The organism is Corynebacterium sp. HMSC05E07, from assembly GCF_001807225.1.
Classification (GTDB): Bacteria; Actinomycetota; Actinomycetes; order Mycobacteriales; family Mycobacteriaceae; genus Corynebacterium; species Corynebacterium singulare.
Map to the genome: position 1 here is coordinate 1 of NZ_KV788244.1, position 55,019 is coordinate 55,019.

The window sequence follows — 55,019 nt, forward strand, 5'->3', positions numbered from 1 at the left end:
TCGGGTCCTGCAGGAAGGCGGAGTTGCCGGTTGCAGCGGCGTTGCGTGCGAGGGAAGCGACCGGGTTGGGGTCCGCGCCTTCTGCCTTGGCGTTCGGGTTGAACAGTGCCGCGTAGGTCTGGCCATCGTCCTGGAAGGCCACGGAGACGCGGTCCTCGGTGGTGCCACCGAGGAACTGGTTCGCGTGCTCCAGCTCAAACTCGATGGTGCGGCGGGACAGGTCCGGGTTGACGAGGAATCCAGTGGTCATAGCTGTGAGAGCTCCTTAATAGCCAGTGAGGGCAATTTTCCGCCCTCACACTACCTGTGCGCTGGGGATCCCGCATCCGCTAGAAGCGGAACCTCAACCTCCAGTTGGGTATCGGTACCGCAGGCCAGCCCGGAGGGCTCTGCGCCCTCGTGGATGAGTTGGGAGGCGATGGCAGCGATCATGAGGCCATTATCCGTACAGAGGGAAAAGCGCGGTACGCGCAGCTCGATGCCAGCAGACTCGCAGCGCTTGGCCGCCAGGGCGCGCAGGCGCGAGTTCGCCGCCACGCCGCCACCGAGTAGGAGCACCTTCGCGCCGGTGTCTTGGCAGGCGCGCACGGCCTTGGCGGTGAGCACGTCAGCCACCGCTTCTTGGAAGGAGGCACACAGGTCCTCCACGCGGATGGTGTCGCCTTCGCGCTCCGCCTTTTCCACGTGGCGCGCCACCGCGGTTTTCAGGCCCGAAAAGGAGAAGTTGTGGCGGTTGGGGCCACGCAGATCCTCGGCGCGGGAGAGGCCACGTGGCAGGTCGATGGTGGGTTCGCCTTGGGCGGCCAGCTTATCGATGACCGGCCCTCCCGGATACCCCAACCCCAGCAGGCGGGAGACTTTGTCGTAGGCTTCGCCGGCGGCGTCGTCAAGCGTGGTGCCCAGTTCCTTCATGGGTTTGCCCACGGACTCGACCTCGAGCAGCTGCGTGTGCCCGCCGGAGACGAGCAACGCCACTGAGTGCGGCAGCTCCTCGCCCTCCAGGTTCGCAACCGCAACGTGTCCACCGAGATGGTTCACGCCGTAGAACGGTACGCCCCACGCGGAGGCGAAGGCCTTAGCGGCAGAAGCACCGACGAGGAGAGCGCCGGCCAGTCCCGGCCCCACCGTGGCGGCCACCGCATCTGGCTTCGCGACGCCCGCCTCCTCCAACGCCGCCGTCATCACCTGAGGCATGGCCTCAAGGTGGGCGCGGGAGGCAATTTCGGGCACGACGCCGCCAAATCGCGCGTGCTGTTCCATGGAGGAGGCTACGACGTTGGCGAGGATCTGCATGTGGCCGTCATCAGATAGCTCAATGATGCCCACACCGGTTTCGTCGCAGGAGGACTCAATGCCGAGGATGATCATCTCTCACTCTTTCGTGGTCGGTACATAGTGTGGGCGTCGGCGCCGGACGGCTGGTAGTAGTTGCGACGCAGCCCGTTGATCACAAAATCATAGGCCTCGTAGAGGCGGATGGCAGGCTCGTTGCCCACGCGGACTTCGAGGAAGATCGGCGCATCGTGGGCATCTGCCAGCTCGACGAGAGCATCCATCATCATGCGCGCGATGCCGCGGCGCTGCGCCTCGGGCGCCACACCGATGGTGCGGATTTCATAGTCTGGCCACGCGGCAGGACCCATCCGCCCCACGCCGGCGTAGCCCAGAGCTTCCCAAGGTTCATCATCCTGCTCCGCCTCATCCACTGCCCAGTAGGTGGTGTGTCCGGCGGCGATCTCCTGTTCAAAGGCACGCGCGGGCCAGGGGCTTTCGCCGGGGAAGAGGATTTTTTCCAGCTCAGCGCAGCGCGGGGCGTCAGCAGGAATGAGCGGGCGCAACCTCATGATTCGGTCAGTTCAGCGCCGCCGACGAGCGCAGTTGAGCGTGGCTTAGCCTGCGGAACCTTCGCATCAGGGCGGCGCAGATAAAGCGGGACGAGCGGCGCGGGTTCGGCCGTAAAATCTGCGCAGGCGACAAGGCCGGCCGCGCGCGGGGTCGCCCACTCACGGGGAAGCCCGGAGAGGGCTTCCGGCAGGCGCGGGGCGATGGATTCAGGGAAGATGAGCCGCGCGGAGTCTGTCGGCATTTCAAGCGTTTCCGGCTTGGACACCTCAGGGCCGCTCACCCGGCGCCCATCGGCATAGGTTCCCCAGTACACCTCTTTGCGGCGCGCATCGATAGCCACCAGCCACTCCCCTGCTCGACCATGCGCGATGGCATCGAGCGTGCACACGCCATGCACCGGCAGGTTCAACGCCACGCCCAGGGCGGACGCGGTAGCCATGCCAACGCGCAACCCCGTGAAGGGACCCGGCCCCGTGCCCACGACGAGGGCGGAGAGGTCGGGGTAGGTGAGGGAGGCGTCGACAAGCAGCTCCTCAATCGTGGGGATGAGCTGCTCATTGTGGGCACGCGTGTCGGTGATGACACGATCGATGCTCTCGCCCGTGTCCGTGTCGACGATTCCCGTGACAAGGTCAGTCGTGGCGGTGTCGAGTGCGAGAACCTTCATTAGCCCACGAAGTGCCAGTTGGTGCTGTCGTCATCCTTCTCGGCGCGGAGGAACTGCATCGGCGTGTTCGGCTGGACCGGGTACACAGCCGGCAGGTCCTGCCCCTGTGCCTTCGCTGCTTCAGTCTGCTTGAGCAGCTCATCACACAGATCGATGTTGGAGCGCTGAAGCTTCTCCGCGTGGTACTCCTGCTCGGTGGAGACGGTGACGAAGTAGTTCACGTCATCGGCCACCTTGCCGTCCTCGAATTCAATGTCAGCGGTATCCACCTGGGCTTCGGAGAGATCCTTCTCCGACGTGCCCGGGCACACCACCAGGCCGCCAACCTGATCGGAGCCATAGACATCCGGAACGATGAGCGCAGCAAAGTTGAGGTTCTTCGGGTAGTCCGTCAGAGTCTCAGACAGCGTCGACGTGATCTCGCCATCAGCGGAGTCTTTATTCATCGACAATGCGATGAGGGCCGCAAGGAAAATGGCGAAGCCGCCGATAACAACGGTGGTGATGAATTGGCCGAGCTTGTTCATAAAGTTTATTCGCTCCTAAAAAAGGGAGGTACAGTACGCGTTCATCCTACGCGACTGCCCTCCCATGCTCCTGCACTACCCAGCGCAGGCGCGTGTTAGACGATGATCAGCGCCAGCATCTGACACATGAGGATCTTTCCGATAATCGTGGTCGGATAAACCGTGGCATAGCCACGCTCCGCCAACTGAGTTCCGGTCTGCGAGTTAAGGTATGCCATGACCGCAGGGTTGGTGGTCATGCCGGCGGCTACGCCCATGGCCTCATCAAACTTGAGACGCAGCACCAAGGTGCACACGAGACCGATGCCGATGGCAGAAACGAGGGACAGCACAACGCCCACACCCATGTACTTCAGTGACGTCGGATCCGACAAGGCGTCACGGAACTGACCACCGGCAGAGGTACCCACGCCCGCCAAGAACAAGGTCAGGCCCAAGGTCGAGATGGTCTGCTTAGCGTGGAATGGCATCTGCCAGTGAATGGGGCCCGTTCGGCCAAGCGCACCGAGGATGAGGCCCACGACGATGGGACCGCCACCGAAACCGAAGGACAGGGTGGTACCGCCTGGTAGCGGAATCGGGATAGCACCGAAGAGTAGGCCGATGAGCAAGCCAAGGGCAAAGGGGAACAAGTCAACGTTGCCGAGCTTGGATTCGGAATCACCGAGGAAGTTACGGACGCTATCAAGACGGCCCGGTGCAGTGACAACACGGACACGGTCCGAGTAGTAGAGCACGGTGTTCTCATTCGGCACGATTTGAGTATCACCGCGGCGGATACGGGCGATGAGGAAGCCATGGCTCAAGGTGTCCAATTCCCCAATCGTGCGGCCGGCGACCTTCGGATTCGACACCGTGAGGCGGCGGTAAATAAGGCCATCTTCCTCATGAAGATGCAGTTGTATCTCTTCGCCCAAGATAGCGATCGCGCGCTCTAGCGCTGGGATGGTGCCGTTGAGCAGAAGCTCCATACCGGCACGCAGCTCCATGTTCGGATCAGCAAGGACGTGATCATTCGACGTGCGGAGGCAGCGGGTAGCGATGACCGCCTCACCCGTGTATTCCGCAAGCTCGCCCACGGTAATGCCGTGGTCTTTGGTCAGGCGCACTGCCTTCCACTTGAGAGGCTCGGACAGCATGCCTTCTTCTTTGGCATCCTTGACGTGGTTGATACCGAAGAGCGGGGCGCCGATTGCGGCTACCAGGATGGTGGCGATGATGCAGCCGGGGTAGGCCAGGGAGTAGCCAACGACGGGGGCACTGTTTCCACCCAATGTCTCAACCACAGCAGCCATACCCGGCGTGGAGCTCTGGGAACCGGCCAGCATACCGACGGCCTGGGCCGGGTCGAGATCGAAAAAGCGCACCGCCGCAGTGGTCAGGCCAGCCAAAACGAAGAACAGAATGATGACGACCAACGACATCTTCCAGCCGCGTCGACGGAAATCCTCAAAGAAGCTACGACCAAAGTTCAAACCAATGACGTAGACGAAGATGGCCAGACCAAACTGGTAGACAAACGGGGGAACCACAATGTCCGGGTTAGCTGCGGACAAGCCCAAAGCCACGAACATTGCAGCCGCGGCACCGAGGGAAATTCCAAAAAAGTTGATTTTACCGACGGCCAAACCGACCGCCATGATCAAAAAGAGTGTTAAGAGGGGTTGTTCAGCCAAAAAGGCCAGCACATCACATCACCCAATTCCAAGTAAAGACGCGGACATCATCCTCTGAGTCGCGGTTGATTGATACAGCAAGATAGGAATCCGATAGACGCTCCATGAAGCCGCCACCCCACTCAGCAACAACCACAGCGTCTTCGAGATCGGTGTCTAAGTCTAAACTGTCGAGCTCCCCCAATGGATCATCGGAATGGTCAAGGAGCCGGTAGGCATCGACGTGCACCAACGTCGGCCCACCCACGGTTGAGGGGTGCTCGCGGGCGATGACAAAGGTGGGTGAGGTGACCCGCCCTTTCACCCGCATTCCCCGAGCAATGCCCTGGGTAAAGGTGGTTTTTCCGGCACCCAGAGGGCCATCAAGAATGACAAGATCCCCGGCTTCGAGCGCGGCTCCCAATTCTTCGCCGAAAACCTGCGCGTCCTCCGCAGTGGCGGCCTCGCGGGTTCCAGAGTGTGGAAAATCACTAAGCATTAGAAGTTCCTTCACAATAAATTCGGGTGGTACGGCCGGTGGGACGGCACACGATTTCATAGTTGATGGTTCCGGCGGCGTCGGCAAGCTCCGTCGCACTCATTCCGCCGCGGCCAAACAGGACAGCAGTGTCCCCCGCCTCCACGCCGTGCGGGTTGGAACCGAGATCAACAATGATCTGGTCCATGCACACGCGCCCTACCTGCGGGTATAGCTCACCACCAAGTCCCACGTGGAGCGCCCCTTGGACGTCGCGCGGAAGACCGTCAGCATAGCCAACAGCCACAGTGGCGAGGTAGCGGTCACTCTCCGCGGTCCACGTAAGTCCATAACTTGTGGACTCGCCTGCCGAAATCGGCTTCACTGCCACGACGGAACTTTCCCAGCTCATGGCAGGCGCGAGTCCATGCTCGCGACCGGCGACGGGCTCCAGCCCGTAGAGAGCCACGCCCACGCGCACCTGGTCAAAGCGCGCGGAGGGCCGCGTCAGCGCTGCCGGAGAGTTCGCAAGGTGGTTGATGGGGCACTCCAGGCCCATGTCACGGGCGCAGGCCAGTGCCTCCCGAAACTCCGATTCCTGGTGGTCATTGTGGGGATGCGTAGGATCATCTGCGCACGCAAAGTGGGACATGAGGCCGAGGACGGTGATCGTGGGGGCGTCGCGAAGCACTGCGAACGTTTCGGACCACTCGTGCTTATCGACGCCCGACCGGTGCATCCCCGTCTCCACCATCACGAAAGCCTCAGTGTGGCGCCCAGTCGCAATCAGTGCACGAGCGTGCTCGAGGGAAGGAATGCCTATCTGAATGCCGGCATCCAGCGCCGGTGTGAGATCCTCGTGCGGGTCCCACAACCAACCGGCGATTGGAGCGGTGGGGATGACCTGACGCAGCGCCACGGCTTCGGACAGTGTGGCGACACCGAAAGCATCCGCTCCCGCCTCCTCCATGACTGGAGCCACACGCTCGATGCCGTGGCCGTAGGCATCCGCCTTAACCACGCACATAAGACGGGCTGGGGCCACCGCCTCCTTAACAACAGCGACGTTGTGGGCAATAGCGGCGAGGTCAACGGTGGTTCTCAACATGCCCTCATTGTGCCACGAGCGGGCAGGAGCTCCATGCTCGCTGCCCGCTCGTTGGTACTGGGGATGGATTTACTCCACGGTGACGGACTTGGCCAGGTTACGGGGCTGATCCACGTCATAACCCTTAGCCGTGGCCACGCCGCAGGCAAAGATCTGCAGCGGCACGGTGGCCAACAGCGGCTGCATGAGGGTCGGCGCCTGCGGGATGCGGATGATGTGGTTGGCGTAGGCCTCCACAGCCTCATCTCCTTCTTCCGCAATAACGATGGTGATGGCACCACGGGCGCGGATCTCCTGGATGTTGGAGACCACCTTGGAGTGAAGGGAATCGCGGCCACGCGGGGACGGCACAATGACGAAGACCGGCTGGCCTTCCTCAATCAGTGCGATAGGGCCGTGCTTGAGCTCGCCAGCAGCGAAGCCCTCGGCGTGGAGGTACGCAATCTCCTTGAGCTTAAGCGCACCCTCAAGTGCTACTGGGAAGCCCACGTGGCGGCCCAGGAAGAGCACCGACTTGGCGTTCTCCATAGCGTTGGCCAGGTCATAGACCTGCTGCTCATTGGCGATAACCTTTCCAACCTTGTCGGGCATCGCACGCAGCTCGTTGAGGACAGCGTTGACCTCATCGGAGAACATGTTGCCGCGCAAGCGCGCCAAGTACAGGCCCAGCAGATAGGTTGCGGTGATCTGCGCCAGGAAGGCCTTGGTGGAGGCCACAGCGATTTCCGGACCGGCGTGGGTGTACAGGGCAGCGTCGGACTCGCGAGGAATGGAGGAGCCCTGGGTGTTGCAGATAGCGATAACCTTGGCGCCCTGCTGACGTGCGTGGCGCACGGCCATGAGAGTATCCATGGTCTCGCCGGACTGCGACAGAGCCACCACGAGGGTCTTCTCATTCACGATTGGGTCGCGGTAGCGGAACTCGTGGGCGAGCTCGACCTCACACGGAATGCGGCACCAGTGCTCAATGGCATAGCGCGCGACGTGGCCGGCATAAGCTGCCGTACCGCAGGCGATGACGATGATTTTGTCGATGGACTTGAGAACCGACTCCTCGATACGAATCTCATCAAGAATTAGGTTGCCGTTCTCATCGAGGCGGCCCAGCAGCGTATCGCGCACGGCGGCAGGCTGGTCGTGGATCTCCTTCTCCATGAAGGAGTTGTAACCACCCTTCTCAGCTGCAGCAGCATCCCACTTAATCTCGAAGGGCTTGCCTTCTGCAGGGTTGCCGTCGTAGTCAGTAATCTCAATGTCGTCAGCGGTGATGGTCACGACCTGGTCGTTATCCATCTCGACGGCGGACTTGGTGTAGTCAATGAAGCCCGAAACATCTGAGCCCAGGAAGTTCTCGCCTTCACCCAAACCGATGACCAGCGGCGAATCGCGGCGCGCCGCCACGATGCGGTCTGCCTGATCAGCGTGAATAGCCAAGAGCGTGAAAGCGCCTTCCAAGCGGGCACCGGTCAGCTGCATGGCCTTGGTGAGGTCCTCGCCAGCCTCATTGTGGAAGATATCTCCCAACAGGGTGGAAGCTACTTCGGTATCAGTTTCGGAGACGAAGTTGTGGCCCTTGGACTCCAGCTCGTGCTTAAGTTCGGCGAAGTTCTCAATGATGCCGTTGTGAACGACGGCAAGCTTGCCTTCATCAACCACATGCGGGTGGGCGTTGAGATCCGTCGGGCCACCATGAGTGGCCCAACGGGTGTGACCAATGCCCAGGACGGAATCCTTCAGCGGGCGGGCTTCGATTTCCGCCTCAAGTGCCGCTACCTTACCGGCTTTCTTGCGCCAGCCAATCTCACCATCGGTGTACATGGCAACGCCCGCGGAGTCATACCCGCGGTATTCGAGACGGCGCAGGCCTTCCAGCACCACGTCCAAGGCAAAGTAGTCACGACCATCAGTGTTATGGCCTACATATCCAACGATTCCACACATAAAACGGGATCCTACAGCACGGATCCCCTCCACCGAAGGTCAGGGACGGGACTTTCACTGCAGAGGACGCCGCCTTCATCGTCGTCTTTAAAGACCCCTCTACACGACGCATTCCACCTGTGCGGGCACTCTTTCCTCTATTCTATAAAGCGTGTCTGCGAATTTGAAGAAGCATCTCGGTACGTTGTCCAAGCGCGGCCCGCACCGCGTCCTCGTTGGTGACCTGTCCTATGCAGGTCTGGAGGGCAAGGTCTACACCCCCGCTGAGGGTAAAGGCTTGCCGGCCGTGGCCTTTGCCCACGATTGGACGAAGAACGTGAAGGATTATCACGCCACCCTGCGCCACCTGGCCAGCTGGGGCATCGTCGTCGTCGCCCCGGATACGGAAACTGGCGCTTTTGCCAATCACCGCAACTTGGTTGCTGACGTCGAAAGCGCCCTGCAGATCGCCACGGGCGTCAAGATGGGCGCCGGTAAGATTTCGGTTTCTCCTTCGAAGCTGGGCATTGTCGGCCACGGCATGGGCGGCGGAGTCGCTACGTTGGCTGCAGTAGACAATCCCAAGGTCCGTGCGGTTGCGGCCCTCTATCCTGCTGATACGTCACCGTCCGCAGTCGAAGCTGCACGTACCGTAAAGGCACGCGGCCTCATCATTGGCTCGGGCCAGGATGACATTTTCCGCGCTGGCAATCCTTCCAAGCTGGCCAACGCGTGGGCCGGCCCAGTGGCGTACCGCGAGATTGCTAAGGGCACGCAGTCGGGTTTCAGCGAAGATAAGTTCTTCAAGCTCGCGCTGGGCTCCGGCTTTTTCCAGGGCTCTGCGGTGGAGACCGCCCGCGGTCTCGTCACCGGCTTCCTCCTCAGCCAGCTTGCCGGCGAGTCTAAGTATGACGATTTCGCGGCTGCCGACGCTTCCGCGAAGGGCGTCGAAAGCTTCACCGGTGAGGCACTGGCTCAGCGCGCTGGCTTCGAACGCGACTAAATACGTATCAACTAGAAGGCGCCGCAAGGCGCAACTCTTCCTTCAGCTACAGCAGGACGGTCAGTTATCCGTCCTGCTGTAGCCTTTTAGTCGAGGGACCTCAATAAGGCACCAGGCGATAAGTCCAATGCCTGGAAGAAGCAACTGAGCGGCCGTCCACAGCTTTATGTGCGCCATATCTCTGTCGTATTTAATCTCAACGCCAAGCACAACAAAAGCCACCAAGAGGTACAGCATGGGAAGAACGCCCCACAGGACGTCATAAAGCCAAGGCACTGTCATGCGGCATTCTCCTCACCCTGGTTGATACATGCAGTAGTCAGGCACCTCACAGTATCACCTGTGACTGCGAGGAACCAGACTTGTTTCTCGCTGCTGCATCAGCTGCGCCTGAGCACCGATTGCACTTGACCACGCGGGCGGTTCTGGCCCTGTCCCTGGCTTTGTCCATGCATAACGCCTCTAGAAGCTGTGCTTCGTCCCTGTCTTTCTGTGTGCGTTTGGGCTTGGGTAGCGCGCTGCGCAGACTTCTCCAGTTCGTCCTGCGCCTTGGCCATCGCTTTTTCAAACTCCAGTAACCGAGCTGCGGTGCGCTCGCGGAAACCGCGGGCAAAGTCATCGAAATCATTGTGCGGCATTACCACTGCCCTGCCTTTCGTGCGTGTACGGACGGGGATTCTGGCTTCGGTGCCTCGGGAGCATCATGAGGTTCAGTTCCTGGGGCTGCCTCGGGCGCTGACGGCGCAGGCGCAGGCAAAGGATCCGCAGGGACAGGAGCTCCTGCTGCTTGTACATGCGCAAGCTTCTCCGCCGGCGGCACAGGTTCGGGCACCGTGTTCAGCTCTGGAGGTGGAGCAATCACACCATCGCTTCGTGCAGGTTCCGGAGCTGGCTCTGGCTCGGGAGCTGGCATGTCCTCTGGCTGAGGCTCTGGCTCAAGCTCCGGAACATTTTCCAGAAAATCCATAGCTGCATCAGCGAGGAGGCCAATCCCGACCAGCGCAACCCCCACGCCGAGGATGCCCAGGATTCCGCTGCACGACACCTCCGGAGTGCACTCCTCCGTGGGAGCGGGTGGTTCCACGTCCTCGCAATCTTCCGACTCATCCGGGGTGTCAGCATCATCCGGTTCGTGGGTTTCATCGCTACCGTTTGAGTCTTCAGTTGGCTGTGGGTCCGCAGGAGGGACCGTCCCCGTCGAAGCTTGAGAACCTGCATCAGCTGGCATAGTGGGTGTTTCGTCGCGAACACCTTTGGCTTCCTCACAGTCGCAGGAAGAGTTTTCAAGGGCCTCGGGACAGCCACATGGTTCGGGAGCGTTGTTCTCGCATTCTGCCTCAGAAACGGTCGTCACAGGCTCCGGAGCAGCGACGCTTTGTGGCCGGGTCTTCGGCACAGTCTCCTCGGCCGGGACACCCTTCTGCTCCTTTTCAGGCTCAACTGGTGGTGCCGGCTTCGGTGAGGACTCGGGCTGCGGGTACTCCTTAGGCGCTACGGCCGCAGGTTCGGTCGTTTCCTTCGGTGGCGTCTCCTGCTCACCCGGAGCTTCAGGCGCGGAGGGCTGGCTTGGAGCCGAAGGCCCTGACGGCTGCGTAGGTGAATCTGGCGTGGCAGGAGCTGCCGGGGAGGCAGGTTGGGTCGGCGGTGCTGGTTGCTCAGGTGAAGTCGGCTCACACGGTTCAGGGCTGGGCTGCGGGCAGGGCTGCGAATTGTCGTCGCGGCCGCACTCAGGCGCAGGTGGAGTTTCGGGCAATTCGCGTTCGCAGACGTCACTACAACGTTGTTCAAACTCGCAGTAGCAGTTCTCAATAGCGGTATCGCGGTCCCGGCACGTCTGCGAAATTGTGTCATTCGTTTGCTCGATGAGGTCACCGCCGATGGAGGAAATCACCGGAATGATGAGCTGGCCCAGCGGATGACGCTGCAGCAGCATGGTCAGAATGTTGAGTAGCGGAATGACTGCAGAGATGAGCTCCACCAAAGCGGAATCGGAGACATCGACGACATCCTCAATGGCGTCCGAGCATTGCTGCGCCGATTCCACAAGGTCATCTGCCTCCCGGCGTTCCTCTTCAAAGTCATCCTGGACGCCACGTAGGCGGTCCATGATCGCGCCCCCAGCCAACGACAGCACCGTGCCGAACAAAAACTCTTTCAAGCCCTTACCACCGCCCAACGGACGCCGCGCGCCCATCGCGGACGCAGTGTTCATGACTAGGTCACCTGGGTTGATGCCTTCGACCGATCCCACCATGTCCCCCAGCAAGCCGATAGGCGTGCTGGGGCCGGCATAGCTGCCCATACTGGCAGCCTGAAACTGGGATACCGCCTGTGAATAATCCCCCAGAAGGGATTTGACCACCGTCGACACTAGTTCACCCCCGTGGTTTGCGTGCCGAGTTGACCTGCAAGGCCACGATCGACATCGCCGTAGGCACGGATCTGCGCGCGGGCGGCGTCAGCGGTGGCAGATATGTTGTCCAAACGCCAGGCGCCACGCTCATGCAAGCGACTCAACAGTGCTTGAATCTGCGCTCCATGACCCCCAAAATCCCTGCCTGCTGAGGATTGAGGGAAATCGGGGGCATCGCCCCGGTGGGCATCGCTTTGCACGGCAGTCTGGTCAATGACGTTGCTCAGAAGCCGCATGGCTTCGTCCTCATCAAAAAATACGTCGGGCATACAAGCGCCCTCCTTCTCGTCCACAATGAACAGTTATTCCTGCTCTTATTGGACTGAGAAAGCCCCCTCTCGGTTCCCCGTCATCCCAAATTTTCCGGGGAACCGCTGAACACGTGATTTACACTGCGGAAACGGCCGCGGCAAGGCGTCCTGCTACCTTGCGTGCCTGCTCCTTCTCAGAGGCCTCCACCATGACGCGGAAAAGCTCCTCGGTACCCGACGGACGCAGCAGTACGCGGCCAGTGTCACCCAGCTCCGCCTCGGCGGCGGCGATGGCTTCCTTGACCTCGGGGGCGTCGAGAATCACGGCTTTGTCAGACACCGGAACATTAATGAGGACCTGTGGCAGCACGGTCATGACGGAAGCCAGCTCCTTGAGAGACTTCCCGGATTTGGCCATGCGCGCCATGATGGACAGGCCGGTCAGCGTACCGTCACCGGTGGTGCAGTCATCCGGAAGAACGACGTGACCGGATTGCTCACCGCCCAACGAGAAATCACCACGGTTGAGCTCCTCAAGCACGTAGCGGTCACCCACCGCAGTTTCCTTGACCTCAATGCCCTGCTCCTTCATCGCGATCTTGAGACCCAGGTTGGACATGACAGTAGCTACGAGCGTGTTGAAACGGAGGTCATTCTCCTCCTTCATCCCCACGGCCAGCAGCGCCATAATCTGGTCACCGTCGACGACAGTCCCTTCAGCGTCAACGGCCAAGCAGCGGTCGGCGTCACCGTCATGCGCCAGGCCCAGGTCTGCGCCGTGCTCCACGACGGCCGCCTGTGCCTTGTCAATGTGGGTCGAACCGCAGTCCTCATTGATGTTGAAGGCATTCGGCTTGTTGTGGATAGCAATAACCTCAGCACCGGCTGCCTCATACGCAATTGGAGCCACCTTAGACGCAGCACCATTGGCGGTATCGACAACGACCTTGATGCCGGTCAGGTCAGTGGTGACAACTTCAGCGAGGTGCTTGAGGTAACGCTCACGGCCATCGGGAGCCTCAGAAATAATGCGGCCGATCTTCGTGCCCGTCGGGCCTCCCTCCGTGATGGTGTCCATGGTGTCTTGGATGCGGTCCTCGACCTCATCCGGGAGTTTCTTGCCGCCCGCAGAGAAGAACTTAATGCCGTTGTCCGGCATTGGGTTGTGCGACGCCGAAATCATCACGCCAAGATCGGCCCCAAAGTCATCGGTAAGGAACGCGATGGCCGGGGTCGGCAGCACGCCAACACGGACGACGTCGACGCCACGCGAGGCCAAACCCGATGCGATAGCCGCGTCCAGCATTTCACCGGATACGCGGGGGTCACGGCCGATAATGGCGAGCGGGCGGCGCTCGTAGGACTCACGGTCCGAGGTCAAAACCTCTGCCGCAGCCTGTCCCAGGCGCAGCGCCAGAATCGGGGTGAGCTTCTTGTTCGCGAGACCGCGAACTCCGTCGGTTCCAAAAATACGAGTCATAGCCCTCAATTATGCCTGCTGCACCCCACCTGTCGCAGGTTGGGACAATTTGCCGCCTGAGCAACGCTAGTCTCGAGCCATGCGCTGGGGAAACTTCCCCAATCACCGCGCGCGATGCGCCAACCTCTGCTTGAATAAGCAGCATGGCTGATGCGACAGGTTTAAAGCGCGTGAGGGAATCGAAGGGAGTGAAGCTCCTCAAGACCCTCACTGACGGCGTGCTGACCAAGTTCAATATGGCTGTACTCGCCGTCGCGGCGCTCTTCCTGGTGCTTGGCAACACCGAACCCGCGAAGACGGAGGAACCTGCAACCATCGCTCCGGGCGAACTTGTGGAATTAAAGCAAGCAGAAGTTGTCGTCGACGAGCCCCAGATCGACAAAGGAATGGTTCACGTCACGGCGACGTTCCTTAACCTTGAGGATGTCACCTTCCTTGGCTACCACGACATGTTCACTCTTACTCGTAATGGCGAACCCGTTCCATTCGACCAATTCACCATTGCACCGTCAGATTCAAATGGACTTGTACAGACGCCCAACCCCGGTGTTCCTTTTTCCGTCGACATTAGCGTGGAGGCGGCACCCGGCACATCATTAGTGCTCAATGAGCTGACATTGCGTAAATCCAGTCTGGATATGTCTTTTCGTTGGTTTGATCCTAAGCAAGTAGCAAAGGTGGAGCTGGCGTGACCCACCGTAGATCCACACAATTTCCTCTGCTCAGGCGTAAAAAAATCCCCATGGTAGCGGTAGCTGCTGCAATCACCTCTTTGGGAATCTTTGTCAGCGAGCAATTGCCTAATCCTCGCGAGGTAGAATCCGCGGGATTCAAATACACGAATGAGATCCCCGGGCATAGCCGTCTGAGCAATGTTTCGGGCAGTACCCGCAAGCTTGCACCTGGTGAATATGCGGAGTTCAAGGCCGATGAAGCTTCGGCCGTTGAAGAACTTTACGAAGCCAAAATAGACTTCACCTTACAGCGCATTCGCGGTTATCCTCTCAACATCAAACTCGAGGACTCAGAGGGCCGCGTATATCGATCTAATCCACCCGAATGTGAATCTGCCTTAAATTCACAACCAGAGCTGTGCACAGGCACTTTTATAGTCCCAGCCTCGGCCCTCGGGCCAACCACACTCAGAATCGAAGTGGAAGCCGTCTTTGGCGATGGATTCCATGAACAACCGCTTCCCATGTACAAAGAAATCCAATCGCCGGTGGAGTTGAAAGCATGAAACAACGAAGGGCAAAACTTTGGTGGTGGACAGCCACGATACCAGCACTCGCAACCATGATTGCTGCCTCCTCTTCGATTATGGTCCACGCCTACCGCCCTTTGTCCGTGCACTCAGCGGTAAAGGCGCATCGCAATGAGTCTGTGACCTTCGATTTTGAGTACAACGCTGATGAGGAGCGCTACCACCGAGCAGCAACCGTTGAACTCACCTCAGTAACGCCTATCGAGCAATCAGAGTTTCTCGAAAGATTCAAAAACACCACTGAATGGGACTTCTACTACCCAGAACTTCTCGAACAATCTGAGATAATGGCGGCCACTGTCACGTGGGCTGCCGACCCCGAAGTACCTTTGGACGGTTGCTACGTGAGCTTGCGCGATGCCAACGGGCTCGAACATTCTAATTTCCTCAGTAATTCACCCTCGGATGGGCCCAAAGAAAATGAGAGAATTGTAGGTTGTGAGCCACAGGGCGCTTTTGGGCCAATAGCCCTTAATCCTTTTGAATCGACCCCTCATATCATTCCGGAGCCCAGCCCTCGCCCCCGTGAATGGGAAATGACCTACCATTTCCTCGTGACCCCGGGATTCAAGCCGACTGAGCTAGTCATCACTTGGGATGGTCCACACGAGGTACGGTTATTCACTGAGGCTTAATTATTGGGCAGTTCAAGTTGCGGAAGGTTGGGCTAGAAGCCTTCTTCTCGAAGCACGTCCTCGATGTTGGCAGCCCCCGGGTCGGATTTATTCCAGCCCCACGTCACCATGACTCTTTCTTCGGGGTAGTAAATATAAATGTCGCCTCCTCCATAAGTACCGTCATCCCACGTGTTGGTCAATATGTCCGGCTGGTCTCCACTTCCTTCCCGCAAGACCCTCGTATCAGTGCCTCCCTTATGAAAGCTTGGGAGATCGGTTCGGATCTTGGCTGCCTCTTCACCAATGATCACCTTGCGAGTCGAATGAAAAGTCATAATGGGGTCTTCATCCTGTTCTTTTGTTAGCCATGGCCAACACAGATACCCATGCACTCCTGTGTAGATTCCGTCAACGGAGTTATCCAAAGTTGTTTCGCTGCAATTGGCGATCTTCTCAATGAACGCTTCGGGGAGAACATCCTTGGTCTCCGGGCGAAGGTTCACGATGTGATCTTCGCGCAAGTCAGGGCGTGCGAGTTCTTCTTCAGGTTCGTGCCGCTGTATCTGTTCGACCGTGATTCCTCCAGCGATAAGCAGCACTGCAACTACTAAAGTCACAATGTTCAGCGTGCGCGAGCTTAACGTCGACGATTCCTCGATTGCTGCCTGTGCACGGTCTTCCTCGAGTATCTCGTCTGGTTGGTTCTGAGATGCCTTGACAGGGGCTGCATTCTCGGTCACTGAATCCACACCTACTTCTCTTCCATAGGAACAGCCGAAACCTCGCCAACAACAGCAGCTCCAGCGTTCGGCTCCGAAACATCGTCCTGTTCCTCAGTATTTCCGCGCAATTCTTCATCGGAATACTCGGCGCTCAGGAAGCGATCAAGAGCCGCCACAACCAAGGGAAGCGCCACGATGAAATATGCTGCACGAGCTAGCACCAGAACATAAGGCTCAAGTCCCACAGTTACGATTCCTAGAGCCATTGGCTTGATAAGTGCGCGCAATGCATAAATGACACCGAGCTCGGAGCAAGAGGCTAGGACAAAGACGAAGCAGAACGTCAGCATCGGCACGGCGCCGGCAACAGTAAGCGTCTTAAAGTTGCGCCACGCGTTTCGGAACGGTCCTACGAGAGGTTGCGCGGCGTTATCCAGCATGTCCCTCGTCGTCCGGAAGGCTGCTTCCGAATAGCGGCGACCATACTCGGCCCACATCTTTTGTTCATCGTGCGGGGAAAGCTTGCCCTTTTCCGCTGGGCCCTCAATTGGTGCGTCAGCCACCGTCTGCTCCGGTGGTACTGTGTCCTCTTCCGCAGCTGGTTTCTTGTCCTTGTCCCTCGTCAGACTCGTGTTGTACACCACCGCACCCAACGTTAGCCAGGCGAATGGCACGACAATAAAGTTGCCGATTTGGGCTGCGTTACTCCACAGCCAACCGATCACGTCACCCACAATCCACGTATGGTCTACGACCCAGTCTTTGGCGGTGACAATGGCATCCCAGGCGGGGCCGATTCCTTTTCGGGTAACAATCCACGAGCGAACCTTTTCAAGATTGCTGGTGATGCTCAGAGACGCCGTGGCCATCCACAACACCTCTAAATAAGCCGCCGCAGTGGCCACGCCAAAGGCACGTTCACCTAGTTTGAGCGCACCGATGAGTTTGCGTAGTACAAGTATGGAGAGAATAAAGCCGCCAAACAGCCAACCAGAGTCGATGAGGGAACGGTCAAAGTCATAATCTAGAAAGCTATTTGCCACTTCGATGGTGACCGAGTCATAGACAAACGTGCGGCCGTCATCGCGCAGCAATCCGTGGGACGAATACACGGTGAGGAACGGAATGAGCAGGCCACCGACGGTGAGAAGCGTGGTTCTATCCAGTTTGGTAAAGCGGGTCTCGCCGCCGAAAAACTCCATCGACGGCTGCATGATCCAAAAACATATGATGACACCTGTCATCACAGACAGCGGCGCAAAGGGGAAGATCAGGGTTGCCGCTAGGGGCGAAACTGAAGAAACAACAACTGCCAGCCACAGCACCGCAGCGCGCGACGCCAACGATAATGCAATCACGGTGACCAGCTGCGGCAGGTAGCGCCACAGCAGCTTCGCGGCATCGACAGGAACTGCCAGTGCGTCCCTTACGCTTTCCTCAATCACATTCACGCCGCTTAGTATAAGGAGAATCACACAGCTGCGCTGCACGACCGGGAAACTTACCGGGTTACTCCCCATGGGAGTAAGACCAAGACAGGCAGCATGTTAATGGCATGTAGTCAAGTAGCGCCCCGAGAATTTGCGGAGAGAACGTACTCTCCAACAACGGCGAAAGCCGCCGCCTCCTGTGAAAGGAAGCAGCGGCTTTCGGGCAATGCAGTAAGCGAAGAATTAACGCTTGGAGTACTGCGGGGCACGACGTGCCTTGTGCAGACCAGCCTTCTTACGCTCAACGGCACGAGCGTCACGGGTGAGCAGGCCAGCCTTCTTGAGGGCCGGGCGGTCAGCCGGGTTGTAGACGTTCAGTGCGCGGGCGATGGCCAGGCGCAGGGCGCCGGCCTGACCGGTCGGGCCACCACCGTTGACGGTGACCTTGATGTCGAACTGGCCGTCGCGCTCGAGGATGGTCAACGGCTGCAGGATGTCCTGCTGGTGCAGCTTGTTCGGGAAGTAATCGTCGAACTCGCGGCCGTTGACGGAGATCTTGCCGGAGCCGGCAACGAGGCGAACGCGAGCGATGGCGCGCTTACGGCGACCAACGGTCTGGATCGGGCCCTCGTGGATGGCCGGAGCAGCGGTCTCAGCCTCTGCGTCGGTCTCCGGTGCCAGGGAATCACCGATGGTGTTGGTGAACTCCTCGGTAGCGGCGGTTGCTGCAGCGATGTCGGCAGCGTCGGCTACATTGTTGTCGATGTTCTGCTCGGTCATTACTGTGCCACCTGCTTAAACTCAAAGGTTTCCGGCTTCTGGCCGGCGTACGGGTGCTCCTCGCCCACGAAAACGTGCAGCTTCTTGATGGAGGCATTGGACAGCTTGTTGTGCGGCATCATGCCCTTCACAGCTTCCTCGATAACGCGAACCGGGTTGGCGTCCAGGGACTGACCAAGGGTCATGGACTTCAGGCCGCCCGGGTAACCGGAGTGGCGGTAGCGCATCTCGCGCTCGCGCTTGTTAGAGGAAACGTGGATCTTGTCCGCATTAAGGATGATGATGTGGTCGCCGCAATCAACGTTCGGTGCGTACTGGGGCTTGTGCTTACCACGCAGCATGTCTGCCACGGTGGAAGCGAGCTTGCCCAGAACCACGTCGGTAGCGTCGATGACGTACCACTTGCGGGTGATGTCACCGCTCTTCGGGTGGAAAGTAGACAAAATGACTCCTTGAAAGTCTGTCTCGGAACTGCCGGCCAACGCTATGTAAGCCCCTACGCGGTACATACAGCGGCCGGTGGAGACCTGCAGTACGCGCGCACCTCAATAAAGGGTGCGGACACATAGGTGATTCACCTTAGTACGCAGCAGGTCAAAACCCAAAACGCCGATATCGCCCCCCGCCAACTTTTCTACTCCCGGTGAATGGGGGTGGGGGAAGCGGGAGAAGAATTGTTGACGAGAAGCGATACCGGCGCCTTCCGCAGGCGGGAGGTACTTCGAGCACACAGGTGATGGTTGATGGTGCGTCCAGCCTCTCCTTATCTCTTGTCCAGCGCCATTCACCGCTCACAAGTGTGAATGGATACGGAAAAGAGTGCTCGGGTAGCCCGCTGTGGAAGGACGGTGAGCGTTTAGCCCCAGCTCGCAGCGGCGCGACGGTTGACGTCACTCATATTGTCGTTGCCCTGAGAGACGGTGGTGGAAATGGTGGCGAGCACCGTGTTGAGCTCGGCGGCGGCCTTATCCCACTTAGCCTGCGCGGCGTTGTAGGCAGAGGCAGATTCGCCTTCCCAGCTGGACACCATGGGCTGCAGGGTGGCCTTGAGGTCACCGAGGAGACCGTTGATGCGGCCGGAGGTGGAGTTGATATCGGCGGCGGCGCCGGCGATGGCGCCAAACTGGTACTTGATTCCAGACATTGTGTGTTCCTTGATCTGTGGGTTAGTGGAGTCGTGATAGCTGACGTGGGTGGTTACAGGGCGAGGCCGGCGCCACCGACGTTGTCGAAGGACTGGGCGTTATCTGCCTCGACAGAATCGAAGTTGCGGGCGTTATCGCGGATATTGTCACTGATGGCGGTGAGTGCCTCACGCAGCTGTTGCGCAGAGGAGTTGTAGCGCTGCATGAGGTTGTCGAAGGACACCTGTGCGCGGCCCGACCAGCTTGCGCGGACGGAATCCACCACGCCCTGCAGGCGGGTGAGTTCTCCCTGTACTTCATCGTTGGTGGAGTCGACGCGGCCGGCGGTGGCCACCATAACGTCGGCTTCAGTGCGGAAAGTCTGAGTCATAATCTTTGGTCTCTTTCTGTGTCCCTTGCTGGGGCATGTCCCTTCGGTACAAAGGGCTTCAAGCTAGTGAATAGTTCCCCCGAGAAGCACCCTGTGTCCTTCTCACCCTTATTGGACTGAAGCAGCACCTCATCGGTTCCCGCCGATCCGAAAGTTTTTAGTTTTTCTCTGACAACCGGCGCTATTCTTTTTTGACCAGCGATTCTGCGGCCATGCGGCAGGCAGCTTTTTGTACCACGTTGGGTTCAAATTTGGTGTGGCAGCCCACGGACATCTGATGGCCTTTGTCCTCCCACATCATCCACGACACGCGAGAACCATCTCCGGGCTCCTCGGTGTAGCTCAGTCGCCCGTTGTGTTCCGACGGTTCCTTCAGCGTTGGGTCGGAGTCAATTTGTTGTGTGATTTCGGCAAAGAGGGCCTCCACCGGAACATTGAAGAGTGGGTCGGCAGCGAGAAGGATGCGGAGGTTAGGATCTTCGCCGGCTGCGGTGACAAGGCCATCCTCCACACTGGTGCGAAACCCTTGCGGCAACACAAGGGACATCCCTTCCACGTCGATAGCTTGTTGGCCCGGACGCAGCTGCCGGCTACCAGCCTCCGCGGTTTCACCACCCTTCGTTTCAGCCGTGGCCACGACCGGGGTATCCACCGAGGGGTCAGTCTCAGAGGAAGGGGTGGCCGCGGCACTGGTGGTGGACTCTGCAGCTGTGGGGTTTACGGCTAAGGCCGTATCTTTGCGCCCCACCGCCCACCACGACACCCCGGCCACGAGCAACACCATGACGGCAATCGCGATGTAAAAAGGGTCAATGCCAAACGGCACAGTGGGAGTTTTCGCGCGGTGCGAGCGGCGTGGCCGAGGTGAGAGGGTTCGCACCGAGGTAAGTTCCTCTTCGGGGTTGGACTCCTCCGCCTCTACGGCAGAGGTACGTCGTGCCACGGGTGGCGTGGCAGGAGCCGCCGGTGGTTCTGGTTCGATAACCGAGGCACCCGTGGCGCTGAGTTGGCGCCGAAGAATCGCCACGGCCTCGGTGGTCACGTCGGTACCGGAAGGATCGGCCACGACGTCGACGGTGACATCCGGCCAGTCTGCCCCACAGATTTTCTCCACTTGGTCAAGGACGGTGTCAAGGGCCCAGCCCTCGGCAATGCCGGTACCGGGCAGGTCATAGCGGTAGACGGTCTCTGGGCCTTCATAGATGGTGGCGGCGTCGAGAACCGTGATCGTGAGCGTGGTGGTCGGGGTGGTGCGCAGGGCATGGGCTGCGGTCATGAGTTTTCTCCTGAATCAGTAGTGGTGTGAACGTGCGGGACATAGACCTGAGCCAATCCCTGGGCAGCACCGCGGACGACCCATTGGCCACGGCCGGGCGGCAAGGCGGTGGGTTTGATGCCAAAGATGGCGCCTTCGTCGCGGTCGGCGTCGAGAAGCAGCAGCGCCGGTTGCAGGTCACGCACCGCCGAGAGGAACTGCCCAAAGAGCGCGCGGCCAATGCCACCTGACTTGCGCGCCACGATTAGGTGGAGGCCAACGTCGCGGGCATGTGGGAGCAGCTCCAACAGGGGTGCGAGCGCGATTTCACTGACAAGGTCAAGGTCATCAATAACGAGGTAGATTTCCGGCCCTTCCCACCAGCTGCGTGCGGCAAGCTGCGCAGGCGTCACATCGGGGCCGGGAAGGCGCTGTTTCAGCGTGCGCACGGTGTCGATGATGGTCTGGGTTGCCGCGCTTGCCGACGCCCCATACGCCGCCACCATCTCCTCCTTCAACGTCCCCAAATGTGCGCGGCGCTCATCGATGACAACCAAGCGTGCTGCCTGCCTGTCCAACCGGCTGATGCCGGCCATGATGACGCTGAGGAACTGGGATTTTCCGGCTCCGTGCGAGCCGATGCATACAAGGTGATGCTGCGTCGCTGGATCCCACGTGAGGACGTCGAGGTCAGGGCCGCCGACTCCCCAGGCAATGCCGCGCGGTTCCGCAGCATCGGCGGCACGAGGAAGATCGGTGAGCACCGCAGGCAACATTTTGAGCGCAGGAACAGGATCCGCTTCAGCATGGACTCCGCAAATGTGCGCGATGTCTTGAGGTGAGGTCGACGCAAACAGCAGGTTCTCCCCTGCCACCGTGATGCCACGACCAGGTGCGGCGGGAAGTTTCTGCTGAGCTTTGCGGTCAATGAGGGAATCCATGGCCTCGCCCAGGCGCAGTTCAAGGCGCGCGGAAATCAGGTCACGAATAGACGGCCGCAGACTGGTCCATCGCGCCGCAGCGATGAGCACATGGACGCGGGCAGAGGCACCGTCGGCCACCAACTGGGTGATGGGCTCGGACAGGTCCTCGAAGTCTGCGCCTGAGGTGCCAATGTGGTGCCACCCATCGACGATGAGGAAAGTGTGGCGTTCTTCCGGTCGGCGAACAAATCCTGCGACTTCGTCGACGATGCGCCGTACCTTTTCGGGCTCGTCGCGCCCCGCCACCCCAGCCACGTGCGGCAGACGTTCCAACACGCGGAGCTGCCCACCACCCAGATCGATGACATAGAAGCGAATCTCCTGTGGCGAGTGATTCAGAGCCAGACCGGCGACGATGCTGCGTAATGCCATCGATTTTCCTGACTGCGGCCCACCGCACAGCGCCAGGTGTCCACCGCCCGTGGTGAAATCCACGGTCAGTGGGTCCTGACGCTGGTGGTACGGGCGATCGATGAGCCCGACCTCTGCTCGCAGCCCGGCGCGGTCTTCGCTGGCCAGTGCCGCCACCGCGGACAGTTCAACGACCGGAGGAAGTGGCGGCAGCCAGATTCGCCTCGCAGATTGACCTCGCACCACAGCCTCGTCCCGCGCCGCGGCCACCACGGTTGACGCCAGTGTGGTTGAGGAGTCCACGAGCACCGAATACTCCGATTCTTCCTCCTCTGCCTGCCACCCGGTAAAAAGCTCCACGCGCGGGGCTCGGCGGCTGCTGTGCTCAGCGTTGGGGTCTGAGCCTGGCAAGGCTGCAGCCTCGCGAGCAACCCGGCGCGTGACCGGACCGGACACATAGGAGGCTTGGAAACGCGTAGGCGCATCCGCGTCCGTCTTGAGGTAGCCAGCGCCAGGCTGGGCAGGCAAGTGATAGGCGTCCGTCACACCCAACACTTGGCGGGATTCGCCCGCAGAGAAGGTCTTCAGCCCAATGCGATAGGACAGGTGCGAGTCCAACCCGCGCAGGCGGCCTTCCTCCAATCGTTGGGAGGCCAGGAGCAGATGGACGTGCAGTGAACGCCCGAGGCGTCCTACTGCGACGAAGAGCTCGGCAAAGTCTGGGTGCTGTCCCAGCAGCTCAGAGAACTCATCCACGACGATGACGAGGGCCGGCAGCGGACCGTACTCACGTATAGCCTCTTCGGAGGCGTTGAACTCCCCCACGTTGGCAAAGTTGCCGGCCTTGCGCAGCAGCTCTTGGCGGCGGTTCATTTCCCCGGAGATCGCGTCATACATGCGCTCCACCAGGGTGGATTCCTCCTCCAGGTTGGTAATGACGGCGGAGGTGTGCGGCAGCTCATCACAGCCCAAAAAGGTTGCGCCACCCTTGAAGTCCACGAGGACGAGGTTGAGCTCATCCGGGCTATGCGTGGCAGCAAGGGCGATGACGAGTGTTCTCAAGAGTTCCGACTTTCCACTACCGGTGGCGCCAATGCACAGGCCGTGTGGGCCCATTCCGCCCTGGGCGGACTCCTTAAGATCGAGCAGCACTGGCTGCCCAGATTCGTCCACGCCGATGGGCACGCGCAACCGGTCTGAGGGCGTGCGGCCATGCCACATTCCAGAATCCACGAGCTCATCCACATCGCGGTAACCCACAAGCGCGGGCAGGTCAGCATCGCGCCCATGCCGTGGGGTGGAGCCAGCCTCACTACCCAGCGGCCGGTGATACGGGGCAAGGGTGCGCGCCCACAGAAGCGCGCTGGCTGCCTCGATTGTTTCGCAGCGCCCTAGGTTCTCATCACCCGCTGCCGTCACCACGGACAAGGTCCCCTCGGCGCGTAGGTAGATCCCTTCCTCCTCAGCGCGGCGGCCCAGCGGAGAATGGGGCGTCACTCCCACAGCGAGGGTGACGGTGGGGTGGTTCGCGGGGACGTCACCAAGCGCAGCATGATAAGCCCCCGGATCCTCCTCGACGACACAGATCCGGAACTGGGCCTGCTCCGGATCGCGGGTGTGCGGCAGCCACTTGAGCCACTCCCACCCCTTCCCCGGGTACTCAATCCCCACGGTCTCTGGACCGTGGAGCACGGCCAGATGCAGCAGCATCGCCCGGGCCACCCCGTGAGCATCCTCCCCAGCTAGGCCCACGATGGGGAAAGCCTGCAATTGGATGACCACGGGCATATCTGCCAGAGTTCCCACTGCCCGCACGGTCTGGCGCAAACTCACCGCGCACACCGGATCGAGATCCTCCGCCGCACCCGAGTCCGGCACGTTGATGGGCGTACACAGCGCCATCGGGCCCGACCCCACGCGCACCTCCAACGCATCTGGGGCATCTGGGCCGCGCTCCCACAAACGCGATGTGCCAATGAGCGCGGCTGCCTGCCGTGGGGTGGGATTGCGGTGTTCCTCGTGCGCGCGCTGCGCTTCTCCCCTGTCCAGTGCCTGCTCGCGCAGCGCCTTGAGGTGACGCAGGTAGGTTCTCCGCGTCTCATCCGGGTCTTGGCCACCACTTTGTGGATTGAACATCATGGCCATACTGGCCAGCATCATGAGCGGAAACATGAGGCTCATGGGGCTAATCCGGCGTGTATCTCCTGCGCCCAGCACCATGAGAGCCACCATGCCGAGCATTGCCGCCACCATGACCAGCGGCATGAGCAGGCGCACGAGAGGCACCGGCTGGGCACGGGCAGCCTCCGGTACGGCCTCGGCTTCGATACTGCCCTGCGGCAGCGGCGGCGCCGGCTCCCGATAAGCCAACGATCCGGAATCAACGACGCGTGTAGGTACGCGCATGTCTGAAAGTCCTTCCCCCCGAAGTACTCCACCGCCTCCCTGTGCGGTGGACAGCGTGCCACCAGTAAGCCACAATGAACGGCAATGGGCAAGGGGTAGCCCAGAAAATTTTCTCGGGGGAGGTATGTTCCATGACCCGCGCACTCGCGCATTCCATCCACGTCACCGTCCGTATTCACGCAGGCCAGACACGCAAAGAGGCAGATGTATCCCTGCCATTATCCTCGAGCGTTGGGGAGGTGTTGGGAGAGCTTCTGCTGCTTGTCGACGTCTCCCCCGCCCCCATCCTCTGGCGCGCTACCACCGCCGGGGGCAAGGCCGTATCGATGACCGCACCGCTCGACCGCACTCCGCTCGAGGATGGATCGGTACTGGTTCTCAGCCCGGACGAGTCACCACCCGCCCCGATTGTCCGGGATGCGGCGGAAGCGCTCGCTGCCGATGCACCATCAACCGCTCTGGATGGTCTCGCGGACGTGTGGGGCTGCGCGGGCCTCATCGCCATCGGCGGGCTCCTCACGGCTGCACTGTCCCCAGCGCTTGGTTGCGCCGCCGCGGCAATTCTTGCCGTCGTGCTGGCGGTGTGGACGCAGCGCGGTTCGCTGTTGGCCGCAGCGCATATCGCTGCCGGCTTAGCCGGCTGGTTCGGCGTGGGTGGCTCTGACGCGAGTTCGGCGGCGCTTGCCGGTTCAGCTGCAGCACTCGCCATCGTGGCGTTCCTATCCCACCTCCTGCGCACCGGCGGTCTGCGGGCACGGGCGATAGCCGCGACGTGGTGCGTGCTCGCGGTCATCGGGCTGCTGGGTGCTGCCCCGCTCCTCGCCGCAATCCTGGGGCTTCTCGCAGGCGCTCCCCTGCTCACCACGCGACTAGCGGGTCTGCGCGTACCGCAGCTGCCCACCGCCGGACAGGATTTGAGCATCTCAGACGACGTCCCTACCGATAACGCTGACAAAGCCCGGCGCGCCGGGGAGGCTTATGAAGGAATCGCTGTGGGCTGCGCGCTGGCGGGTATTCCTGCTGTGCTCATCGTCGCGCTCAGTGCACATGACGCGGAGATAGTCAGGGCTTCTCAAGCCTTATGCCTGAGTATCGCAGGCGGGGTCATCGTCCATGCAGCACGGCATGCCCGGACCGTGGCTGCCTGGGCGCTGGGCCTTTTAGGTGTGGCCGCTGCCTGCGGCGCGGTTGCGGTGGCGGTGCGGGAGTGGCAGCTAGAGTCCTCCCCGACGGCGACAACGTGGGTACTCAGCGTTGTTGCCGGACTCGTCATTGTGGCGATGCTCTCAGCTCCGATGTGGGCAGGCGCCCTTGCCCACGTGGAGCCGACCACCATCGTGTGGTTCGAGCGGGCCGAAGCCTTCGCATTGGCGGCCTGCTTACCCCTGGCGGCACACGTAGCAGGGCTCTTCGAGTTCATCCGGGGGCTGGGCTCATGACAGCGAGCAGACACATCGGGGCGATGGCGCTCAGTGTCGGGCTCCTCTGTGCAGGCTCGACAGTGGATAGTCCGCAGGCTACTGCACGTGAGCCGGATACCGACTGCGCGGAAGCCACTCGTGCGGCACAGGGACCGCAGCCCTCGGCGCAGTATGCGGAGTACCGCTCCCGCCTGCATTCCTTTGCCACGGGTGCTGGGGTAAAAGTCGCAGTCATCGATACAGGCGTAGCCGCCCACCCGCAGCTGCGGGTAACACCTGGGGCGGACTTCGTGACTCCGGAGGAGCCTGACCCCATGCGTGACTGCGACCTGCACGGCACTGTCGTGGCCGGTGTCATTGCCGGACGCGAACTCGGCGTGGCCCCAGATGCGGAAATCTACTCCATCCGGCAGACCAGCGCACACTATCGGACCCCGCCGCCCGCCGATACAGAAGGCGCAGACGGTCCGAGCGAGGATACTGAGCAATCGGGTTCCGGAACGCTGGCTAGCCTGGCGGCAGCCATTGAGGATGCCGTTGACGCCGGGGCCCACGTCATCAACGTATCCGTCGTCTCCTGCGTGCCATCGGATTCTGCAGCACGGGTCGATCGTTCTGGCTTGGATGCCGCCCTGCAGCGCGCGGAGGATGCTGGGGCGGTGGTGGTGGCGGCGTCGGGAAATGCGACCTCCGGTGGCTGTGAAAAGGGCGACGTCGTGTTTCCCGCCGTGGCAGATACGGTCCTCTCCGTCGGCGCTCTGGCCACGCCGCACGAGCTCGCCGACTATTCCATTGGAGCGCCTTTGAGCGCCGAGGGCGACGTGCCCCTCGCTCTCGAACCTGGTGGTGAGTGGGCCACCGCCAAGGGCGACACGCTGTTCCAGGGCACCTCCTTCGCCGCTCCTCTGGTCAGTGGAACGGTCGCTCTACTCACGCAGCGCTACCCCGATGATTCTCCGGCCCAGCTACGCGAGCGCATCATCGGCTCGGCAGAGCCAGGCAACGGGGTGGTCGATCCGCTTGCAGCGCTGACCTACCGTCCGCTGGAAAGCGAGAACCCATACCGCGACATCAGCGTGGTACCGCACGCCCCACCGGCCTCGGCCAGTTGGCCGCGAGTCCGTAGGTTGCTGGCGCTTCTTACTTGCCTTCTCCTGATGGCAGCAGTGAGTGCTCGTTCTTTAAAGCCTCAGCGCGGCTCAGCGCGGAGCCTTCCGGCAACAAGCGCAGAATTTCCCATGGCACCTGTTCCGGCTCATCAAGCCCCAGGGAACTAAGCTCGGCAGCACCGGCCAGCTCGTGCCGCCTACCGGTGGATGAGACCACGTGATAGCCGTGCCCGCTATCCACGCCTACCCCTGCCTGCAAGCCCGCAAAGCGTTGTGCTGCCGATTCACCCGGCAGGGCCACCGTGGCGGTGACCGGCTTTGCACTACCCGCGCCATGGTGGTGGGTCGCGCACAACCAACCCTGCTCGGGCGAGAGGAACTCGACGCGGGTGGTGGGAAGGTGGAAGGTCGGTGGGACGTCGCTGAGCACAGCAACGTCTTGGGCCTGCGCGGGAAGTCGCTGCGCGCCGACGCCCACGAGCATCTCTGCCTGAGTCGGCGTAATGGCAAAAACTCCTTCTTCCGTGCGGGCCCAAAGCTGCTCGCCCGTATCGAGGATTTCCGGCGGCACGGCCGGAAAACTCAGCGGTTCCAGCTCAGCGAAGGCATTGAGCAGCTCCGTCGGAACGCTCCACACCGCAGTGTCCTCAGTCATCCCCAAAGCGCGGCGCAGAACACGGCCCTGCGTACTCGTGGCCTCCGGCAGGACGACGCGGCCCTGTCCGGTGAGCAACCACTGGGTTCCATCAGATTCCGCCACGGCGGCCTGCTCTTCATCGAAACCCCGCACACCATGATGCGCCATAACTGTCACGGTGCCAACGCGGTTGCTGGACTGCCAATTCTCACCCTCCGTGGACTCTTCCAGGCACGCCGCCCAGCCCGGTTCTTCCCCCGTACCGGCCGCCAGAAGGTTCGGGGCATCTACAATCCCCAATGGTGTGCCCAAGCTGACCTGCTCCAGGAAGGACTCCCCGGCAGCAGCGGGTTCCACTGGTTCATTGGCGATGAGCCTGGCGGACGCAAGGTTGGCCACCGGGTGATAAGTGCCGTTGACCAGCGCCAAGAGTTGGCCTTCGGAAGAGCGCACAACCGGTGCATCACCGGGCTGCGGATCCGGTTGCATCCAGGCAATGAGCCCCGAGCCCAGGCTCAAAAAGGCCACCGCAGCAATCCCTCCCGTCAGTGCGCGGCGACGCCTCTTCAACGGATCATGAATCATCCTTATATCTCCAAAGACAAGCCCGTGTTCTAACCGGCGTAGGAGAAACTTGTGTCCTGAGACCTGAGCTTTGGTAGTAGGCAACGCGCGTGCCATGAAGAATCCTCCCCCTCAAGTGAATGCGCCACCCTCCCTGGCGCAGTGGATACCAGACTAACCCACGTCGGTCTCCTCCGCAGCGCGACGGCCACGAGTCATCTCCGCACGCGCCGCCAGCTGGTCGGGCTCAGGGTAATCCACTCCCACCAGGCTCAAACCCTGGGCATCTGCAAGAGGGATCTGGGAAGACCTGCTGGTTTCCTCCAACATCTGTGCTGCGAAGTCGACGCTGCGCGAGCCCTCCCCTACTCGCAAGCAACAGCCCACGAGCGAACGGACCATGGACCAGCAGAAGGCATCCGCGGTCACGTGTGCTTCGTAAAGCTGCGGTTCCTCCGCCGTGGAAACATCCTTCCACTCATAAGCCAGGAGCTCGCGAATAGTGGTGGCGTGGGGCTTGGCCTTACAAAAAGCCACGAAGTCATTGAGGCCCACTAGTTCGTTAGCTGCCTGCTGCATCAGGTCAAGGTCTACGGGTTTGAACCACGTTGCCGTGTCACGCGCGCGCGTCGGCAGCGCACCGCGTGGGTGAGTAGTGATGCGGTAGACGTAATGGCGGCGCAAGGCGGAGAAACGCGCATCGAAGGCGTCAGGGACTTGCGTGCAGGCGTGCACGCGGACGTCGACAGGCAGCAGCTTGGCCAGGCGCTTCACAAGCTTGGTGGGATCGCCGTCGATGCTGCGCTGGCTCAGCGCCTCCCTGGTGGTGTCGAAGTGCGCGACCTGCCCGCTGGCATGCACGCCAGCATCTGTGCGCCCAGCCACGGTAAGTTCCACCGGGTGACGCAACACCATGGCCAGTTTCTCTTCGACAGTCTGCTGGACCGTACGCAGGCCACCCTTCTGCTTAGCCCACCCATGAAAATCGGTGCCGTCGTAGGCCAAGTCCAGTCGCAGACGCACGCTTTCACTCATGAGGATTAATGATACCGCCCGGTCGTTCGGGGCCACCGGCATGTTTGCGTTCCAACGATTAGTCAGCTTTTTGCTCAAGGGGCCTCACACATGGCTCAGCATGCAGAAAATGGCCACAACTTGTTCGCATCACGCGAGACGATCCTCGCGTGCGCGGTAAGGGACTCGTTGGAGACAAGTCTGGCTTGTGGCGGTGGAGAGTAGGAGACTACCGGGTAATTTCCTCTATTTACGAAGATGTCGTAGTCATTAACGTCATCGATGTTGGCCACCGGCGCAATATTTACCTGTAGGCATACCACTAACCACCGTCGCAAAACTCACGACCGAGCGACAGCGGCAGGAACTTCTATTCGCCAGCTACGGGGAACTAGCGAGAGACTAAATCGCTTTGTTTTCGTCGATAGGGTTGTCCTCGCGGGTGATTTGAATTACTCCTGCTGAGGGATGAAGCACCTTGTCGCTGTAGACACCAGATACGAGAACAGTTCCTGACGCGAAGACATGCACAAGATTGCAGTGCGTAAATTTGGTCTCGTCTTCACTGTTCGTGCCGGTCTGCTGTGAAACCGTGCAATTGGTGTAGAACGATCGTACGGGGACGTTCTCTGGCGCTTCAGTAGTGATATCGGTTGGGCTGTTCATAGGCTTCAACCTTAGTGAGATGAGTCCATCTTGCGGGAAGATTGATTCGACAGAGCTAGCAGCGGGTTTTTAGCCGAATGAATGTAAACAGCTTCATAATTGTTTGCCTATCCGGCGTGGAAGTACTTTAAAAGTGGTGCTTTGCACTGGCAGAGTTCTTAGAGACTCTGTCTCCTTTTTGGCGGGGTGGCCGAGTGGCCTATGGCGCCGTACTGAAAATACGGTAACGACTAAAATCGTTCGCGGGTTCGAATCCCGTCCCCGGGGGAAATGTCCCCGGGGGAAATGTGTTCCACTGTGGTACACCCCAGAGCGACAGTTCGACCGCGACACATTGCGTCATCATCCCCTGGGGTTTTCTTGCGACGAAGTCTCCTCTTCGAAATATTTTCCAATACATTGACCCTAATGCGACAGGTTCTCCGTGGTCTGTTTTCCTAGACTGCGAGTTAGAGGGGTGGGTATAGGTTTATAGGGGGTTCGCCGTTTAACGCACCTGGCCTGCTACTACCTATTTTCCGTGCTAGTCAACTCTCGAACTCGCGGTACTCAACTTACGAACTCACGCGACCCAACTCCCGAGCTCGCGGTACTCAACTTGCGAACTATGGGTAGCATTAAGGCAATAAGTCTATTGCGACATATGAAGAGGTCTGATTTTGTCTCGGCGCCTAGGGACTTTGCTTGGGGTCAGTGGTCGACCAAAGCAGATTGTGGAGATTGTGCGGCTCGGCTCGAACCACGCGCGGATTCGCGAGTCGTACTACATGTCTGGTGACGCTAAGTATGTCGAGACGAAAGTGCCGCGTGATCGGGTAATCGAGGACGGTGGCGAGGCCTACCGCAGGCAGGGAAGGTCCAAGTGTGCGACGTACCTTGATCTGATGGGGGAGCCGTCTGCGATGGTTAAGGTTGTTCGGGCCTACAAGCACAAGTCGGTAGTCAGATTCTTCGAGGGTGAGCAGCGCTTCCCGGAGACTGGCGGTTGGGGCAGAGAAGAAGAGATACAAACCCGCGACCTGCTCTGGGACGCCGGTAAGTCGTGGGGAAAGCGTCCGGCGAAAATTGTCGAACTGGAAGAAAAGGCAGCGGTGCGCGCTAGTGCTGAAGCGACGCCTGGGTCTACCGAACCGAGCGGGGAGCTGTCACAGTCCTCGGCAACTGTTTCCTATATGCGTGTTTCTAGCCAGGGGCAGCGTCTTGACCGCCAAGTCGAGGAAATCTACCGGCAAGTTGGTGCACCGGATAAAGAGTTCACGGACAAGGTATCGGCGGCAGGTCATGCTGACCGTCCGGGGCTTGATGCTTGTCTGGATTATCTCCGGGCGGGTGATGTTCTCGTTGTAGCAAGTATCGACCGGCTTGCCCGGTCGATGGTGGATCTGCGTCGCATTGTTGATGCGGTTGTCGATAAAGGCGCACAGGTGCGATTTGTTAAAGAGTTGCTGGTGTTTGGGGCAGGGAGTGACCCGCGCTCTGATCTGATGCTTGGCATCCTTGGCTCGCTGGCTGAATTCGAGCGGGCCATTATTCGTGAGCGCCAGGCGGAAGGGATCGCTGCGGCGAAAAAGCGCGGTGTCTACAAGGGGCGAAAGCCTGCCCTTAGTCGCGCGCAGATTGACCAAGCGCGGCAACTTAAGGACGAGGGCGTTGCCGTGACTGAAATCGCGCGACGGTTAAGCGTGCACCGCTCGACGATCTATCGGGCGTTGACTGACTAGTCATCGTTGTCGCGTTCGCGATCTTCTTGGAGCGCCTGTTCCATAAAACCGAGCGTGACCTCTTCGAACGCATATTTGATAGCGAGACGCTCGTAGTTGGCAGACTTGTTCCCAGTGAATCTTTTCGAGTTGTGGCAGTGAGGCCCATAGCGCCATGCGGAGATAGGTGCCCCGGCTTCGCCTTGTGCGTGCCGCGAGCGCGTCGAGACGTTCGACCAACTCGGGTTCAACGCGAACGGAGATCACCGACCCGCGGCGCACGCGCCGCACCCTAACCGCCCCCTCTCTCGACCCCCTGGAGGTATGCCGGGGCGAGATATTTCTAAAAAGCCTGTCGGGAGGCTGGATGAACCCTTGCTCAAGGCGTGGAAGTAGATTAAAATTGCGTTTGCCGTAAACCTTCGGAAACTCACTTAGGAGGCCGTTATGCGTACTACGTCCTTCCGCCCCCTTGTTGCCACCGCCATGGCGGTACTCGCGTTTTCTTCAGCTGGAATGGGGGCAGCCACCGCTTATGCGGTACCCGCACCGAGCGACACCACCCAGGTAGCGCTCGATCAATCCGGAAATGAGCGGTCCGCTGTTCCTACCGAAGACGGACTCAAGCTGAACACCGCTGTAGGCGATTCCGTGGATATCGCCAACAACGTAGCTACGTGGCGGGATCAAGTGGGTAACGTCATCGCTTCTATTGACCTCGACAATGGGGGCAACGAGAACGTCGTGTTCCGTTACGATGAAGCAACGCAGATGATCGTTGCCCAGACGGTGCACCACGGCGGCGTCATGACAGCCGCATGCATTCCGAAGTGGGTCGCATGGGCCTTCAACATCACCTGGGGAGCCCTGGTGTGCGTCCCTGCGTCGGCAGCTGCCAGCGGCATCGCCACACCCATCGCGGGAATTTTCACCGCCTCAGCCTGCGAGGCTGCAGGAGGTGCAATGATCACCGCGGTTTCCTGCTAATCGGAAAGGACGGCACCCAATGGAAAAACTTTCAACATCGAACCACGTGTACAGCGCCCTAGTGGCGCTGGCCATCACTGCGGTAGCAATTCCGTTCAACCCGGGTATCCCGTGGTTCGCCTGGGCAGGAGCGTTTCTGCTTCTGTTTTTCGCGACCGAGCTCGCCTCCATGTTCATCAAGACTGGGGGTCAGAAGGAAAAGGGAAAGAAGACGCAGGCGGTTCTCTACTTTTCCGGTGCAGCCGCACTCATTCTCATCCTCCTGTTGGTGATCTTTTTCGCCTAACGGAACACGGGAAATGAACGCCGGGCAGCTTTCGTTGCCGGTTGCGTCCCTTAGTGTGGTGTAACGCTTGCTGATGGTGGGCCCTGCCAGATAGTGGGGCGGCCACCGCCAGTAACCTTTCGACTCAACTTCCACATCTCACCGAAAGACATACGACGATGACCGCTGCCCCGCATTCTATCGACCCTGCAACGTACTTGGATGATCTGCTCGCCCAGGCCTCCCCGGATCTGATGCGGCAGATGCTGCAAGGGTTTATCAACCAGATCCTCTCCGCCCAGGCCGACACCGTCTGCGGCGCTGAATACGGCGTTGCTTCTGAACAGCGGGTCAACCACCGCAACGGGTACCGCCACCGCGAGCTCGACACCCGTGTCGGCACAATCGATGTGGCAGTGCCGAAGCTGCGCCACGCACGCGTTCTTCCCGGACTGGCTGTTAGAGCGACGCTCACGTGCCGAACGCGCACTATCAACGGTGATCGCCACGTGCTACCTCAAGGGGGTCTCCACCCGCAGGATGAACGATCTGGTGGCAACACTTGGGATTAACAACCTGTCGAAATCCCAGGTCTCACGCATGTCGAAAGAACTCGACGAGATGGTCGCAGACTTCAGAAACCGCCCACTCGACCCCGGCGGGTACGCCTACCTGTCGTGCGACGCGCTCACGATCAAAGTCCGCGAAGGCGGGCGAGTAGTCAAATGCTGCGTGCTGCTCGCTACCGGGGTCAACGCCGATGGGTATCGCGAAATGCTCGGCATGCACGTCGCCACAGCTGAGTCCAACGCGTCGTGGAAAGGCTTCTTTCCACGACTTAAAAGCCCGCGGGCTGACCGGCGTCTACCTGATCACCAGCGACGCCCATGAAGGCATCCAGCACGCGATATCTGAAGTACTGCCCGATGCGTCCTGGCAGCGCTGTCGCACCCATTTCGCGAAGAACCTCTACGAGAAAGTCCCGAAAACCCAGTGGCCGATGGTCTCGGCGATGTTCCAGACCATCTTCCAACAACCCGACGCCCAATCCACCTGGGCTCAAGCCCGCGAAGTCTTCGACCTGTTGGAACCGAAATTCCCCCAGGTTGCGTCCTATCTGGAGGAATCACTCGATGACGTGTTGGCGTTTACCGCAGCCCCGAAACCGGTCTGGTCGAAGGTGTGGTCGAACAACCCCACGGAGCGGTTAAACCGGGAGATCCGCCGGCGCACCGATGTCGTGGGCATCTTCCCGAATAGGAAATCGATCATCCGGCTCGTCGGCGCGGTGCTTGCAGAACAACACGACGATTGGATCCAGCAAAACGCTACATGTCACTATCCGCACTCGAACAAACTAAAAAACTCATGCACCGCACAGGAGACAACCATGGTGACCAACACCAGCTAACCGCCTAACAAAACCCCGAACTTCATACCGAGCCGAAAGCACCAACGGCTACACCACTACACGGGACTTGACCCTAGCAAGCCCCAAAGTTAACGTCACTGCAATTTTTAAGTGCATAAGAAAAGCCGCCACCTTCCTTTGTAAAGGAAGATGGCGGCTTTGCGCCTAAAGCACGAGAGCCGAAGACTATTGCTCCTCGGACTCTGCAGCCTCAGCCTCTTCTGCCGGAGCCTCGGTGGTCTCCTCTGCCTCTGCCTCAGCAGCCTCGGCCTCTTCAGCCTTAGCTTCCTCAGCTTCAGCGGCCTTCTTGGAAGCAGCTGCGCGGGTAGCGCGGTTAGCCTCGGAGGTCACGGTCTCCTCGAGAACGAGAGAGATCTGGGACATCGGGGCGTTGTCACCAGCGCGGTTCTCCAGCTTGATGGTGCGGGTGTAGCCACCCTCACGGTTCTCAAACTTCGGTGCCAGCTCGTCAAAGAGGTGGGCAACAACATCCTTGTGCGGGATGAGCTTCAGAACAGCGCGGCGGTCAGCAACGGTGCCGGACTTAGCCTTGGTGATGATCTTCTCGATGTACGGGCGAAGAACCTTCGCCTTGGCATCGGTGGTCTTGATTGCGCCGTGCTCGATCAGGCTAGCTGCCAAGTTGCTCAGCAGGTGAGCCTGCTGCTTGGCGGAGCCGCCGAGACGGGCACCCTTCTTAGGGGTTGGCATTGTGTACTCCTCGTGTGCGGATTAATTGAGCGCGCAACGAGCGCTGCACGCGCCGTTACGATTCAGCGGAATTCTTTACTCGGAATCCTCAGCAGCCGGGTCCTTGAAGTCACCGGTTTCTGCGTCGTAGCCTTCGAGCTGGGTCGGGTCAAAGTCCTCAGGGGTGTCCTTGAGAGCCAGGCCCAGGTTAGCCAGCTTGATCTTTACCTCGTTGATCGACTTCTGACCGAAGTTGCGGATATCCAACAGGTCCGACTCGGTGCACTCAGCGAGCTCACCAACGGTGTGGATTTCCTGACGCTTCAGGCAGTTGTAGGAGCGGACGGAGAAGTTCAGATCCTCGATCGGCATGCTGTACGCAGCGATGTACTCCGTCTCCTGCGGGGACGGGCCAATTTCGATGCCTTCAGCTGCGGTGTTCAGCTCGCGGGCCAAGCCGAAGAGCTCAACCAGGGTGCCACCGGCAGAGGCCAGGGCATCGCGGGCGGAAATCGAGTTCTTGGTCTCGACGTCGATGATCAGCTTGTCAAAGTCAGTACGCTGCTCAACACGAGTAGCTTCGACCTTGTACGAAACCTTCAGTACCGGGGAGTAAATCTGGTCGACCGGGATGCGGCCGATTTCCCCAGAGGTAGCGGCAGCCGGAACGTAGCCACGACCGCGCTCGACGACGAGTTCCATTTCCAGCTTGGCGGACTCGTTCAGGGATGCGATGTGCAGATCCGAGTTGTGGATCTCCACGCCAGCCGGCGGCTGGATATCGCCTGCGGTCACCTCGCCAGGGCCCTCTTTGCTCAGGTACATGACAACCGGCTCATCAGAGTCGGAGGACAGAACCAGACCCTTAACGTTAAGGATGATCTCAGAGACGTCTTCCTTCACACCGTTAATGGTGGTGAACTCGTGGAGAACACCATCAATCTTGATGGAGGTGACTGCTGCGCCCGGAATGGAAGACAGCAGGGTGCGACGAAGCGAGTTACCAAGGGTGTAACCAAAGCCCGGCTCGAGCGGTTCGATGACGAACTTGGAGCGAGACGAGTCGATGAATTCCTCGGTGAGCTGAGGACGCTGGGAAATAAGCATGGAATTTCTCCTTGTCGGCGCCCGCTATTTGACGCCGGTAGAAGGGGTAAAGAATCAGATATCGAAAGTTTACTTCGAGTAAAGCTCGACGATGAGCTGCTCCTGCAGCGGAATGTCGATCTGAGCGCGCTCGGGCAGCTGGTGCACGAGGATGCGCAGGGTGTCCGGAACGACCTGCAGCCAAGCCGGGACGTTAGCGTCGGCGAGGCGATCCTGGGCGTCTTCGAACCATTCCATCTTCTGGGAACGCTCACGAACATCGATGATGTCGTACTGCGTAACGCGGAAGGACGGAACGTTGATCTTCTTGCCGTTCACGGTGAAGTGACCGTGGGAGACAAGCTGGCGAGCCTGACGGCGGGTGTTGGCCAGACCGGCGCGGTAGATCACGTTGTCGAGACGGGACTCGAGCAGGACAACCAGGTTGTCACCGGTCTTGCCCGGGAGGCGGTTAGCCTCGGCGTAGTAGCGACGGAACTGACGCTCCAGCACACCGTAGGTGTACTTGGCCTTCTGCTTCTCCTGGAGCTGCAGCAGGTACTCAGATTCCTTGATGCGGTTACGGCCAGCCTGTCCCGGGGGGTACGGGCGGCGCTCAAATGCCATGTCGCCGCCGACCAGGTCGACGCGCAGACGGCGGGATACGCGGGTAGCGGGGCCAGTATAACGAGCCATTGTTTTACCTCTTCCTTTCCCTTAAACCTTGCGGCGCTTGGTCGGACGGCAGCCGTTGTGCGGCTGTGGGGTGGCATCCGTGATCGAGTTGACCTCGAGGCCTGCTGCCTGCAGGGAACGGATGGCGGTCTCGCGGCCGGAGCCCGGACCCTTGACGAAAACGTCAACCTTCTTCATTCCGTGGTCCATTGCCTTGCGAGCAGCGTTCTCTGCAGCCATCTGGGCAGCGAACGGGGTGGACTTACGGGAACCCTTGAAGCCAACGTGGCCGGAGGATGCCCAGGAAATGACAGCACCGGACGGGTCCGTGATGGACACGATGGTGTTGTTGAAGGTGGACTTGATGTATGCGTGGCCAGCGGCCACGTTCTTCTTTACGACGCGACGACCACCACGGCGCGCGCCGGAACGAGTCTTCGGTGGCATGTTTTACTTCTTCTTTCCTGCGATCGTCTTCTTCGGACCCTTGCGCGTACGAGCGTTGGTCTTGGTGCGCTGACCACGAACTGGCAGGCCACGGCGGTGGCGGATACCCTGGTAGCAGCCGATTTCAATCTTGCGACGGATGTCAGCCTGAACCTGGCGGCGGAGGTCACCTTCGACCTTCCAGGTAGCTTCAATGACGTCACGCAGCGCCGACAGCTGATCATCATCCAGGTTGTCGGTGCGCAGGTCGGGAGAAATGCCGGTCTTTTCCAGCAGTTCCTTGGCACGGGAAGGCCCGATGCCGTAGATGTAGGTGAGAGCAACCTCCATGCGCTTGTTGCGCGGGAGGTCAACACCAGCTAGACGTGCCATATGGCTAGTCCTTTCGGGTTGTTACGATGGTTTTCTCCTCATCCGTCCCCCACCACGCATGCGCTTCGCCCCGGGCCGAGCCGGGGATTCAGTGGGCATGCTTAGCAGTGCGGGCTCAGGCCATCGCAGCCTGAGGTGAAAAGGGACGCATCAAGTGCGTCCCGTGGGTAAGGAGGCTTACTGTCTTTACTTGTAGCGGTAGACGATGCGTCCGCGGGTCAGATCATAAGGAGACAGCTCCACAACCACGCGATCCTCCGGGAGGATGCGGATGTAGTGCTGACGCATCTTGCCAGAAATGTGTGCAAGAACCTTGTGTCCGTTGTCAAGCTCGACGCGGAACATTGCGTTGGGCAGGGGTTCGACGATGCGACCCTCAACCTCGATTGCGCCTTCCTTAGCCATAACCTCTACTTTTCTGGTGAGACGGGAACTGTGCCGCGCTTGGCGACGCCCCTCTTCACCTGCATGTTTAGTGTCTACTGCCTGGTGCCGCCCGCAGTCTCATCCGTGAATAGAAGAGCCACGTGTGGACACCAGCACTCAAGCATACGCTGCGACCACCTCTTTTCCAAATGCGCCTAGCGCAGCTCACTGATTTCAGCCGTGAAGACACGCCGAAGCCCACCACCTCAATGAGGCGGCGGGCTTCAGATTGGTAGTGCGATGGCCTGAGCCATCACGCGGTCTTAGTAGATGAAGACCTTGGAACCCATAGGCACGTCATTCCAGAAACGGACGGCATCCTGGTGTGGCAGGCGAACGCAACCGGCAGACTCGTAGGCCGGGGAGCCCTCGTGGAAGGCGTGGCCATTGTTGGTGAAGTACATCGCGTACGGCATCGGTGCGTTGCCGAACTCGTGGGAGACTTCGTCCTTGATCTTGCGATTAATGTAGAAGGTGCCGGCCGGGGTCTCCTCCCCCGGCTTGCCGGTTGACATACCAGTAGCAACGTAGGTGACGTGACCGTTGCCGTCCTGGAGCCAGGTACGGTGACCACCGCGATCAACACACACGCGGGCATCTGCCGGGCATGGGCCAGTATCGAACCTCTGGGCCTGACGCTCGGCCTCAGCCTTGCGGGCTGCTTCCTCAGCAGCGGCCTTCTCTCGGGCAATCTCGGCGGCGTGAGCACGTTCCTCAGCCTCGCGAGCAGCACGAATCTCGGCGTTCTTCTGAGCGATCAGACCCGGGAACACCAGCTCGATGGCGCCGTCAATGACCGGCTGTAGGGCATCTGCGGCCTGCGGATTAGCAGCCTTGAGGGAAGAAAGAATGTCGTTGCGGGACGTCCACGCGTTCTCACGAGTCTGGCCTACGAAACCGTCAATCTGGGACTGAACGTCGGAGGACAGGGATTCGATGGAAGGGACAGGCTGGGCCTGGGCAGCCGGGGCAGTCGCGAGTGAGACGGTCACGAGTCCCGCTGCGGCAACTCGGCGTAGGGAACGAGCGCCAGCGAAGGAGGAAAATTTAGACATGGCAAGAAGTATAGACTGTCCTGCCACAATTTCCTACCTATGAGTATCGGCGAGTGAGAATACGGGGACCGTTCTCCGTGGCCGCTACGGTGTGCTCCCAGTGTGCGGCGAGGGAGTTATCAAGGGTGACGACAGTCCAGTCGTCGTCAAGCACGGCGTTGTCCTCCGTGCCCAACGTCAGCATCGGCTCGATTGCCAGGACCGAGCCTTCCTGAATGATGGGGCCGCGGCCGGCTTTGCCTTCATTGGCCAGGTATGGTTCCTCGTGCATCTCACGGCCAATGCCGTGGCCGCCATATCCGTCAACGATGTAGAGTTCGACGCCGAACTTGTCCTCGGCGCGGTACGTGGCCTGCTCGAGGGCGGCCGAAACGTCCGTGAGGCGGTTGCCAGGCACCATAGCCTTGAGCCCTTCGTGCAGGACCCATTCGGTGGCGTCAGACAGCGCCTGAGCTTCAGGGCTGAGCTTTCCGACGCCAAACGTCCAAGCACTATCCCCTACCCATCCATCGAGCGTTGCACCGCAATCGATGGAGATGAGGTCACCATCAGCAAGAACGACGTCACTGCTGGGAATCCCGTGAACAATGACGTCATTGACAGACGCACAGATAGACCCAGGGAAGCCGCCATAGCCCTTGAATGTAGGCACGGCTCCGGCATCCCGGATGGTGTGCTCCGCAACCTCGTCGAGCTCGAGTGTGCTCACGCCAACCGCGGCGGCGGCGCGCACGGACTGCAAAGCGCGGCCAACAATCTCGCCGGCCGCCTGCATGGCGTCGAGCTCTCCCGGGGTACGGGCAGGCATGGCCCTTGTGCGACGTCGAAAAGCCATAGGAACAGGGTTTACTTACCCATCGCCTTGAGGGCGCGTTCGTTGATTTCCTCAACGGAACCCTCTGCCTGGACCGGAATGATGGCCTCGCCGTAGTGCTCGATGAGGGGGAAGGTCTCATCGCGGTACACACCAAGGCGGGTGCGGATGGTCTCTTCGGTATCGTCAGCGCGGCCGCGAGCAAGCATGCGCTCGACGACGACATCTTCAGACACCTCAAAGTTCAGAACGCCATCAAGCTTCAGGCCCTTGTCCGCGAGGAGCTTCTCCAGGATGTCGGCCTGCTCCACAGTGCGGGGGAAGCCATCGAGAAGGAAGCCGTCCTTGGCATCATCCTGGTTGAGGCGATCCTCCACCATGCGTGCGGTCACGTCGGTCGGGACCAGCTTGCCGGCGTCGATGTAGGACTTGGCCTCAACACCAAGCGGGGTGCCCTCGCCGATATTGGCGCGGAAGAGGTCACCGGTGGAGATGTGCGGGACGCCGAGCTTCTCGCTGAGGAGAGCGGCTTGGGTGCCCTTGCCGGCACCGGGAGGGCCAAGGAGTACGTAACGCATTACTTAAGCAGTCCTTCGTAGTTGGATTGTAGGAGCTGGGACTCGATCTGCTTGACCGTGGTCAGCGCGACCGAGACCATAATGAGGATAGCGGTACCACCAAACGCGGAGGTGCCGCTAGCACCTGCCCGACCGACGCCCAGATCCAGAAGAATATTCGGGAGGACGGCGATGAGCGCGAGGTAGATCGAGCCGACGAAGAGAAGGCGGTTCATGACGAAGCCCAAGTATTCGGCGGTCGGTCGGCCCGGGCGGATACCCGGGATAAATCCACCATACTTCTTCATGTTGTCTGCCTGCTCGGCCGGGTCGTACTGAACCGACACGTAGAAGTAGGAGAAGAAGATGGTGAGAACAAAGTACAGGACGATGTACTGCCAGGAGCTCGGCGCCTGAAGGTGGGCAATGACATTGCGCTGCCACCAGTTGTCTGACACGCCCGGGGATCCGGAGTTCACAATCTGGGTGATGAGCACCGGCATGTAGATCAGGGAGGAAGCGAAGATGACCGGGATAACGCCGGCCTGGTTAACCTTCAACGGCAGGTAGGTGGAGGAGCCACCGTACTGGCGACGACCCACCATACGCTTAGCGTACTGGACCGGGATGCGACGCTGGCCCTGCTCGATGAAGGTAATGCCGACAACCAAGACGATGAGGCCGGCAAGAACCATGGCGAAGACAAGGCCGCCGTTGTTCTGCATGATGCTGAGGCCATCGGTAGGCAGGCGGGTAGCAATACCGGCGAAGATCATGAGAGACATGCCGTTGCCGATGCCCTTCTCCGTGATGAGCTCACCCATCCACATGACGAGGATGGCACCAGCGGTCATGGTGATAACCAAGACCACGAGGGTGAAGAAGTTACGATCCTCCGCTAGGACGCGCACGCCTTGGCCAAGCAGCTGCTCGCGGTCTGCCAAGGCCACAATGCCGGAGGACTGCAGAAGAGCCAGGGCCAAAGTGAGGTAACGCGTGTACTGCGTCATCTTGGCTTGACCAGACTGGCCCTCCTTCTTCAGCTGCTCAAAGTGCGGGATGACCACGGTCAGCAGCTGCACGATAATCGACGCCGTAATGTACGGCATGATGCCGATGGCAAAGATAGACAGCTGCAGCAGCGCACCACCGGAGAATAGGTTGATCACTGAGTAGAGGTTGCCGGATTCTTCCGTCAGCTCGCGAAGACGGCCAGCGATGGTGGCGTAATCGACGCCCGGGGACGGGATCTGCGCGCCAACGCGGTAAAGGATAATCATCACGAGGGTGAAGATGATCTTCTTTCGCAGGTCGGCGTCTTTGAAAGCCTGGAAAATGGCGGACACTACTAAATCCTCCTGGCCTACCGCGCTTAAACTACGGGCCGAAACTGCCGCGCACGGAGGTGGAACTCATCTGTTCCTACTGGATGAGAGCCCTTTCAGGCACTCCATAGAAACGGTTGAACACTTTTGACCCCATTACCCTACCAGCCAAACAACATTTCTCCACATCAGCCCCTCCGAAAGTGCGTCAGCGCCCGTACCGGCTCCACTGTGCGCCACTTCCCAGATGCCTCGTGCGCTAACGGAATACCCACACACTAGGGCTTGCACACGCGGATCCTTAGCGCGACTGCGTCGATGCGCCTACCATAGCGAATATTGCTTTCCAGCAATGTCCTTACAAGGTACCTACACCTCTTCGACCTCTCACGTGACGCCAAGAGCGCCTCGGAGTACGGCCGTACTATATCTGCCTGCCGACGAAGCGAAAGAAGTATGTAGTTTTATGAGTAAGCGATTCACTCCCATGACCGTGGCGGAGATCATCGACGCCTTCGTCCCCACTCCCAATCCCTTCCGGTGGGAGGCCTTCGATGGTTCCTCCACCGGCCCAACGGACTCACAGTTCACGGTCAGAATCAACAGCTTGCAAGGCTTGGCCTACATCGCAACGCACCCAGGCGACGTAGGCTTTGCGCGCGCCTACGTCACGGATGGAATTACAGTCGACGGCGAGCACCCGGCACATCCTTACGGCATCTTTGACGCCCTCCACGCCATGTATGACAAGTTCAGCCGCCCAGATGCCGTCACGCTTGCTCGCGTTGTGCGCTCGCTCGCCGCCATGGGCGCCTTCCGCGTCCAGCCTGTCCCGGAGGTAGAGCGCGCTTCCTGGTTGCGCCGCAAGCTGCATGAAGGACTATCCAAGCACTCCAAGGAACGCGACGCCGATGTCATTTCTGATCACTATGACGTAGGAAATGACTTTTATGAGCTCTTCCTGGGCGATTCCATGACCTACACCTGCGCTTACTACCCTTCCCCTGAGGCCACGCTCGACGAAGCACAGGAGAATAAATACCGCCTTATCTTCGACAAGCTGAGGCTCAAGGAGGGGGATCGCCACCTCGACGTCGGGTGCGGCTGGGGAGGCATGGTCCGTTACGCTGCCAAACGCGGCGTTAGATCACTCGGAGTGACGCTCTCGAAGGAGCAGGCCGAATGGGGCCAAGCCAAAATTAAAGAAGAAGGCCTTGAAGACTACGCGGAGATCCGGTTCATGGATTATCGCGACGTCACCGAGGAAGGATTCGACGCAATCTCCGCCATTGGCTTGCTAGAGCACATCGGCGTAAAAAATTACCCTGACTTCTTCAGCTTCCTCCACGGAAAGCTCAAGCCCGGCGGGCTGATGCTCAACCACTGCATCACCTACCCGGACAACCACAAAACGCCGAAAGGCGGATTCATCGACCGCTACATCTTCCCTGACGGTGAGCTTTCTGGTTCCGGCACCATCACCAAGTGCATGCAGGATGCCGGTTTTGAGGTATTCCACACAGAGTCATTGCGCTTTGATTACATGCGGACGCTTCATGACTGGTGCGAGAACCTGAAGGAGACGTGGGAGGAAGCCTGCTCCCTCGTCGGACTTCCCACTGCACGTCTATGGGCGATTTACATGGCAGGTTCTGAGTGGGGATTCGAGCACAACATCATCAATCTGTATCACTTCCTCGGTGTCAAAGTAGGCAACGCCGGATCCCGCGCCGGTGTGCCGGAGCGCCGCTGGTGGGACGATTCGCGCTTCTAAAGGAGAACTATGATCTCGCGTGTCATTAACCGTTTGAGAACTCAACGCAGCGTTGATGCTATTGAGATAGCACCGGTGGGCTGGGCAGAGCATCGGGAGGGCGTCGATAAGCTCCTGCGAAGTTTCTACGCAGTGCCGAAAGATAAACGTGTGCGCCTGGCCAAGAAGACGTCCAATCTCTTCCGTGGACGCAGCGGGGAGCAGGTCGGCCTCGATGTTTCCGGGTTGGGCGGGGTCATTGAGATAGATCCCATCGCGAAGACTGCTGAAGTGCAAGGCATGTGCACCTATGAAGACCTCGTTGACGCCACGCTGCCGCACGGCCTTATGCCCTTTGTGGTTCCGCAGTTGAAGACAATCACGCTGGGCGGGGCCGTCACGGGCATGGGCGTGGAATCGACAAGTTTCCGCGATGGACTACCCCACGAGTCCGTACTCGAGATGGATATCTTGACCGGCACCGGAGAGATCATCACGTGCTCACGCGAGAAAAACGTGGACCTCTTTCGTCTCTTTCCAAACTCCTATGGCTCGCTAGGGTACGCGGTACGCCTCAGAATCGAACTTCGCGCGGTCAAACCATATGTGGAACTCAGGGAGGTGAGATTCGACGACGTCGAGGAGCTCAGCACTGTACTTGCCCGCGTTTCCGAAACCCAGACCTACGACGGCGTGGAGGTCCACGGGCTGGATGGCGTCGTCTTTTCCCCGGAAGAAGCCTATCTGGTTATGGCCCGTTTTACGGATGACGAAGGGCCTACCTCCGACTACACGCGCGAGAAGATCTTCTACCGCAGCCTCCAGCACCCGCGCGGAATTCGACACGATCGCCTCACGGTCCGTGATTACATTTGGCGCTGGGATACAGACTGGTTCTGGTGCTCCCGCGCCTTCGGTGCACAAAACCCTCGCGTGCGCCGAATCTGGCCGCGCCAACTGCGCCGTAGCTCCTTCTACTGGAAGCTCGTTCGTCTCGACCGCACATACGAGCTGGAATATCACTTCATCAAGAAACCCAAGGGCTTGCCCCGCGGCGAACGCGTTGTCCAAGACATCGAAGTAACCCCGGACAAACTGCCAGAGTTTTTACGCTGGTTCTTCACCGCCTCTGACATCCAGCCGGTATGGCTGTGCCCGATTCGTCTCCGCGAGGGCGTCGAGGAGCTTATCGGCCGGGGCGACATCGCCGCGGACTCGCCGGCTCCGTGGCCGTTGTACCCCCTCCGTCCCAGCCAGACGTGGATCAACGTTGGATTCTGGTCCGGCGTGGAAGGCAACCACGTCGATCCCTCCGCCCCCGGCAACGGCGCATTCAACCGCGTTATCGAGTCAAAGATCAACGAACTGGGTGGGCACAAGTCCCTCTATTCAGAATCCTTCTACTCCCCCGAGAAATTCGCTGAACTCTACGGTGGCGACCTTCCCGAACGCATTAAGGCCGTTACCGACCCGTCCGACCGCTTCCCAAGCCTCTTTGAGAAGACGGTCAACGACGCCTAGATCCGGCGCCGGCGACAACAGGAGAAGCCCCCACAGTCAGGCTCGTTTTCCTGACTGTGGGGGCTTCTCGCGTGCAAGACCCTACGCGACGGCGTCGACGCGGACAAAGCCGTTGTCCGCCAGAGACGTCATCATACGGTCAACCGCGGCTTGGTCGGTGTCCGGGTTATAAGACTCAAGGAAAACGATGTGGGCGGTCGTGGTGCCCTCGAAACGGATGGTCATGAACTCATGGCCCAGCTCCTCAGTGACAAGGAAAAGGTCACGCTCCACAGCCTTCTGAGGAGTAAGGTTCTCACCCGGCTGCACAACAGATGCGTCTTCACCCGCAGTGGCAGCCGCATTCTCCACGTGCGCGGCTGCGTGGGTAGGTGCACCAGTGTTATCAAGCGGCGCTGCCAGGCCGAACAACGACAACACTGCGGCCATAACGCCGGCCACGAACTGATTAATAATGGTCATGATATTTTCCTTAGACTGACTTGCAGTAACCCTGTGCAAAAAAATATATCACCCCGCGCGTTTATAAGCTACTTGCGATCAATCTATGAGATCCAAAAGACACCCCATGCCCTGCAGGTTCATTCTCATCCGGAGAAAAATTCGGGTCCAATCCACTTAAATTGTTCGCTACCATCCTGCAAAATGCGGGTTTTCTTCTCAGCTTTAAGCTCATGCGATGGCACAACGCAAGAACCCTCCCGCAGGACACCTTAACGGTGACTTGCGGGAGGGTTCCCTGACTCTCACAGAGTCTGGTGAGAATTACTTGGTGGTGGCGGAGCCGCCAGCAGCCTCAATCTTCTCGACAGCAGACTTGGAGAACTTATCAGCGGTGACATTCAGCTTGACGTTGATGTCGCCGTTGCCCAGAACCTTAACCGGCTGGTTAGCGCGGACGAGGCCGGCAGCTGCGATGTCAGCAACGGTGATGTCGCCGCCATCTGCGAACTTCTCAGCCAGGTCAGCAACGTTAACTACCTGGTACTCAACGTGGTTCGGGTTCTTGAAGCCCTTGAGCTTCGGCAGACGCATGTGCAGCGGCATCTGGCCACCCTCGAAAGCAGCGGAAACCTGCTTACGAGCGCCGGTGCCCTTGGTACCGCGACCAGCGGTCTTACCCTTGGATGCCTCACCGCGGCCGACGCGGGTCTTAGGCTTGTTGGAGCCTGCGGCCGGGCGCAGGTCGTGGAGCTTGATGATATCAGCCATGGTTTACTCCCCTGCCACTTCTTCGACGGTGACCAGGTGACGCACCTTCTGAACCATGCCGCGGATGATCGGGGTGTCCTGCTTCACAACAGTGTGACCGATGCGCTTGAGGCCGAGCGCCTCAATGTTCTTGCGGTGGTTCGGCTTGGTGCCCACAAGGCCCTTTACCTGAGTAATCTTCAGAGCCATTGCTTATGCCTCCTGACCTGCGCGCTTGCGCAGCATCTGGGCCGGTGCGATCTCCTCGAGGGACTTGCCACGACGTGCGGCAACTTCCTCCGGGCGAACCAGCTGCTTGAGGCCGTCCACGGTAGCGCGGACGACGTTGAGAGCGTTGTCGGAGCCCAGGGACTTCGACAGGATGTCCTGCACGCCAGCGCACTCAAGCACCGGACGAGCAGCACCACCGGCGATGACACCAGTACCCGGAGCTGCCGGCTTCATCATGACGATGCCAGCTGCGTCGCGACCCTCAACCGGGTGGGTAATGGTGCCAGCAATCATCGGGACGCGGAAGAAGTTCTTACGAGCTTCCTCAGCACCCTTCTGGATTGCGGCCGGGACTTCCTTGGCCTTGCCGTAGCCGACGCCAACCATGCCCTGGCCGTCGCCGACGACGACGAGAGCGGTGAAGGACATGTTGCGGCCACCCTTAACGGTCTTGGAGACGCGGTTGATGGTCACAACGCGCTCGATGTACTTATCGCGCTCGTTGTCCTGCTGGTTGCGGCGGTCATTACGACGGCCGTTGTTGCGACCCTTGCGGTCGTTGTTGTTCTCGGCGGAGCGTCCGCCGTCACGCTGTTCACGGTCCGACATTAGGCGTTCCTTCCGTTGATGTTTCCGTATGCCTTAATCATTAGAACTGCAGACCACCTTCGCGGGCGGCGTCGGCCAGCGCAGCAACGCGGCCGTGGTACTTGTAGCCTGCACGGTCAAAGACGACCTTCTCGATGCCAGCGGCCTTGGCGCGCTCAGCGATGAGCTCGCCTACCTTGGCAGCCTTGGCCTTCTTGTCGCCCTCGAGTGCGCGCACGTCAGCTTCCATGGAGGACGCAGCGGCCAGGGTGTGGCCGGCCAAGTCGTCGATGACCTGGACGTGCATGTGGCGGGAGGAGCGGTGAAGAACCAGACGCGGTGCCTCAGGGGTGCCGCGGAGGGTCTTACGGATGCGGAAGTGGCGGCGTGCGCGTGCTTCACGACGACGCGAGGAAATGTCCTTGCCAACCGGGGTGCGCTTTGCGTTTTCAGTGTTAGCCATTGCTTACTTACCCGTCTTTCCGACCTTGCGGCGGACCTGCTCGCCGTCGTAGCGAATACCCTTGCCCTTGTAAGGATCGTCCTTACGCAGGCGGCGGATGTACGCGGCGACCTGTCCAACCAGTTGCTTGTCAATACCAGATACGGAGAGCTTGGTTGCGCCATCCACAGCGAAGGTAATGCCCTCCGGAGCCTTGATGAGGATCGGGTGGGAGTAGCCCAGAGAGAACTCCAGGTCCTTACCCTTCTGCTGGACACGGTAACCAACACCGAAGATTTCCATCTTCTTGGTGTAACCCTCGGTCACGCCAACAACGGCGTTGTTGACCAGGGAACGGGCCAGACCGTGCAGAGCGCGGTTCTTGCGGTCGTCATCCGGACGGGAGACCTTGATCTCATCGTCCTCGACGGCAACGGTGATCGGCTCCGGCAGCTCAACGTCGAGGGTGCCCTTGGAACCCTTGACGTTGACAACCTGGCCGTTGATGGTGATGTCGACGCCCTTCGGGACGGCGATAGGTGCTAGACCGATACGAGACATGTGTCAATCCTCCCTTACCAGACGTAGGCGAGAACTTCTCCGCCTACACCCTTCTCCTGAGCCTGACGGTCGGTGAGCAGACCCTGAGACGTGGAGATGATAGCCACGCCCAGGCCACCCAGAACCTGCGGCAGTTCGGTGGACTTTGCGTACACACGCAGACCCGGCTTAGACACGCGACGCAGACCCGACAGGGAACGCTCACGGTTGTTGTACTTAAGCTCGAGGGACAGCTCGCGACCCTCGACGGAGTAGTCAGCGATGTAGCCTTCCTGCTTCAAGATCTCGGCAATGTTGGCCTTGATCTTGGAGGTCGGCATCGACACGGAGTCGTGGTGCGCATTACTTGCGTTGCGCACGCGCGACAGCATGTCGGCAATAGGATCAGTCATAGTCATATGAGTGACCTGTAACCTTTCTCGTTGCGGTTCCCATGCTCACCAAAGCGTTCTCCGTGTGATTTCGGGCTACTCACGCTCCCCACGGTCAATACCGTGAGGCGCTCGCCACCCTTTGATACAGACAACGGTCCGCTGTCTACGGCGAGGGGCCTACAACAAAGTAGATGTGTTCAATTCTTCCGGCTTGGCACATTTCCGCTGTTCGCGCACCATTTTCTCGGCGCGAGATGAGGAAAAATGCAAGTCCGTCGGCTTACTCTACCCGTTGACGTGCTGTTTTCCAAAACGCGTTAGCATTGATCGTTATGAATGAAGAACAAGACCCCATCCGCACGGCCCATCAATGGCTTGAGGAAGCCGCTGAACTTATCGGCGTCGCACCCGCGGACGCCACCGCCCTCGTGAAGGAGCTGCTTGACCTCACCAAGGACGTGGCGCATGCCCAATCCCGCCCGGCTGCTCCCCTCACGGCTTACCTCGTGGGCTTGGCGTCTAAAGACGTCGAGGAGGCTCGCGCTCACATCGCTACGCTAAAGGAGGCCCTCAACCGATGAGCGGGCGCATCAACGCCACCTTTGCCGTGACCAAGGTGCGCCTCGACGAGGACGGCCACGTCACCCAGGTCGATACCCGCGGCGATACTGTGGCCGGCGAGGAGCCGCTGGAGATTCGCGTTGGTGGCCAAACGCTCACGACGACCATGCGCACTCCCGGCCACGATGTCGAACTCACCCATGGTTTTCTCCACTCCGAGGGACACATTGACAAGGCCAGCGATATCCAGGAAGCACGGTACTGCGCCGGCGCCTCCGTGGATGGTCGCAACCCCTACAATCTGCTGGACGTGGAATTCACCAATCCCCACCCGATCGCGCTGACGGACCTGCGCCTGACCACCACGACCTCCGCCTGCGGAGTATGCGGTACGTCCTCTATTGAGGCGCTCATGAAGCAGACCCGCTACGAGATCCCTCGGGTGCCGGTGGATCCGGGGGTCGTCGCCAAGCTGCCCGACGCCCTCAAGCGGGAGCAGAAGCAGTTCCGAAAAACCGGGGGCATCCACGCCGCTGGAGCCTTTACTCTCGACGGCGAACCCGTCGTCGTCCGCGAAGACGTCGGCAGGCACAATGCGGCCGACAAGGTCATCGGCCATTTGCTCATGGAAGACATGCTCCCCGCCAACGACCTCATCCTCGTGATGAGCTCGCGCGCCAGCTTCGAACTAGTAAACAAGGCCGCCATGGCCGGTTTCGGCATGCTCGTCGCGGTCTCCGCCGCCTCCTCGCTCGCAGTCGAAACCGCCCGCGAGACCGGAATGGCGCTGGTTGGCTTTGCCCGCGGGGACCGCTTCAATCTGTATTCGGGCGAGCTTAGTCGCGATACGCGTCCGGGCCAGAGTTAAGCCAGGCGTACACGCCACCAATAAGGAAGCCGCCGCCAATGAGGTTTCCGACCCACACGATGGACCAGTTGGTCAGCACCGCACCGAGGGTAAAGCCCTCCGGCAGCGGGCTGGCACAGAAGAAGGTCAGCACCATCAGGCAGAAGTTCGCAATGACGTGCTCGAGACCCAAGCCCACGAAGCAGGCGATGATGGGCACGATGACGAAGAACTTGGACACGATGTCCTTGGCAAAGACCGCTCCCACAATGGCCATGTTGACCACGAAGTTAGCCAGGATGGCCTCGACGAACATACCGCCGGGGCCCTTCTCCAACTTGCCCATCGACAGTGTGGCGATGAGGTGATTCGGGTCAATATCGCCCAGCTTCGCCGACACGCCCATAGCCGCTGCAAAGAGCGCAACGCCCACCAAGTTGAACACCGTAGTGACCACGAGCAGCCACAGGCCCTTGCCCCAGCCGACCTTCTTGTTCACTGCACCGTAAACCATGTACATCATGTTGCCGGTGGCTAGTTCCGCGCCAAGGACGACGATGGCAAACAGGCCCAGGCCGAACAACCAGGCAAAGACCAGTGAGCCCATGCCTTCCATATGCTTCTCGACGCCCATTCCCAGCACCGCCGCAAACGCCGTACCGATGGCCAGGTACACGCCGGCCAATGTAGAGCGGACAGCAAAGCGGGAAAAGGATTCATCGAGCAACGTGATCTTTTTCGTTACCGCCGCTGCCGCAGCATCATTCAAGGACATCAAGTACCTCGCGCGATAGAGATTTCAGAGACCTTTGTATCGTACTCCTCCGCACGCGCCGCAGGTCAATCACTGACCTGCAGTGAACAATTGCAATCATTTTTCACTTATGGAATCCTTGTGGGATGGCATCCTTCCTGTCTGTCCAGCACCTCAGTTACGGCTACTCCGCCCGCGCTGAGGTTGTTCGCGATATATCCTTCGACCTCGCCCCAGGGCTCACCGTCCTTCTCGGCGCAAATGGCGCGGGGAAAAGCACGCTCATGCAGCTCATCGCCGGTGAGCTACGCCCGCCGACAGGAACCATCTTCGTGGGCGGTGAAGACGTCCGCCGTTCCGACTCGTGGCGGCAACGTGTCGGCTGGGTTCCGCAACGCAATGCCTTTGATCCGGCGCAACGCGCAGTGGATTTCGTAGCAGACGTTGGCTGGCTGCGCGGACTAGACCGCGCGACAGCACGCCAGCACGCGGTCAATGCCTTACGGATAATTGGCTTGGAGGACCACAGCACTACTCGCCTGCGCGCGATGTCCGGTGGAATGCAGCGCCGCGCCATGGTCGCAGCGGGCCTTGTCCACGAGCCAGATGCACTGCTTCTCGACGAACCCACCGCAGGCCTCGACCCACACCACCGCTCCTCGCTTATCCGCGCACTGCGTGACATGGCCTCGAACGGCACCACTGTCCTCATGTCTACTCACGTCGCGGCTGATATGGACTCCGCCGATCGCGCGCTCATTCTTCATCGTGGGTGCATCGCAGCCGATTCTTCTGTTGCAGATTTCAACGAAAGGTACGGCTCCGTAGAACAAGGATTCTGCGCCGTCACCGAACAAGCTACCGATGGTACACAGGGAGGGGCTGCTTTGTGAGACACGGTCGCTTCATTCCTGTTGTACTCTTCACCGCACTGCTGAGTTTTGCCTCTGCGCGGGGCAGTAACGTCGCCGGTTCCTGGCCGGAGGCCACCGCAATCTGTGCGGTTGTCGCCGCGGCTACGGGCGTACTTCTCGCAAGTATTGCTGCATGGGACTCAGGAAGCCAGGACGCTACGTTTCTGCGCTCCACATCCACCTCGCGCGCTCGCACAGCAGTACTCCTCGTCGGCCCGGCGTTGGCGTGGGGACTGGCCAGCATTCTTATCGGCTTCATGATCCTGGCAGGGTTTGTCTATACCGCACCCGTGGGCGGCTCGCCATGGTTCCTCGTCATCATCAGCAGCCTTGTGTGGGTTGTGCTGTGTGCGGTTCTCGGTGCGGGCTTGGGAGTCCTTGTCCGGCGCCGGATTCTCGCCGCGTTACTCGCAGCACTGCTCACGCTAGCTTTGTGCGTGGTATCGGCGTGTGCGGATTCCACGCCGGCTTCCCTACGCTTTCTTTTCTTCCCCGGCAATGGGTACGAGCTGATCGCACGGCAGCCACGGGTGGCTTCGGTCGCAATTTCTGTCGTCATGGTAGCGGCCTTAAGCGCCTGTGTCCTTGCCGCACTGACACGCCACCACCCTGCCCCGCGTTACACCGCGCTGACTCTCCTCGCCATCATCACCGTCGCTGCTGTTGGCTCCGCCGCAGTGGGGCCCCAAGGTACGCGGGCACGGGACACCACGGAGGCGTCGGCAAGCTGCACCCGGGATGCGAACAAACAGCGATACTGCAGTTGGCCAGAAGACCACGCACTCGTCGTGGCTGCCGATGCGCACTGGCAGGAATTCACGCAGGTGCTTGTCGACGCCGGCCTTCCTCCCCTCACCGGCACATACGGTCAACCTGGCTCCGAGCACGCGACGGAGTTATCCCACACAGTGGCCAGCCCAGCGGCCCTGTACACGAGGGTTTATGAGGCTCAAGCTGCGGCGCTGCGCGCTCAGCGCCGCTGCGAAGAAACTTCTGCCTCCCGCAACGCACACCAGGTACTTTCGGACTGGGCCACGTATGCGTTCAGAACGGGGGACGACAGCTTTTCTACCCTCAGCGCACAGGGCACAACTACTCCTGCGCGCGCCTGGATTGAAAACGAGCTTTCGCACCGTTCGCCCGCAGAGCAAGCCGTGGCCCTGGCTCCCTTTGTTCACACCATGCAGACGTGCGGCTCCGAGCTACCACCGCTGGGGGTTGCACAATGAGTCCTTACCTGAGACTTCGCCGTTGGCCGGAGTTCTTCGTAATCCTCAGCCTTGGCGTGGTAGCGCAGTTCCTGGATAACCTGGCCGTTCCGCAACTCTTCGGAGCGCCACTGAACCGTCCCGTATTCGTTTTCAATCTGCTGCCACTGCTCGTCGCAGGCTCCATACTGGCGTTGCTGAATAGTTCATGGGACGAGAAATACGAGGCCGCAAGCACGGTTCGTTCGCTACGCAAGGAGAAAATTACCTTGTTGGGCTCGGCTGCCGCAGCGTGGACCGCTGTGTTCGGATTCGGATTGTTCATTGGGGTGGTGCCTATTCATTCAGCATCCACGATCCTTTTCTGTCTCGCTGCGGTTGGCGTCGCGTTAACGCTGCGTAGCGCACTGGACTCGAAGGCATCTGCGGGAATTGCGCTCCCCCTGTCGATGCTGGCGCCCCTTTTTCCCTGGTACGTGGGCGAAACCACGCCGTTGGGCAATTCCCTCGGCCAAGGTATGTCTGCCATCATTGCCATCGTGTGCGCCACTATCTTCCTTGTAGGCGCGGCTGCGTGGCTTCACCGACGGCACTAAAACCAAAAAATTCCCCCGGTCTTCTTTCGGAGTGCCGGGGGAATTCCTCAAACGCTATTTACTTGAACGGGAAGCCGAGCTCGCGCAGGAGCTTGCGGCCCTCCTCGTCGTTGGTAGCGGAGGTGACAACGGTGATGTCCATACCGCGCGGGCGGTCGACCTTGTCGATGTCAATCTCGTAGAACATGGTCTGCTCGGTGAGGCCGAAGGTGTAGTTGCCGTGGCCGTCGAACTGCTGGTCGGAGAGACCGCGGAAGTCGCGAATACGCGGCAGCGCGATGGTCAGCAGGCGGTCAAGGAACTCCCACATGCGGTCGCCGCGCAGGGTAACGCGTGCGCCGATGGGCATGCCCTCACGGAGCTTGAAGTTAGCAATGGACTTCTTAGCGCGACGCAGCTGCGGCTTCTGGCCGGTGATCGCGGTGAGGTCCTCGAGTGCGCCGTTGATCAGCTTGGAGTCGCGGGCAGCGTCGCCCACACCCATGTTGACAACGACCTTGGTGACGCCCGGAATCTGCATCACATTGTCGTACTTGAACTCTTCGTTGAGAGCCTTCTTGATTTCCTCGCGGTAGCGGGTCTTCAGACGCGGAGTGTAGTTCTCGCTCATGTTAGATGTCCTTCCCGTTGCTACGTGCGATGCGGACCTTCTTGCCGTTTTCATCGAAACGGTAGCCCACGCGGGTCGGGTTGCCCTCGGAGTCGACGATCGCAACGTTGGACACGTGGATCGGAGCTTCCTGGGTCACGATTCCGCCGGACTCGGCGCCACGCTCGGTAGCGGAGTTAGCAACGTGCTTCTTAACGCGGTTGACGCCCTCAACGAGGACCTTCTCACGCTTCGGGTATGCCTCGATGACCTTGCCCTTCGCGCCCTTGTCCGGGCCCGAAATAACAATCACCATATCGCCCTTATGAATCTTCATAAGACTAGATCACCTCCGGTGCGAGAGAAACGATCTTCATGAAGCGCTTGTCACGAAGCTCGCGAGCAACCGGGCCGAAGATGCGGGTACCGCGCGGCTCACTGTCGCCCTTAAGGATAACTGCGGCGTTTTCATCGAAAGCGATGTAGGAGCCGTCCGGACGACGGGTCTCCTTCTTGGCACGGACGATGACGGCCTTGACGACATCGCCTTCCTTCACGTTGCCACCCGGGGTGGCTTCCTTGACAGTGGCGACAACAATGTCACCAATGCCAGCGAAACGTCGTACGGAGCCGCCGAGAACGCGGATAACGAGGAGCTCTCGTGCACCGGAGTTGTCGGCGACGCGCAGACGCGATTCTTGCTGAATCACTATGGGTCTCCTGACCTGGATTAACGTGCGTCAAGATTTCCGTCCTTGACACACCTGGTCTACTTGCTTGTGTGGCATAGGTTGTGCAACGAACACGCTGTTCACAGCGGTCGAAGGGTCTCGGTGTGGCGATTCGGAAACGCATCGCCCCGCACCGACCGGCCATATGCAACCCATACATTCAACCACGCCCTACCCTTCTTTCCCAAATCACGCGGCACCGACACAACACCTCTTCACTCGACCCTCACCCCCTCCCACCGCGCACGTATCGACCCCCATTGACAA

The 55,019-nt window shown here is 60.0% G+C and carries 60 protein-coding genes, 1 tRNA gene and 3 pseudogenes; 19 read left to right on the forward strand and 45 right to left on the reverse strand.

What is annotated here, in order from left to right:
* The 9 genes and pseudogenes from HMPREF3149_RS08175 to glmS all read right to left on the reverse strand — a co-directional run.
* Window positions 1-250: pseudogene (locus HMPREF3149_RS08175) on the reverse strand (hypothetical protein); the annotation flags it as partial.
* A gap of 50 nt (window positions 251-300) precedes the next feature.
* Entirely contained in the window at window positions 301-1,368 is a 1,068-nt protein-coding gene (gene tsaD / locus HMPREF3149_RS08180) for a tRNA (adenosine(37)-N6)-threonylcarbamoyltransferase complex transferase subunit TsaD (RefSeq protein ID WP_070537426.1), read from the reverse strand.
* Window positions 1,365-1,844 carry a ribosomal protein S18-alanine N-acetyltransferase gene (rimI, locus tag HMPREF3149_RS08185; protein WP_042529424.1) on the reverse strand — a complete coding sequence of 160 codons (480 nt, stop codon included), beginning with the start codon at window positions 1,842-1,844 and terminating at the stop codon, window positions 1,365-1,367. The genes tsaD and rimI overlap by 4 nt, the downstream gene beginning before the upstream one ends.
* Window positions 1,841-2,512 (reverse strand): tRNA (adenosine(37)-N6)-threonylcarbamoyltransferase complex dimerization subunit type 1 TsaB, encoded by a 672-nt coding sequence (gene tsaB, locus HMPREF3149_RS08190; RefSeq protein ID WP_070537427.1) that lies wholly within the window; start codon window positions 2,510-2,512, stop codon window positions 1,841-1,843. The genes rimI and tsaB overlap by 4 nt, the downstream gene beginning before the upstream one ends.
* Window positions 2,512-3,039, reverse strand: coding sequence for a hypothetical protein (locus HMPREF3149_RS08195; protein WP_070537428.1), 528 nt, complete (start codon window positions 3,037-3,039; stop codon window positions 2,512-2,514). Before HMPREF3149_RS08195 ends, tsaB begins: the two co-directional genes overlap by 1 nt.
* A 95-nt stretch (window positions 3,040-3,134) precedes the next feature.
* Window positions 3,135-4,727, reverse strand: a complete 1,593-nt coding sequence (locus HMPREF3149_RS08200; protein ID WP_042529418.1) for an aspartate:alanine exchanger family transporter — start codon at window positions 4,725-4,727, stop codon at window positions 3,135-3,137.
* 1 nt (window position 4,728) lies between these two features.
* Window positions 4,729-5,193, reverse strand: a complete 465-nt coding sequence (tsaE, locus tag HMPREF3149_RS08205) for a tRNA (adenosine(37)-N6)-threonylcarbamoyltransferase complex ATPase subunit type 1 TsaE (RefSeq protein ID WP_070537429.1) — start codon at window positions 5,191-5,193, stop codon at window positions 4,729-4,731.
* A complete protein-coding gene (alr, locus tag HMPREF3149_RS08210) occupies window positions 5,186-6,280 on the reverse strand; it encodes an alanine racemase (RefSeq protein ID WP_070537430.1) in 1,095 nt (364 codons plus the stop codon). The genes tsaE and alr overlap by 8 nt, the downstream gene beginning before the upstream one ends.
* A 69-nt stretch (window positions 6,281-6,349) precedes the next feature.
* On the reverse strand, window positions 6,350-8,221 hold the full coding sequence (gene glmS, locus HMPREF3149_RS08215) for a glutamine--fructose-6-phosphate transaminase (isomerizing) (protein WP_070537431.1): 1,872 nt from the start codon (window positions 8,219-8,221) through the stop codon (window positions 6,350-6,352).
* Between the two features lie 151 nt (window positions 8,222-8,372).
* Between glmS and HMPREF3149_RS08220 the strand changes: the two genes are divergently transcribed.
* The gene (locus tag HMPREF3149_RS08220) at window positions 8,373-9,203 is read left to right on the forward strand and encodes a dienelactone hydrolase family protein (RefSeq protein WP_070537432.1); all 831 of its coding nucleotides are present in this window, start codon (window positions 8,373-8,375) and stop codon (window positions 9,201-9,203) included.
* A gap of 637 nt (window positions 9,204-9,840) precedes the next feature.
* Here the strand turns inward: HMPREF3149_RS08220 and HMPREF3149_RS08235 are convergent.
* The 3 genes from HMPREF3149_RS08235 to glmM all read right to left on the reverse strand — a co-directional run bounded on the left by HMPREF3149_RS08235 (window position 9,841) and on the right by glmM (window position 13,347).
* Entirely contained in the window at window positions 9,841-11,574 is a 1,734-nt protein-coding gene (locus tag HMPREF3149_RS08235) for a zinc metalloprotease (RefSeq protein ID WP_070537435.1), read from the reverse strand.
* Window positions 11,574-11,885 carry a hypothetical protein gene (locus HMPREF3149_RS08240; protein ID WP_070537436.1) on the reverse strand — a complete coding sequence of 104 codons (312 nt, stop codon included), beginning with the start codon at window positions 11,883-11,885 and terminating at the stop codon, window positions 11,574-11,576. The genes HMPREF3149_RS08235 and HMPREF3149_RS08240 overlap by 1 nt, the downstream gene beginning before the upstream one ends.
* Window positions 11,886-12,003: 118 nt before the next feature.
* Window positions 12,004-13,347 carry a phosphoglucosamine mutase gene (gene glmM, locus HMPREF3149_RS08245; protein ID WP_070537437.1) on the reverse strand — a complete coding sequence of 448 codons (1,344 nt, stop codon included), beginning with the start codon at window positions 13,345-13,347 and terminating at the stop codon, window positions 12,004-12,006.
* Window positions 13,348-13,490: 143 nt separating this feature from the next.
* Here glmM and HMPREF3149_RS08250 point away from each other — a divergent pair, with 143 nt between their 5' ends.
* The 3 genes from HMPREF3149_RS08250 to HMPREF3149_RS08260 are packed head-to-tail and all read left to right on the forward strand — an operon-like array spanning window position 13,491 to window position 15,246.
* Window positions 13,491-14,039, forward strand: a complete 549-nt coding sequence (locus HMPREF3149_RS08250; protein ID WP_141741482.1) for a hypothetical protein — start codon at window positions 13,491-13,493, stop codon at window positions 14,037-14,039.
* 50 nt (window positions 14,040-14,089) lie between these two features.
* Window positions 14,090-14,587, forward strand: a complete 498-nt coding sequence (locus HMPREF3149_RS08255; protein ID WP_168162194.1) for a hypothetical protein — start codon at window positions 14,090-14,092, stop codon at window positions 14,585-14,587.
* A 56-nt stretch (window positions 14,588-14,643) separates the two neighbouring features.
* On the forward strand, window positions 14,644-15,246 hold the full coding sequence (locus HMPREF3149_RS08260) for a hypothetical protein (protein ID WP_141741483.1): 603 nt from the start codon (window positions 14,644-14,646) through the stop codon (window positions 15,244-15,246).
* Window positions 15,247-15,278: 32 nt separating this feature from the next.
* Here HMPREF3149_RS08260 and HMPREF3149_RS08265 read toward each other — a convergent pair whose 3' ends face one another.
* From HMPREF3149_RS08265 to eccCa, 8 genes are all read right to left on the reverse strand, one after another.
* A complete protein-coding gene (locus HMPREF3149_RS08265; protein ID WP_141741484.1) occupies window positions 15,279-15,968 on the reverse strand; it encodes a hypothetical protein in 690 nt (229 codons plus the stop codon).
* Window positions 15,969-15,979: 11 nt separating this feature from the next.
* Window positions 15,980-17,401, reverse strand: coding sequence for a hypothetical protein (locus tag HMPREF3149_RS08270; protein WP_141741485.1), 1,422 nt, complete (start codon window positions 17,399-17,401; stop codon window positions 15,980-15,982).
* A 222-nt stretch (window positions 17,402-17,623) separates the two neighbouring features.
* The gene (rpsI, locus tag HMPREF3149_RS08275) at window positions 17,624-18,160 is read right to left on the reverse strand and encodes a 30S ribosomal protein S9 (protein ID WP_042529389.1); all 537 of its coding nucleotides are present in this window, start codon (window positions 18,158-18,160) and stop codon (window positions 17,624-17,626) included.
* Window positions 18,160-18,603: a 50S ribosomal protein L13 gene (rplM, locus tag HMPREF3149_RS08280; RefSeq protein WP_070537443.1), complete on the reverse strand. Its 444-nt coding sequence runs from the start codon at window positions 18,601-18,603 to the stop codon at window positions 18,160-18,162. Before rplM ends, rpsI begins: the two co-directional genes overlap by 1 nt.
* A 413-nt stretch (window positions 18,604-19,016) precedes the next feature.
* Window positions 19,017-19,304: a WXG100 family type VII secretion target gene (locus HMPREF3149_RS08285; protein ID WP_042529385.1), complete on the reverse strand. Its 288-nt coding sequence runs from the start codon at window positions 19,302-19,304 to the stop codon at window positions 19,017-19,019.
* A 53-nt stretch (window positions 19,305-19,357) separates the two neighbouring features.
* Complete coding sequence (locus HMPREF3149_RS08290; protein ID WP_070537444.1) at window positions 19,358-19,675, reverse strand: WXG100 family type VII secretion target; 318 nt, start codon at window positions 19,673-19,675, stop codon at window positions 19,358-19,360.
* Between the two features lie 181 nt (window positions 19,676-19,856).
* Window positions 19,857-20,951, reverse strand: a complete 1,095-nt coding sequence (locus HMPREF3149_RS08295) for a type VII secretion-associated protein (RefSeq protein WP_070537445.1) — start codon at window positions 20,949-20,951, stop codon at window positions 19,857-19,859.
* Complete coding sequence (eccCa, locus tag HMPREF3149_RS08300) at window positions 20,948-24,670, reverse strand: type VII secretion protein EccCa (RefSeq protein ID WP_070537446.1); 3,723 nt, start codon at window positions 24,668-24,670, stop codon at window positions 20,948-20,950. The genes HMPREF3149_RS08295 and eccCa overlap by 4 nt, the downstream gene beginning before the upstream one ends.
* 131 nt (window positions 24,671-24,801) lie before the next feature.
* Here eccCa and eccD point away from each other — a divergent pair, with 131 nt between their 5' ends.
* Together eccD and HMPREF3149_RS13070 are read left to right on the forward strand one after the other, a co-directional pair.
* Window positions 24,802-26,109 carry a type VII secretion integral membrane protein EccD gene (gene eccD / locus HMPREF3149_RS08305; RefSeq protein WP_042529376.1) on the forward strand — a complete coding sequence of 436 codons (1,308 nt, stop codon included), beginning with the start codon at window positions 24,802-24,804 and terminating at the stop codon, window positions 26,107-26,109.
* 23 nt (window positions 26,110-26,132) lie between these two features.
* Window positions 26,133-27,074 (forward strand): annotated as a pseudogene (locus HMPREF3149_RS13070) (S8 family serine peptidase); the annotation flags it as partial.
* A gap of 157 nt (window positions 27,075-27,231) precedes the next feature.
* Here the strand turns inward: HMPREF3149_RS13070 and eccB are convergent.
* Together eccB and truA are read right to left on the reverse strand one after the other, a co-directional pair.
* On the reverse strand, window positions 27,232-28,518 hold the full coding sequence (eccB, locus tag HMPREF3149_RS08310; RefSeq protein ID WP_042529374.1) for a type VII secretion protein EccB: 1,287 nt from the start codon (window positions 28,516-28,518) through the stop codon (window positions 27,232-27,234).
* A gap of 57 nt (window positions 28,519-28,575) precedes the next feature.
* On the reverse strand, window positions 28,576-29,436 hold the full coding sequence (truA, locus tag HMPREF3149_RS08315) for a tRNA pseudouridine(38-40) synthase TruA (protein ID WP_042533047.1): 861 nt from the start codon (window positions 29,434-29,436) through the stop codon (window positions 28,576-28,578).
* Between the two features lie 149 nt (window positions 29,437-29,585).
* On the opposite strand from truA, the gene HMPREF3149_RS13075 reads away from it, so the two are divergent.
* Entirely contained in the window at window positions 29,586-29,729 is a 144-nt protein-coding gene (locus HMPREF3149_RS13075; RefSeq protein WP_236684011.1) for a type II toxin-antitoxin system RelE family toxin, read from the forward strand.
* Window positions 29,730-29,817: 88 nt separating this feature from the next.
* Here the strand turns inward: HMPREF3149_RS13075 and HMPREF3149_RS08320 are convergent, their stop codons facing one another.
* Window positions 29,818-30,081: a hypothetical protein gene (locus HMPREF3149_RS08320; protein WP_070537447.1), complete on the reverse strand. Its 264-nt coding sequence runs from the start codon at window positions 30,079-30,081 to the stop codon at window positions 29,818-29,820.
* A gap of 180 nt (window positions 30,082-30,261) precedes the next feature.
* On the opposite strand from HMPREF3149_RS08320, the gene HMPREF3149_RS08325 reads away from it, so the two are divergent.
* Window positions 30,262-30,348 (forward strand) — tRNA-Phe (locus tag HMPREF3149_RS08325).
* A 533-nt stretch (window positions 30,349-30,881) separates the two neighbouring features.
* Window positions 30,882-31,802, forward strand: coding sequence for a recombinase family protein (locus tag HMPREF3149_RS13915; RefSeq protein ID WP_246819971.1), 921 nt, complete (start codon window positions 30,882-30,884; stop codon window positions 31,800-31,802).
* On the opposite strand, the gene HMPREF3149_RS14065 is transcribed toward HMPREF3149_RS13915, so the two are convergent.
* On the reverse strand, window positions 31,803-32,072 hold the full coding sequence (locus tag HMPREF3149_RS14065; protein WP_083280818.1) for a ribbon-helix-helix protein, CopG family: 270 nt from the start codon (window positions 32,070-32,072) through the stop codon (window positions 31,803-31,805).
* A 156-nt stretch (window positions 32,073-32,228) separates the two neighbouring features.
* Here HMPREF3149_RS14065 and HMPREF3149_RS08335 point away from each other — a divergent pair, with 156 nt between their 5' ends.
* The 3 genes and pseudogenes from HMPREF3149_RS08335 (at window position 32,229) to HMPREF3149_RS08345 (ending at window position 34,452) form a co-directional block, all read left to right on the forward strand.
* Window positions 32,229-32,768: a hypothetical protein gene (locus HMPREF3149_RS08335; RefSeq protein WP_236684009.1), complete on the forward strand. Its 540-nt coding sequence runs from the start codon at window positions 32,229-32,231 to the stop codon at window positions 32,766-32,768.
* A 19-nt stretch (window positions 32,769-32,787) separates the two neighbouring features.
* Window positions 32,788-33,054, forward strand: coding sequence for a hypothetical protein (locus HMPREF3149_RS08340; protein WP_042529368.1), 267 nt, complete (start codon window positions 32,788-32,790; stop codon window positions 33,052-33,054).
* Window positions 33,055-33,212: 158 nt separating this feature from the next.
* Window positions 33,213-34,452 (forward strand): annotated as a pseudogene (locus tag HMPREF3149_RS08345) (IS256 family transposase).
* Between the two features lie 178 nt (window positions 34,453-34,630).
* Here HMPREF3149_RS08345 and rplQ read toward each other — a convergent pair.
* From rplQ to secY, 10 genes are all read right to left on the reverse strand, one after another.
* Entirely contained in the window at window positions 34,631-35,155 is a 525-nt protein-coding gene (gene rplQ, locus HMPREF3149_RS08350) for a 50S ribosomal protein L17 (RefSeq protein ID WP_042529362.1), read from the reverse strand.
* Between the two features lie 75 nt (window positions 35,156-35,230).
* Window positions 35,231-36,241 (reverse strand): DNA-directed RNA polymerase subunit alpha, encoded by a 1,011-nt coding sequence (locus HMPREF3149_RS08355; protein ID WP_042529360.1) that lies wholly within the window; start codon window positions 36,239-36,241, stop codon window positions 35,231-35,233.
* A 69-nt stretch (window positions 36,242-36,310) separates the two neighbouring features.
* The gene (gene rpsD, locus HMPREF3149_RS08360) at window positions 36,311-36,916 is read right to left on the reverse strand and encodes a 30S ribosomal protein S4 (protein ID WP_042529358.1); all 606 of its coding nucleotides are present in this window, start codon (window positions 36,914-36,916) and stop codon (window positions 36,311-36,313) included.
* Between the two features lie 21 nt (window positions 36,917-36,937).
* Window positions 36,938-37,342 carry a 30S ribosomal protein S11 gene (gene rpsK / locus HMPREF3149_RS08365; protein WP_042529356.1) on the reverse strand — a complete coding sequence of 135 codons (405 nt, stop codon included), beginning with the start codon at window positions 37,340-37,342 and terminating at the stop codon, window positions 36,938-36,940.
* A 3-nt stretch (window positions 37,343-37,345) separates the two neighbouring features.
* Complete coding sequence (gene rpsM / locus HMPREF3149_RS08370) at window positions 37,346-37,714, reverse strand: 30S ribosomal protein S13 (RefSeq protein ID WP_039673764.1); 369 nt, start codon at window positions 37,712-37,714, stop codon at window positions 37,346-37,348.
* A 186-nt stretch (window positions 37,715-37,900) separates the two neighbouring features.
* On the reverse strand, window positions 37,901-38,119 hold the full coding sequence (gene infA, locus HMPREF3149_RS08375) for a translation initiation factor IF-1 (protein ID WP_003854422.1): 219 nt from the start codon (window positions 38,117-38,119) through the stop codon (window positions 37,901-37,903).
* Between the two features lie 284 nt (window positions 38,120-38,403).
* The gene (locus HMPREF3149_RS08380) at window positions 38,404-39,195 is read right to left on the reverse strand and encodes a L,D-transpeptidase (protein ID WP_070537449.1); all 792 of its coding nucleotides are present in this window, start codon (window positions 39,193-39,195) and stop codon (window positions 38,404-38,406) included.
* Between the two features lie 37 nt (window positions 39,196-39,232).
* Window positions 39,233-40,030 carry a type I methionyl aminopeptidase gene (gene map, locus HMPREF3149_RS08385; protein ID WP_070537450.1) on the reverse strand — a complete coding sequence of 266 codons (798 nt, stop codon included), beginning with the start codon at window positions 40,028-40,030 and terminating at the stop codon, window positions 39,233-39,235.
* 11 nt (window positions 40,031-40,041) lie between these two features.
* A complete protein-coding gene (locus HMPREF3149_RS08390; RefSeq protein WP_042529349.1) occupies window positions 40,042-40,587 on the reverse strand; it encodes an adenylate kinase in 546 nt (181 codons plus the stop codon).
* Entirely contained in the window at window positions 40,587-41,912 is a 1,326-nt protein-coding gene (gene secY / locus HMPREF3149_RS08395; RefSeq protein ID WP_042529347.1) for a preprotein translocase subunit SecY, read from the reverse strand. Before secY ends, HMPREF3149_RS08390 begins: the two co-directional genes overlap by 1 nt.
* Window positions 41,913-42,357: 445 nt before the next feature.
* Here secY and HMPREF3149_RS08400 point away from each other — a divergent pair, with 445 nt between their 5' ends.
* Window positions 42,358-43,665, forward strand: coding sequence for a class I SAM-dependent methyltransferase (locus HMPREF3149_RS08400; RefSeq protein ID WP_070537451.1), 1,308 nt, complete (start codon window positions 42,358-42,360; stop codon window positions 43,663-43,665).
* Window positions 43,666-43,674: 9 nt separating this feature from the next.
* A complete protein-coding gene (locus HMPREF3149_RS08405; protein ID WP_070537452.1) occupies window positions 43,675-45,165 on the forward strand; it encodes an FAD-binding oxidoreductase in 1,491 nt (496 codons plus the stop codon).
* An 81-nt stretch (window positions 45,166-45,246) separates the two neighbouring features.
* Here the strand turns inward: HMPREF3149_RS08405 and HMPREF3149_RS08410 are convergent, their stop codons facing one another.
* The 7 genes from HMPREF3149_RS08410 to rpsH all read right to left on the reverse strand — a co-directional run bounded on the left by HMPREF3149_RS08410 (window position 45,247) and on the right by rpsH (window position 48,576).
* Window positions 45,247-45,627: a hypothetical protein gene (locus HMPREF3149_RS08410; protein ID WP_042529342.1), complete on the reverse strand. Its 381-nt coding sequence runs from the start codon at window positions 45,625-45,627 to the stop codon at window positions 45,247-45,249.
* Between the two features lie 303 nt (window positions 45,628-45,930).
* Window positions 45,931-46,377, reverse strand: coding sequence for a 50S ribosomal protein L15 (gene rplO, locus HMPREF3149_RS08415; protein ID WP_070537453.1), 447 nt, complete (start codon window positions 46,375-46,377; stop codon window positions 45,931-45,933).
* 3 nt (window positions 46,378-46,380) lie between these two features.
* Window positions 46,381-46,566, reverse strand: a complete 186-nt coding sequence (rpmD, locus tag HMPREF3149_RS08420) for a 50S ribosomal protein L30 (RefSeq protein WP_042529338.1) — start codon at window positions 46,564-46,566, stop codon at window positions 46,381-46,383.
* A 3-nt stretch (window positions 46,567-46,569) separates the two neighbouring features.
* Window positions 46,570-47,196, reverse strand: a complete 627-nt coding sequence (rpsE, locus tag HMPREF3149_RS08425; RefSeq protein ID WP_042529337.1) for a 30S ribosomal protein S5 — start codon at window positions 47,194-47,196, stop codon at window positions 46,570-46,572.
* Between the two features lie 40 nt (window positions 47,197-47,236).
* Window positions 47,237-47,638, reverse strand: a complete 402-nt coding sequence (rplR, locus tag HMPREF3149_RS08430; protein WP_042529335.1) for a 50S ribosomal protein L18 — start codon at window positions 47,636-47,638, stop codon at window positions 47,237-47,239.
* Between the two features lie 3 nt (window positions 47,639-47,641).
* Window positions 47,642-48,178, reverse strand: coding sequence for a 50S ribosomal protein L6 (gene rplF / locus HMPREF3149_RS08435; protein WP_042529333.1), 537 nt, complete (start codon window positions 48,176-48,178; stop codon window positions 47,642-47,644).
* 14 nt (window positions 48,179-48,192) lie between these two features.
* Window positions 48,193-48,576 carry a 30S ribosomal protein S8 gene (gene rpsH / locus HMPREF3149_RS08440; RefSeq protein WP_042529331.1) on the reverse strand — a complete coding sequence of 128 codons (384 nt, stop codon included), beginning with the start codon at window positions 48,574-48,576 and terminating at the stop codon, window positions 48,193-48,195.
* 308 nt (window positions 48,577-48,884) lie between these two features.
* Here rpsH and HMPREF3149_RS08445 point away from each other — a divergent pair, with 308 nt between their 5' ends.
* A complete protein-coding gene (locus tag HMPREF3149_RS08445; RefSeq protein ID WP_070537454.1) occupies window positions 48,885-49,133 on the forward strand; it encodes a DUF6457 domain-containing protein in 249 nt (82 codons plus the stop codon).
* Complete coding sequence (gene fdhD / locus HMPREF3149_RS08450; RefSeq protein ID WP_070537455.1) at window positions 49,130-49,981, forward strand: formate dehydrogenase accessory sulfurtransferase FdhD; 852 nt, start codon at window positions 49,130-49,132, stop codon at window positions 49,979-49,981. Before HMPREF3149_RS08445 ends, fdhD begins: the two co-directional genes overlap by 4 nt.
* On the opposite strand, the gene HMPREF3149_RS08455 is transcribed toward fdhD, so the two are convergent.
* Window positions 49,950-50,735 carry a formate/nitrite transporter family protein gene (locus tag HMPREF3149_RS08455; protein ID WP_070537456.1) on the reverse strand — a complete coding sequence of 262 codons (786 nt, stop codon included), beginning with the start codon at window positions 50,733-50,735 and terminating at the stop codon, window positions 49,950-49,952. The genes fdhD and HMPREF3149_RS08455 overlap by 32 nt on opposite strands.
* 125 nt (window positions 50,736-50,860) lie before the next feature.
* Between HMPREF3149_RS08455 and HMPREF3149_RS08460 the strand changes: the two genes are divergently transcribed.
* From HMPREF3149_RS08460 to HMPREF3149_RS08470, 3 genes are read left to right on the forward strand one after another with little or no spacing between them, the layout of a single operon-like run.
* On the forward strand, window positions 50,861-51,607 hold the full coding sequence (locus HMPREF3149_RS08460) for an ABC transporter ATP-binding protein (protein ID WP_070537457.1): 747 nt from the start codon (window positions 50,861-50,863) through the stop codon (window positions 51,605-51,607).
* Window positions 51,604-52,857 carry a hypothetical protein gene (locus HMPREF3149_RS08465; RefSeq protein WP_070537458.1) on the forward strand — a complete coding sequence of 418 codons (1,254 nt, stop codon included), beginning with the start codon at window positions 51,604-51,606 and terminating at the stop codon, window positions 52,855-52,857. Before HMPREF3149_RS08460 ends, HMPREF3149_RS08465 begins: the two co-directional genes overlap by 4 nt.
* Complete coding sequence (locus HMPREF3149_RS08470; RefSeq protein WP_070537459.1) at window positions 52,854-53,432, forward strand: hypothetical protein; 579 nt, start codon at window positions 52,854-52,856, stop codon at window positions 53,430-53,432. The genes HMPREF3149_RS08465 and HMPREF3149_RS08470 overlap by 4 nt, the downstream gene beginning before the upstream one ends.
* 58 nt (window positions 53,433-53,490) lie before the next feature.
* Here the strand turns inward: HMPREF3149_RS08470 and rplE are convergent, their stop codons facing one another.
* Genes rplE through rplN form a run of 3 tightly spaced genes read right to left on the reverse strand, consistent with a single transcriptional unit; the run spans window position 53,491 to window position 54,731 of the window.
* Window positions 53,491-54,042: a 50S ribosomal protein L5 gene (rplE, locus tag HMPREF3149_RS08475; protein WP_042529318.1), complete on the reverse strand. Its 552-nt coding sequence runs from the start codon at window positions 54,040-54,042 to the stop codon at window positions 53,491-53,493.
* Window position 54,043: 1 nt separating this feature from the next.
* Window positions 54,044-54,358 carry a 50S ribosomal protein L24 gene (gene rplX / locus HMPREF3149_RS08480; RefSeq protein WP_042529316.1) on the reverse strand — a complete coding sequence of 105 codons (315 nt, stop codon included), beginning with the start codon at window positions 54,356-54,358 and terminating at the stop codon, window positions 54,044-54,046.
* 4 nt (window positions 54,359-54,362) lie between these two features.
* A complete protein-coding gene (gene rplN / locus HMPREF3149_RS08485) occupies window positions 54,363-54,731 on the reverse strand; it encodes a 50S ribosomal protein L14 (RefSeq protein ID WP_042529314.1) in 369 nt (122 codons plus the stop codon).
* Between the last annotated feature and the right edge of the window lie 288 nt (window positions 54,732-55,019).

Coding starts and splice junctions, on each gene's coding strand:
- HMPREF3149_RS08295 (WP_070537445.1), bottom strand. CDS start 20,951: ATGACCGCAGCCCATGCCCTGCGCACCACCCCGACCACCACGCTCACG.
- HMPREF3149_RS08460 (WP_070537457.1), top strand. CDS start 50,861: ATGGCATCCTTCCTGTCTGTCCAGCACCTCAGTTACGGCTACTCCGCC.
- HMPREF3149_RS08455 (WP_070537456.1), bottom strand. CDS start 50,735: ATGTCCTTGAATGATGCTGCGGCAGCGGCGGTAACGAAAAAGATCACG.
- rpsI (WP_042529389.1), bottom strand. CDS start 18,160: ATGACCGAGCAGAACATCGACAACAATGTAGCCGACGCTGCCGACATC.
- tsaB (WP_070537427.1), bottom strand. CDS start 2,512: ATGAAGGTTCTCGCACTCGACACCGCCACGACTGACCTTGTCACGGGA.
- HMPREF3149_RS08195 (WP_070537428.1), bottom strand. CDS start 3,039: ATGAACAAGCTCGGCCAATTCATCACCACCGTTGTTATCGGCGGCTTC.
- HMPREF3149_RS08335 (WP_236684009.1), top strand. CDS start 32,229: ATGCGTACTACGTCCTTCCGCCCCCTTGTTGCCACCGCCATGGCGGTA.
- rplQ (WP_042529362.1), bottom strand. CDS start 35,155: ATGCCAACCCCTAAGAAGGGTGCCCGTCTCGGCGGCTCCGCCAAGCAG.
- rpsM (WP_039673764.1), bottom strand. CDS start 37,714: ATGGCACGTCTAGCTGGTGTTGACCTCCCGCGCAACAAGCGCATGGAG.
- alr (WP_070537430.1), bottom strand. CDS start 6,280: ATGTTGAGAACCACCGTTGACCTCGCCGCTATTGCCCACAACGTCGCT.
- fdhD (WP_070537455.1), top strand. CDS start 49,130: ATGAGCGGGCGCATCAACGCCACCTTTGCCGTGACCAAGGTGCGCCTC.
- HMPREF3149_RS08320 (WP_070537447.1), bottom strand. CDS start 30,081: ATGAACAGCCCAACCGATATCACTACTGAAGCGCCAGAGAACGTCCCC.
- HMPREF3149_RS08390 (WP_042529349.1), bottom strand. CDS start 40,587: ATGCGTTACGTACTCCTTGGCCCTCCCGGTGCCGGCAAGGGCACCCAA.
- HMPREF3149_RS08355 (WP_042529360.1), bottom strand. CDS start 36,241: ATGCTTATTTCCCAGCGTCCTCAGCTCACCGAGGAATTCATCGACTCG.
- HMPREF3149_RS08285 (WP_042529385.1), bottom strand. CDS start 19,304: ATGTCTGGAATCAAGTACCAGTTTGGCGCCATCGCCGGCGCCGCCGCC.
- HMPREF3149_RS08380 (WP_070537449.1), bottom strand. CDS start 39,195: ATGTCTAAATTTTCCTCCTTCGCTGGCGCTCGTTCCCTACGCCGAGTT.
- rimI (WP_042529424.1), bottom strand. CDS start 1,844: ATGAGGTTGCGCCCGCTCATTCCTGCTGACGCCCCGCGCTGCGCTGAG.
- glmM (WP_070537437.1), bottom strand. CDS start 13,347: ATGACTCGTATTTTTGGAACCGACGGAGTTCGCGGTCTCGCGAACAAG.
- HMPREF3149_RS08410 (WP_042529342.1), bottom strand. CDS start 45,627: ATGACCATTATTAATCAGTTCGTGGCCGGCGTTATGGCCGCAGTGTTG.
- HMPREF3149_RS08340 (WP_042529368.1), top strand. CDS start 32,788: ATGGAAAAACTTTCAACATCGAACCACGTGTACAGCGCCCTAGTGGCG.
- map (WP_070537450.1), bottom strand. CDS start 40,030: ATGGCTTTTCGACGTCGCACAAGGGCCATGCCTGCCCGTACCCCGGGA.
- eccD (WP_042529376.1), top strand. CDS start 24,802: ATGACCCGCGCACTCGCGCATTCCATCCACGTCACCGTCCGTATTCAC.
- HMPREF3149_RS08255 (WP_168162194.1), top strand. CDS start 14,090: ATGGTAGCGGTAGCTGCTGCAATCACCTCTTTGGGAATCTTTGTCAGC.
- HMPREF3149_RS08250 (WP_141741482.1), top strand. CDS start 13,491: ATGGCTGATGCGACAGGTTTAAAGCGCGTGAGGGAATCGAAGGGAGTG.
- eccB (WP_042529374.1), bottom strand. CDS start 28,518: ATGGCACGCGCGTTGCCTACTACCAAAGCTCAGGTCTCAGGACACAAG.
- glmS (WP_070537431.1), bottom strand. CDS start 8,221: ATGTGTGGAATCGTTGGATATGTAGGCCATAACACTGATGGTCGTGAC.
- HMPREF3149_RS08405 (WP_070537452.1), top strand. CDS start 43,675: ATGATCTCGCGTGTCATTAACCGTTTGAGAACTCAACGCAGCGTTGAT.
- eccCa (WP_070537446.1), bottom strand. CDS start 24,670: ATGCGCGTACCTACACGCGTCGTTGATTCCGGATCGTTGGCTTATCGG.
- HMPREF3149_RS08400 (WP_070537451.1), top strand. CDS start 42,358: ATGAGTAAGCGATTCACTCCCATGACCGTGGCGGAGATCATCGACGCC.
- HMPREF3149_RS08445 (WP_070537454.1), top strand. CDS start 48,885: ATGAATGAAGAACAAGACCCCATCCGCACGGCCCATCAATGGCTTGAG.
- HMPREF3149_RS08260 (WP_141741483.1), top strand. CDS start 14,644: ATGATTGCTGCCTCCTCTTCGATTATGGTCCACGCCTACCGCCCTTTG.
- tsaD (WP_070537426.1), bottom strand. CDS start 1,368: ATGATCATCCTCGGCATTGAGTCCTCCTGCGACGAAACCGGTGTGGGC.
- HMPREF3149_RS08240 (WP_070537436.1), bottom strand. CDS start 11,885: ATGCCCGACGTATTTTTTGATGAGGACGAAGCCATGCGGCTTCTGAGC.
- truA (WP_042533047.1), bottom strand. CDS start 29,436: ATGAGTGAAAGCGTGCGTCTGCGACTGGACTTGGCCTACGACGGCACC.
- rplO (WP_070537453.1), bottom strand. CDS start 46,377: ATGGCTGATATCATCAAGCTCCACGACCTGCGCCCGGCCGCAGGCTCC.
- rpsK (WP_042529356.1), bottom strand. CDS start 37,342: ATGCCACCGAAGACTCGTTCCGGCGCGCGCCGTGGTGGTCGTCGCGTC.
- tsaE (WP_070537429.1), bottom strand. CDS start 5,193: ATGCTTAGTGATTTTCCACACTCTGGAACCCGCGAGGCCGCCACTGCG.
- HMPREF3149_RS08470 (WP_070537459.1), top strand. CDS start 52,854: ATGAGTCCTTACCTGAGACTTCGCCGTTGGCCGGAGTTCTTCGTAATC.
- infA (WP_003854422.1), bottom strand. CDS start 38,119: ATGGCTAAGGAAGGCGCAATCGAGGTTGAGGGTCGCATCGTCGAACCC.
- HMPREF3149_RS08290 (WP_070537444.1), bottom strand. CDS start 19,675: ATGACTCAGACTTTCCGCACTGAAGCCGACGTTATGGTGGCCACCGCC.
- rplR (WP_042529335.1), bottom strand. CDS start 47,638: ATGGCTAACACTGAAAACGCAAAGCGCACCCCGGTTGGCAAGGACATT.
- rpsD (WP_042529358.1), bottom strand. CDS start 36,916: ATGGCTCGTTATACTGGCCCCGCTACCCGCGTATCCCGCCGTCTGCGC.
- rpmD (WP_042529338.1), bottom strand. CDS start 46,566: ATGGCTCTGAAGATTACTCAGGTAAAGGGCCTTGTGGGCACCAAGCCG.
- rpsH (WP_042529331.1), bottom strand. CDS start 48,576: ATGACTATGACTGATCCTATTGCCGACATGCTGTCGCGCGTGCGCAAC.
- rplF (WP_042529333.1), bottom strand. CDS start 48,178: ATGTCTCGTATCGGTCTAGCACCTATCGCCGTCCCGAAGGGCGTCGAC.
- rpsE (WP_042529337.1), bottom strand. CDS start 47,196: ATGTCGGACCGTGAACAGCGTGACGGCGGACGCTCCGCCGAGAACAAC.
- rplX (WP_042529316.1), bottom strand. CDS start 54,358: ATGAAGATTCATAAGGGCGATATGGTGATTGTTATTTCGGGCCCGGAC.
- rplE (WP_042529318.1), bottom strand. CDS start 54,042: ATGAGCGAGAACTACACTCCGCGTCTGAAGACCCGCTACCGCGAGGAA.